Source organism: Pseudomonas sp. M47T1 (genome assembly GCF_000263855.1).
Lineage (GTDB): Bacteria > Pseudomonadota > Gammaproteobacteria > Pseudomonadales > Pseudomonadaceae > Aquipseudomonas.
In genome coordinates this window covers 1-41,257 of sequence record NZ_AJWX01000040.1, presented here as the reverse complement: position 1 = coordinate 41,257, position 41,257 = coordinate 1, and the positions used below count along the sequence as shown (strand labels likewise).

General features: G+C 58.9%; 32 protein-coding genes and 8 pseudogenes. 14 read left to right on the top strand and 26 right to left on the bottom strand.

Annotated elements, in window-relative coordinates; translation table 11 throughout:
* Window positions 1-113: 113 nt before the first annotated feature.
* Window positions 114-1,763: a type II secretion system ATPase GspE gene (gene gspE, locus PMM47T1_RS27365; RefSeq protein ID WP_081492728.1), complete on the bottom strand. Its 1,650-nt coding sequence runs from the start codon at window positions 1,761-1,763 to the stop codon at window positions 114-116.
* 124 nt (window positions 1,764-1,887) lie between these two features.
* The gene (locus PMM47T1_RS27360; protein WP_008375338.1) at window positions 1,888-2,106 is read right to left on the bottom strand and encodes a hypothetical protein; all 219 of its coding nucleotides are present in this window, start codon (window positions 2,104-2,106) and stop codon (window positions 1,888-1,890) included.
* Window positions 2,107-2,575: 469 nt separating this feature from the next.
* Between PMM47T1_RS27360 and PMM47T1_RS27355 the strand changes: the two genes are divergently transcribed.
* Window positions 2,576-5,341, top strand: coding sequence for a beta-glucosidase (locus tag PMM47T1_RS27355; protein ID WP_008375337.1), 2,766 nt, complete (start codon window positions 2,576-2,578; stop codon window positions 5,339-5,341).
* Window positions 5,342-5,414: 73 nt separating this feature from the next.
* On the opposite strand, the gene PMM47T1_RS27350 is transcribed toward PMM47T1_RS27355, so the two are convergent.
* Both PMM47T1_RS27350 and PMM47T1_RS27345 read right to left on the bottom strand, forming a co-directional pair.
* The gene (locus tag PMM47T1_RS27350; protein WP_008375335.1) at window positions 5,415-6,047 is read right to left on the bottom strand and encodes a TetR/AcrR family transcriptional regulator; all 633 of its coding nucleotides are present in this window, start codon (window positions 6,045-6,047) and stop codon (window positions 5,415-5,417) included.
* Between the two features lie 65 nt (window positions 6,048-6,112).
* Window positions 6,113-6,718, bottom strand: a complete 606-nt coding sequence (locus PMM47T1_RS27345; RefSeq protein ID WP_008375333.1) for a LysE family translocator — start codon at window positions 6,716-6,718, stop codon at window positions 6,113-6,115.
* A gap of 472 nt (window positions 6,719-7,190) precedes the next feature.
* Here PMM47T1_RS27345 and PMM47T1_RS27340 point away from each other — a divergent pair, with 472 nt between their 5' ends.
* The gene (locus tag PMM47T1_RS27340; protein ID WP_008375331.1) at window positions 7,191-7,685 is read left to right on the top strand and encodes a GNAT family N-acetyltransferase; all 495 of its coding nucleotides are present in this window, start codon (window positions 7,191-7,193) and stop codon (window positions 7,683-7,685) included.
* 268 nt (window positions 7,686-7,953) lie between these two features.
* On the opposite strand, the gene PMM47T1_RS30740 is transcribed toward PMM47T1_RS27340, so the two are convergent.
* The 5 genes and pseudogenes from PMM47T1_RS30740 to PMM47T1_RS27320 all read right to left on the bottom strand — a co-directional run bounded on the left by PMM47T1_RS30740 (window position 7,954) and on the right by PMM47T1_RS27320 (window position 10,644).
* The gene (locus PMM47T1_RS30740; protein ID WP_008375330.1) at window positions 7,954-8,157 is read right to left on the bottom strand and encodes a nuclear transport factor 2 family protein; all 204 of its coding nucleotides are present in this window, start codon (window positions 8,155-8,157) and stop codon (window positions 7,954-7,956) included.
* Window positions 8,097-8,408 (bottom strand): hypothetical protein, encoded by a 312-nt coding sequence (locus PMM47T1_RS27335; RefSeq protein WP_337999165.1) that lies wholly within the window; start codon window positions 8,406-8,408, stop codon window positions 8,097-8,099. Before PMM47T1_RS27335 ends, PMM47T1_RS30740 begins: the two co-directional genes overlap by 61 nt.
* Before the next feature lie 106 nt (window positions 8,409-8,514).
* A pseudogene (locus tag PMM47T1_RS27330) lies at window positions 8,515-9,492 on the bottom strand (saccharopine dehydrogenase family protein).
* On the bottom strand, window positions 9,489-9,890 hold the full coding sequence (locus tag PMM47T1_RS27325; protein WP_008375328.1) for a VOC family protein: 402 nt from the start codon (window positions 9,888-9,890) through the stop codon (window positions 9,489-9,491). Before PMM47T1_RS27325 ends, PMM47T1_RS27330 begins: the two are co-directional and overlap by 4 nt.
* 10 nt (window positions 9,891-9,900) lie before the next feature.
* A complete protein-coding gene (locus PMM47T1_RS27320) occupies window positions 9,901-10,644 on the bottom strand; it encodes an SDR family NAD(P)-dependent oxidoreductase (protein WP_008375326.1) in 744 nt (247 codons plus the stop codon).
* Window positions 10,645-10,782: 138 nt separating this feature from the next.
* On the opposite strand from PMM47T1_RS27320, the gene PMM47T1_RS27315 reads away from it, so the two are divergent.
* Window positions 10,783-11,679, top strand: a complete 897-nt coding sequence (locus PMM47T1_RS27315; RefSeq protein WP_008375324.1) for an AraC family transcriptional regulator — start codon at window positions 10,783-10,785, stop codon at window positions 11,677-11,679.
* A gap of 30 nt (window positions 11,680-11,709) precedes the next feature.
* On the opposite strand, the gene PMM47T1_RS27310 is transcribed toward PMM47T1_RS27315, so the two are convergent.
* The gene (locus tag PMM47T1_RS27310) at window positions 11,710-12,621 is read right to left on the bottom strand and encodes a LysR family transcriptional regulator (protein ID WP_008375322.1); all 912 of its coding nucleotides are present in this window, start codon (window positions 12,619-12,621) and stop codon (window positions 11,710-11,712) included.
* A gap of 94 nt (window positions 12,622-12,715) precedes the next feature.
* On the opposite strand from PMM47T1_RS27310, the gene PMM47T1_RS27305 reads away from it, so the two are divergent.
* Both PMM47T1_RS27305 and PMM47T1_RS27300 read left to right on the top strand, forming a co-directional pair.
* Window positions 12,716-13,201 carry a DMT family transporter gene (locus tag PMM47T1_RS27305; protein ID WP_008375321.1) on the top strand — a complete coding sequence of 162 codons (486 nt, stop codon included), beginning with the start codon at window positions 12,716-12,718 and terminating at the stop codon, window positions 13,199-13,201.
* A 145-nt stretch (window positions 13,202-13,346) separates the two neighbouring features.
* A pseudogene (locus PMM47T1_RS27300) lies at window positions 13,347-13,565 on the top strand (glutathione transferase); the annotation flags it as partial.
* A gap of 17 nt (window positions 13,566-13,582) precedes the next feature.
* On the opposite strand, the pseudogene PMM47T1_RS27295 reads toward PMM47T1_RS27300, so the two are convergent.
* From PMM47T1_RS27295 to PMM47T1_RS27275, 4 genes and pseudogenes are all read right to left on the bottom strand, one after another.
* Window positions 13,583-14,032: pseudogene (locus PMM47T1_RS27295) on the bottom strand (NAD(P)H-dependent oxidoreductase); the annotation flags it as partial.
* A 44-nt stretch (window positions 14,033-14,076) separates the two neighbouring features.
* Window positions 14,077-14,337 (bottom strand): annotated as a pseudogene (locus PMM47T1_RS29380) (arsenate reductase ArsC); the annotation flags it as partial.
* Window positions 14,286-15,119 (bottom strand): annotated as a pseudogene (locus PMM47T1_RS27285) (IS5 family transposase); the annotation flags it as partial. The pseudogenes PMM47T1_RS27285 and PMM47T1_RS29380, both read right to left, overlap by 52 nt.
* Window positions 15,120-15,624: 505 nt before the next feature.
* Window positions 15,625-16,515, bottom strand: a complete 891-nt coding sequence (locus PMM47T1_RS27275; RefSeq protein WP_157213093.1) for a hypothetical protein — start codon at window positions 16,513-16,515, stop codon at window positions 15,625-15,627.
* A 318-nt stretch (window positions 16,516-16,833) separates the two neighbouring features.
* On the opposite strand from PMM47T1_RS27275, the gene PMM47T1_RS27270 reads away from it, so the two are divergent.
* Entirely contained in the window at window positions 16,834-17,967 is a 1,134-nt protein-coding gene (locus PMM47T1_RS27270) for a sensor histidine kinase (protein ID WP_008375308.1), read from the top strand.
* A 676-nt stretch (window positions 17,968-18,643) separates the two neighbouring features.
* On the opposite strand, the gene PMM47T1_RS27260 is transcribed toward PMM47T1_RS27270, so the two are convergent.
* Together PMM47T1_RS27260 and PMM47T1_RS29375 are read right to left on the bottom strand one after the other, a co-directional pair.
* A complete protein-coding gene (locus PMM47T1_RS27260) occupies window positions 18,644-19,525 on the bottom strand; it encodes a manganese catalase family protein (protein ID WP_008375307.1) in 882 nt (293 codons plus the stop codon).
* Window positions 19,526-19,966: 441 nt separating this feature from the next.
* Window positions 19,967-20,227 carry a DUF1652 domain-containing protein gene (locus tag PMM47T1_RS29375; protein ID WP_008375305.1) on the bottom strand — a complete coding sequence of 87 codons (261 nt, stop codon included), beginning with the start codon at window positions 20,225-20,227 and terminating at the stop codon, window positions 19,967-19,969.
* Between the two features lie 469 nt (window positions 20,228-20,696).
* Between PMM47T1_RS29375 and PMM47T1_RS27255 the strand changes: the two genes are divergently transcribed.
* The 4 genes from PMM47T1_RS27255 (at window position 20,697) to PMM47T1_RS27240 (ending at window position 27,227) form a co-directional block, all read left to right on the top strand.
* Window positions 20,697-22,061 carry an iron-containing redox enzyme family protein gene (locus PMM47T1_RS27255; protein WP_008375303.1) on the top strand — a complete coding sequence of 455 codons (1,365 nt, stop codon included), beginning with the start codon at window positions 20,697-20,699 and terminating at the stop codon, window positions 22,059-22,061.
* Between the two features lie 41 nt (window positions 22,062-22,102).
* Window positions 22,103-23,047: a methyltransferase gene (locus tag PMM47T1_RS27250; RefSeq protein ID WP_043301610.1), complete on the top strand. Its 945-nt coding sequence runs from the start codon at window positions 22,103-22,105 to the stop codon at window positions 23,045-23,047.
* Between the two features lie 476 nt (window positions 23,048-23,523).
* A complete protein-coding gene (gene ligD / locus PMM47T1_RS27245) occupies window positions 23,524-26,979 on the top strand; it encodes a DNA ligase D (RefSeq protein WP_008375300.1) in 3,456 nt (1,151 codons plus the stop codon).
* A 23-nt stretch (window positions 26,980-27,002) separates the two neighbouring features.
* A complete protein-coding gene (locus PMM47T1_RS27240) occupies window positions 27,003-27,227 on the top strand; it encodes a DUF2188 domain-containing protein (protein WP_008375297.1) in 225 nt (74 codons plus the stop codon).
* Window positions 27,228-27,398: 171 nt separating this feature from the next.
* Here PMM47T1_RS27240 and PMM47T1_RS27235 read toward each other — a convergent pair whose 3' ends face one another.
* From PMM47T1_RS27235 to PMM47T1_RS27225, 3 genes are all read right to left on the bottom strand, one after another.
* Entirely contained in the window at window positions 27,399-27,806 is a 408-nt protein-coding gene (locus tag PMM47T1_RS27235; RefSeq protein ID WP_008375295.1) for a low affinity iron permease family protein, read from the bottom strand.
* A gap of 64 nt (window positions 27,807-27,870) precedes the next feature.
* Window positions 27,871-28,929 (bottom strand): M20/M25/M40 family metallo-hydrolase, encoded by a 1,059-nt coding sequence (locus PMM47T1_RS27230; protein WP_008375293.1) that lies wholly within the window; start codon window positions 28,927-28,929, stop codon window positions 27,871-27,873.
* An 18-nt stretch (window positions 28,930-28,947) separates the two neighbouring features.
* Complete coding sequence (locus tag PMM47T1_RS27225; RefSeq protein WP_008375291.1) at window positions 28,948-29,445, bottom strand: CinA family protein; 498 nt, start codon at window positions 29,443-29,445, stop codon at window positions 28,948-28,950.
* 189 nt (window positions 29,446-29,634) lie between these two features.
* Here PMM47T1_RS27225 and PMM47T1_RS27220 point away from each other — a divergent pair, with 189 nt between their 5' ends.
* Both PMM47T1_RS27220 and PMM47T1_RS27215 read left to right on the top strand, forming a co-directional pair.
* The gene (locus PMM47T1_RS27220) at window positions 29,635-30,858 is read left to right on the top strand and encodes a zinc-dependent alcohol dehydrogenase (RefSeq protein ID WP_008375289.1); all 1,224 of its coding nucleotides are present in this window, start codon (window positions 29,635-29,637) and stop codon (window positions 30,856-30,858) included.
* A 20-nt stretch (window positions 30,859-30,878) separates the two neighbouring features.
* Window positions 30,879-31,100 carry a PLD nuclease N-terminal domain-containing protein gene (locus PMM47T1_RS27215; RefSeq protein ID WP_008375286.1) on the top strand — a complete coding sequence of 74 codons (222 nt, stop codon included), beginning with the start codon at window positions 30,879-30,881 and terminating at the stop codon, window positions 31,098-31,100.
* Window positions 31,101-31,641: 541 nt separating this feature from the next.
* Here the strand turns inward: PMM47T1_RS27215 and istB are convergent.
* The 3 genes and pseudogenes from istB to PMM47T1_RS27210 all read right to left on the bottom strand — a co-directional run.
* A pseudogene (gene istB, locus PMM47T1_RS29370) lies at window positions 31,642-31,911 on the bottom strand (IS21-like element ISPsy20 family helper ATPase IstB); the annotation flags it as partial.
* A pseudogene (locus PMM47T1_RS29365) lies at window positions 31,904-32,083 on the bottom strand (IS21 family transposase); the annotation flags it as partial. The pseudogenes istB and PMM47T1_RS29365, both read right to left, overlap by 8 nt.
* A gap of 321 nt (window positions 32,084-32,404) precedes the next feature.
* A complete protein-coding gene (locus PMM47T1_RS27210; RefSeq protein WP_043301604.1) occupies window positions 32,405-33,184 on the bottom strand; it encodes an AraC family transcriptional regulator in 780 nt (259 codons plus the stop codon).
* Window positions 33,185-33,304: 120 nt separating this feature from the next.
* On the opposite strand from PMM47T1_RS27210, the gene PMM47T1_RS27205 reads away from it, so the two are divergent.
* A complete protein-coding gene (locus tag PMM47T1_RS27205; protein ID WP_008375279.1) occupies window positions 33,305-34,111 on the top strand; it encodes a sulfite exporter TauE/SafE family protein in 807 nt (268 codons plus the stop codon).
* A 188-nt stretch (window positions 34,112-34,299) separates the two neighbouring features.
* On the opposite strand, the pseudogene PMM47T1_RS27200 reads toward PMM47T1_RS27205, so the two are convergent.
* Window positions 34,300-34,800: pseudogene (locus tag PMM47T1_RS27200) on the bottom strand (SDR family oxidoreductase); the annotation flags it as partial.
* Between the two features lie 57 nt (window positions 34,801-34,857).
* On the bottom strand, window positions 34,858-35,349 hold the full coding sequence (locus PMM47T1_RS27195; RefSeq protein ID WP_008375276.1) for a signal peptidase II: 492 nt from the start codon (window positions 35,347-35,349) through the stop codon (window positions 34,858-34,860).
* Between the two features lie 595 nt (window positions 35,350-35,944).
* On the opposite strand from PMM47T1_RS27195, the gene PMM47T1_RS27190 reads away from it, so the two are divergent.
* On the top strand, window positions 35,945-39,394 hold the full coding sequence (locus PMM47T1_RS27190; RefSeq protein ID WP_177323410.1) for an autotransporter domain-containing protein: 3,450 nt from the start codon (window positions 35,945-35,947) through the stop codon (window positions 39,392-39,394).
* A 268-nt stretch (window positions 39,395-39,662) separates the two neighbouring features.
* On the opposite strand, the gene PMM47T1_RS27180 is transcribed toward PMM47T1_RS27190, so the two are convergent.
* Window positions 39,663-40,019, bottom strand: a complete 357-nt coding sequence (locus PMM47T1_RS27180) for a TolB family protein (protein ID WP_202947843.1) — start codon at window positions 40,017-40,019, stop codon at window positions 39,663-39,665.
* A gap of 710 nt (window positions 40,020-40,729) precedes the next feature.
* Window positions 40,730-41,131, bottom strand: coding sequence for a winged helix-turn-helix transcriptional regulator (locus PMM47T1_RS27175; RefSeq protein WP_008375270.1), 402 nt, complete (start codon window positions 41,129-41,131; stop codon window positions 40,730-40,732).
* Window positions 41,132-41,257: the final 126 nt, after the last annotated feature.

The following is a 41,257-nucleotide window of genomic DNA, read 5'->3' as shown; positions in this document are numbered from 1 at the left end:
AGGCCGCGCTTCTGCAACGTGGTCACGGCGGCCTGTTGGTCAGTGGCTTCGACGCTGCCTTGCTGGCTGACGCCCTCGGCGTCCAGCGCGCGGTATTTGAAATGGGCCATGGTTTACTCGCCGCGCGTCACACGCAGCACCTCCTCTAGCGAGGTGATACCGGCCACGGCCTGGCGCAGGCCTTCTTCATACAAGGTGCGCAAGCCGCCACGGCGGGCGGCCTGTTCCAGGGTGGAGGCGTCAGCCTGGCGCATCAGCAGGCTGCGCAGCTCTTCATTCATCACCAGCAGTTCGGTGATGGCGCTGCGGCCGAAATAGCCACCGCCTGGCAGCTCGCTGGCGGGACGATAAAGAATAATCGGGCGTTGGTCGGTGAAGCGCTCCAGGCCATGCTCGGCGACCAATTGCGGCGGCGCTTCGAAAGGAACGCGCGTGGCTGGATCAAGCCGACGCACAAGACGCTGGGCGAGAATGCCCTTCACCGTCGAGGCAATGAGGTAGCTCTCCACGCCCATGTCCAGCAGGCGGGTAATACTCGCCGCGGCACTGTTGGTGTGCAGGGTAGAGAGCACCAGGTGCCCGGTCAGCGACGACTGAATGGCGATGCGACAAGTTTCCAGGTCACGCATCTCGCCGATCATGATCACGTCCGGGTCCTGACGCACGATGGAGCGCAGCGCGCCGGCGAAATCCAGGCCGATGGCGGGCTTGACCTGGATCTGGTTGATGCCTTCCAGCTGATACTCCACCGGGTCTTCGACGGTGATGATCTTGCGCTCGGCGGTGTTCAACCGCGACAGCGCGGTATACAGCGTGGTGGTCTTGCCCGAACCGGTAGGCCCGGTCACCAGCAGAATGCCGTGGGGGTTTTCCAGTACATCGAGGAAGCCTTCCAGCCGTTCGCCGTCGAAGCCCAGGCTCTGGAAGTCGAAGCTCACGGTCTGGCGGTCGAGCAAGCGCATCACCACCGACTCGCCAAAACTGGTGGGCACCGTAGACACCCGCAAGTCCAGCTCCTTGCCCTGGATGCGCAGCATGATGCGCCCGTCTTGAGGCAAGCGCCGCTCGGCGATGTCCAGCCGCGCCATGATCTTCACCCGGCTGATCACCGCTGCCGACGAGCTGGACGGCGGCGCTTCGGCCTCGTGCAGCACGCCGTCGATGCGGTAGCGCACCTTGAGCTGGCTTTCGAAGGGTTCGATATGGATGTCGGAAGCGCGCTGCTCCACGGCGCGTTGCATGATCAGGTTGACCAGGCGGATCACCGGCGCCTCGGAGGCCAGGTCCTTGAGGTGTTCGATGTCTTCCAGGGCGCCGCTGTCTTCGTCCAGGGTTTCGATCAGCGAGCCCATGGCCGAGCGGCCCTGGCCATAATAGCGCTCGATCAGGCTGTCGACTTCATTACCGGGGCCAATGGCCAGGTGCACCGGTGCGGCACAGGCATGGGCCACGGCTTCAAAGGGGTATGGGTTGCCAGGGTGGGCCGCCAGCAATTGCACCCCCGCCTCGTCCCAGGCCACCGGCACCACGCGGTAATGACGCAGAAAGCGCTCGGTCAGTGGCGGCACACGCTCAAGGGTGGACGGCGCCTGTTCGGCCAGTATCAGCGGCACCGCCATCAATGCCGACCAGGCGCGCGCCAGTTCCAGCTCCGACACCAGGCCCAGGCGAGTCAGCAACGCCGGCAGCTCACTGTCTTCATCATCGGCGGCCAGGCGGCGGGCGCGCTCAAGGTCCACGGGCTTGAGGCCGGAGTGGCTCATCAGCCACTGGCAAACCAGTGCGTCGTCGGGGGCGGTCAAGGTGGTATCGGGCACGGTGGGCTACTACGCAAGCAAGGGAAAAGGCATCAGGGCGATGCCCTTTCCGGGGTGAAGCCGGGACTGATCAGTTGGCGGTTTTCTTCGCCGTGGTGCTCAGCGGACGGCCGCCTTTCTTCGATTCGTTCTTGTGCTTCTGAGTGGCCTTGGTGTCGTGGGCCTGGGTCATCACGGTGGAATCGGACGCACCGGACGCGGTGCTGGTGTCGGTAGAGTCTGCGGCAAAGGTGGCGCCGGCGAATGACAGGCTCAGTGCAGCGCACGCTGCCACGAAAGACAGTTTCATAACAAGTAACTCCAGAAATTGAAAAAAGTCGAAGTTCATCTAACCGTAATAATCAACCGCCCTGCGACATTCGCGCACAGTGTCATATGGCCAAACTAACGATTCCGCCGAAACGCGTTGAAAATCGCTAAACCCATCGACCAGTAGGTTTTGCAAAGGTTCACACATCCGGACACAAAATCGCAAAAAAGCAGGAAAAAAACCTTTCGATTGACAAGTTAAGACAACAATTGTCTTAATTTAGCCGCTTATCGGCGCCCCATTCCGGTACAAACGATAGCGTAATAATGGCACCTCCTATATAGACAGAAAGAACTTTCACGTTAATTAAACGCGATTGAAACACGGCCATCAGTTAGCCCTTACTGCAACTAAGCAGTCTGGGCAAAGGCCAGCTTTTGTCTGGAGAAACGTGCACGATAATCGTGCACAGCCGCAAATGGACAACCATTGGCTGTTGGAGTAACACATGAACAAACGCAAACATCTGGGCGCGCAGTCGGCGCTGGCCCTGCTGGCCTTGGCCATTTCGCAAGTACATGCGGCCGACCCGGCCCAGCAGCAGGCCCTGGAAGCTCGTGCCGACAAGGCCGCCCAACAGACCTTGGCGAAAATGACCCAGGAAGAGAAACTCAACTACCTGGCAGGTACCGGCGGCTGGGACGTCAAGCCCCTGACCCAGTACGGCATCCCGGAAATCTACGGCGCCGATGGCGGTGCCGGCGTGCGCTACACCAGCAATGGCAACGACCAGGGCGTGGTCTACCCGGCCGGCCCCAACATTGCCGCCACCTGGAACCCGCACCGCGCCATAGACTACGGTCGCGCCCTGGGCTACGACACCGCCAGCGGTGGTTACCAGTACGTCACCGGCCCAGGCATGAACCTGTACCGTACCCCGTACGGCGGCCGCGCCTTCGAATACCTGTCCGGCGAAGACCCGTTCCTGGGTGCCAGCCTGGGCCCGGCGCTGATCAACGGTATCCAATCCCGTGGCGTGTGGGCTGAAGCCAAGCACTTCGCCGCCAACGACCAGGAAACCAACCGTTTCACCCTCAACGAAACCATCCCCGAACGCGTACTGCGCGAGATGACCCTGCCTACCTTCGAATCGGCTTCGAAGAACGGCAAGGTGGCGATGATGATGTGCTCGTTCCAGAAAGTGAACGGTGACTACGCCTGCGAAAGCAAGCACATGATCGCCGATATTCTGAAGAAGGAATGGGGCTACAAAGGCTTCGTGCAAAGCGATTACAACGCCATTATCACCGGGCTGACGGCCGCCAATGCCGGCACCGACCTGGACATGATGGGCTACCAGATGAACGCCACCGCCCTCACCCCCTACGTGGAAAGCGGCGCGCTGAGCATGCTCACCGTCGACGAGAAAGTGCGCCGCATTCTGCGCCAGGTGTACCTGTTCCAATTCGACAGCAAGACCCCGTCCACCGCCCACGACATGAACAGCGCTGCCAGCAACAAGACCGCGCTGAACGTGGCCCGCGAAGGCATCGTGCTGCTCAAGAACAAGGGCGACCTGCTGCCGCTAAACGCCAAGAAAGTGAAGAAAATCGCCGTGGTCGGCGACCTGGCCAAATACGCGCCGCCTACCGGTTTCGGCAGCGCCAACGTCGAAGCTACCCAGTACATCAGCGAGCTGTCGGGTATTGCCCAGACCGCGCCGAACGCCAAGGTCGACTTCATCGACGGCCTGTCCCTGGACCCGACCGCATCGACCTGGACCCACACCGACAGCAGCACCGGCAAGAGCGCCGCCGGCCTGACCGCCGAGTTCTTCACCAACGCCACCTGGTCGGGCGATGCAGCCGCCACCCGTACCGACACTCACGTGAACATGGACTGGTCCAGCGACACCAACCTGCCCACCAACGGTGACACCTCCAACACCTCGGTACGCTGGACTGGCCAGGTCACCCCCACCACCAGCGGCGACCAGGTGTTCAAGGTTCGCGCCGACGGCGCCGTGCGCCTGTGGGTCAACGGCCAGGAAATCATCAACAACGGCGACGGCGAGCATCTGCCTACCAACAGCATCCCGCCGACCATTCCGGTGTCGGGCAAGATCAAGCTGGAAGCCGGCAAGGCCTACGACATCAAGCTTGAATACTCGCGTCGCGACGGCTACTTGTCCACCATGGGTGGCATGGTCGGCGTGCAGATGAGCTGGGCGTCGCTGGCCGCACCACAGGACCTGTCGGGCTACGACGCGGTCGTGGTCGCAGTGGGCAACAGCAGCGAATACGAAGGCGAGGGCTTCGACCACAGTTTCGACCTGCCCGAGTACCAAAACGAGCTGATCAACAGCATCGCCAAGGTCAACCCTAACACCGTGGTGGCCATGCACGGCGGCACCGCGCTGAAGATGGCTGACTGGGTCGACAACGTTGGCGCAGCCCTGCACGCCTTCTACCCTGGGCAGAACGGTGGCCAGGCACTGGGCGAGATCCTGTTCGGCAAGGTCAACCCGTCGGCCAAGCTGCCGATCAGCATCGAGCGCGATATCCAGGATAACCCGCTGTACGCCGACTTCCCGAACTACGACAACAATGGCTCGCTGACTGAAATCAGCTACAAGGACGACCTGTTCCTGGGCTATCGCGGTTACGAGAAAAAGCACACCAAGCCACTGTTCCCGTTCGGTTTCGGCCTGTCGTACACCACCTTCGGCTACCACAACATCAAGGTCACCCCGGGCACCGCGGTGGGCAACGTGCCGATCAAAGTCTCGTTCGACCTGACCAACACCGGCAAGGTCGGCGGCGCCGAGGTGGCCGAGCTGTACGTGGGCCAGCAGCATCCGAAAGTGGAGCGCGCCGTCAAGGAGCTGAAAGGCTACAAGAAGGTGTTCCTAAAGCCGGGTGAAACCAAGCGCGTGACCATCGAGCTCAACGATCGATCGCTGGCCTACTTCGACGAGAAGAGCAAGCAGTGGGTCGTCGATGCCGACACCTTCGACCTGTCCCTGGGTGCGTCCTCGTCGGACATCCGCCTGCACGGCAAACTGGTCAACCCGTTCCGCCAGGAACTGTCGACCACCACCAGCAACCCGTTGCCACGCGCTGCGCTGAAGGCTACCCAGGTATCCGTGCCAGACATCAACACTGGCGGCCTGTACGACCAGACCGACGCGGATGATGCCGACACCAGCGACAGCGGTGACTACGGCACCACGTCGACCTCGACCACCACCCAAGGCTCTGCCAGCGGTAATTAAGGCTACCCGCCTGCCGTGACGCAGCCTTCGGCAGCTGCTACAGGTTATCTGTAGCAGCTGCCGCCAGGCTGCGTCAGGCGCGGATCGAGGCTTTCAGGTGCGCCAAGTAAGTGTCGAACCGCGCCACCAGGTCCAACTGTTCGGGAAAGCGCAGCCACTGGATCTGCAACCCGTCCATCATTGCCAGACACTCCTGCACCACCCCGCCCAGGTCCACGTCGGCGCGCACTTCCCCCAGCGCCACCAACTCCTGCAACTGCCCCACCATGCGCTCATGGATCATGGCATAGCGCCCCTGAAACCAGGCCCAGGCCGGGTGCCCTTCCACCAGGCTTTCGGCATTGAGCATGCTAAACGCACGCACCACACCTGGTGCCGTGGCATTGGAACGGTTGATCGCACTCAGGCTTTCGAGCAGCCCGGTCAGGGTCGGCTCGCTGCGCACTTCATCGGCAATTTTCTGGCTGACCTCGTCACGACGGTCCAGTACGGCCATCAGCAGCGCGACCTTGTTGGGAAAGTGGTGCAACACCCCCGCCACGGAAATACCGACGATCTCGGCAATGCGCGCAATGGACGCACCGCCGTAGCCTTCCAGGGAGAACATTTGCAACGCCGCGTCGAGCAATTCCTCGCGACGCTTTTCGCCCTTGGGCGCGCGCCGCGTGCGCGGCGCAGGTTTGGCAGGCTGGGAATCTGAAGTCATGAACGGTATCTTGAATGCTTCTTTGAGCCGACACCGTAACGTGATCGGCCCGCCCGGGGCAAATCTCAGGCCTTGAGCAACGGGTACAGCGACAGTACCAGCATCAATGCCATGGCCCAGTTGAACAGGCGCAACCAGCGCGGCTCGCGCAGCACATTACGCAAGGCACTGCCGCAACTGACCCACACGCATACGCTGGGCAGGTTGATCAACGCGAACAGCGAAGCGATCACCAGCACGTTGGTCAGGTAACCCTGAGACGGCACATACGTGGTTATCGCGCCGATGGCCATGATCCACGCCTTGGGGTTCACCCACTGAAACGCTGCGGCGCCGAGGAAACTCATGGGCTTGCGAGTCTCGGCAGTGGCATCGGCCGGCGGCCCCGAGCGGGCGATCTTCCAGGCCAGGTACAGCAGGTAGCTGGCCCCTGCCCAGCGCAGCACGGTATAAGCCCACGGCAGCACCTTGAACACCTCGCCCAGGCCCAGGCCCACCGCCACCACCATGATCATGAAACCAATACTTACGCCCAGCGCATGGGGAAGCGAGCGGCGGAAACCGAAGTTCACTCCGGAGGCCAGCAGCATGGTGTTGTTGGGGCCCGGCGTAATCGAAGAAACGAAGGCGAACAGGGCGAAGGCGTAGAGCAGGTCGAAGGAGGACAGCATGAGGCAAGCTCCGAGTGGCGGGCCCATGAACACTACGGCATGGCAATTGGGGTGGTGAGGCACAGCTAGGGGAAATTGAACCGGTACAGTTTTATTAAACCAGAACGCCGGCCATAACAGATCCCTAGGCAAGGCCAGGCTGCGCTGGCCAAGGCGATGTGATTGATAGATAGAAATAAAGTCAGTCGGCGCGTAACAAAGTCGGTCGGTGCTCATTCCCACCAATGCCCCACAAATCCTACCCACCCCGCCCCACTGAGTACCCGTTGTGCCAAGCCTATTTAAGGTACCGCTGCCGAGAAACCCGGATATTTATGCCCGCTTCGGGTCGACAGGTGCCGGTCGCGAAGGGCTGCTACCGGCCAGAAGCGGTCAGATGCCGCGCAGAGACGCTTTGCTGGGAGTATATTTTGGACTGCGCGGTGACCGAAGTGCTGATCTAATCCCCGATGTAACACGAGAACGAGGCCCCTTGAGAGACTATCTAATTCGCGAACTCACCCGCTCGGACCTCGAGGCTTTGCTGTCCTTTGAAACGCTGAATCGCGCCTGGTTTGAAGCGAATATCGATGCGCGAGATGCGTCTTTTTACTGCGAACAAGGTGTCAGCGACCATATTGAGGATTTGATCTCCAGATACGCCGCTGGGGGGTGGCACCCTTTTGTCATCGTCGATGGCGAGGGGTCAATCGTGGGTCGAGCCAATCTAAAAGACATAGATCAGCATCTTGGTTGCGCCGAGGTTGGCTATCGCGTGGCATACGCGTACGCAGGCCAAGGGATTGCCACACAGGCCGTCACGCACCTTATTCAGGCTGCACGGCAACGCTGGAAGCTTGAGCGGCTGGCTGCTTATGTATTTCCAGAAAATATCGGCTCGCAAAAGGTGCTCGCCCGTTGTGGCTTCGCCCCTGATCCAGATAGAGACGGCAAGAGCCGCGAGCATAGGTTCACCTTGTTGCTCTAGCGTTATAGCGCCCCGCTTGCGCGTACTCGCCACGAGATGCCGATTGGCCGCTTTTGGCTGTGGATTCAACCGGTGGACGCAACACATTGGCTAAATCTCTGAGCTGGCCTCTCGGTACGCTAGAGATTTCCAGTGTGCTTGAGGGCCAGCGCAGCCTGCGGCAGCGGCTGCAGTGCTGGGGCTGGCCGCCCGCCTGGGGCGAAAGCGGCCTCTTGAAACCGACCACGACGTCAAGGTCACGTCCGGAATTTCAGATTCCGCTTCGTGGTCAAGCGCCCATGAGTACACCGGGGTCGCCTGTCCGCCAGACATTATCGACCGTCACCCGCTGGATGCCCCATTCCGTGCCGAGCCTGACCAACTCAACGGCATAGCGGTTCTTCATGAGGTAGTGGCGAGAGGGGGCATTCTTCAGCACATGCTGCGCCTCCACCAGCGCATCCAGATGTGCCGTGTCACCCTCGAACGCCACACGGGGATTGCTGACAGAGTGGGTGGTATCGACGCACCGAACAAGGTTTCAACAATGACCTCTCGGCCTTCCAGTACAGGGAATTCAAAACCTGCCTTTGCTGCGGCAGGGCCGAAATCGGAAACAGCATTTTCCATGAAAGCGCTAGACAGCAGTGCTGCGTCACGCAGGTCAATGCCAGGGGCAAAGCGGTAGAGAGCGTCAATGGCCGCAAGCTGGTCGGCGGTGTGTTTCTGGTAGGTAGATGGCATGAGTAACTCCACATAGGTAATTGCTGACAAGTGGTGAATGCTGATTCCTGCAGCGCTGTCATTCGACTCACGAGGGATCGAGGCAGCGCAAGCCAGCCCCGATGGGTCAGAAATCCGTGATCAACGTCCCTTCGATACTCTCGGCAAACCCGCCACCGAAGCCCCTGGCCGGTGTAGCGAAGCCCAACACGCGCTCGCCCTTCACCACCCGACGCGCTGCCTCCACTGCCGCCAGAGGCGTGTAGGAGTAGCCGTTCACGGTCTCGATCACCGACCGGGCGATTGCTCCGTCAACGCCAATGACCTCAACCACTGCACGGGCCCGATGCGCCTCCCTTTCCTCAGGCGTCGGACCATCGGGCAGTTGCGCCAGATCGCCTTCTGGAAACGCATCCACCGAGAGGTGCACGAACATCGCGTTGTTGGGGATGCCGGTTGAGTGCCAGCCTGTTACCAAATCACCAAACGACAGCGGCACGCACAGCACCGGGCCGTCACCGAAATCGAAATGACGCGGCGTTGCATCAGGCGTAGAGACCAGTTCGCCATCCACCCTCGCAAGCACCCCTGCCCCGATGATTTCACTGACGCTCATGGCCGAGCCACGGGACATCGAACCTGGAACCTGAAGCGCGATGCTCAGCGCAAAAGGCTGTTCGACACGCCTGGCCACATGCACCGCCAGTGAATCGGTCGGTACAACGTTCCAACCCACACCGGGCAACAGCATGGCCTGATGCGAAGCGGCTTCTGCGCCGAGCCGCTCGGCCAGCCGATAGACGTTGATCTCGGCCGTGATGTCCAGGTAGTCGACCCCAGCCTTGATACAGGCGCGCATCAACGGCTCTGCGGTGTGCGCAAAGGGCCCGGCGAAATTGAGCAGGACATAGATGCCGGACAACGAGCTCGCCGCGTTCGCGTCGGCATCGAATACCCGAAACGGCACATCCAGTTGGGCAGCGAGTGCCGCCAGACGCACGTGATTGCGCCCAGCGATTTAGAACTGCAGGCCCAGCGCTTTCGCCCGTTCAGCGGCCATGCGACCGGTGTAGCCAGTGGCGCCGTAGATCAGCAGTGTGCTCATTGGACGTGCTGCCATTTCTTATAAACAAATTCGAGGCTGTACCCGTCCGGGTCCAGCACATTGGCGGCGTAGTAATCCGGGTCGTAGTGCAGACGCGCACCTGGCGCGCCGTTGTCGACGGCGCCTTTATCCATTGCCGCAGCGTAGGCGGCGTCCACTTCAGCCTTGCTGTTGGCGACGAAACCCACATGGACGGCGTGCCCCGCAGTGAGCCCATCACGCAGCCAGAAAAACATCCGGCCATGGGCGCCGAAGCCTTTGAGGTCGGGATGGCCAGGCGGGCCGTCCTTGCCGTCGTAGTCCAGGCGCGCGGTGATGCCCAACGGGGTCAACGCCGCTTCGTAGAAACGGATGGAGCGGATGATGTCGCTTACCGACAGGAAGACATGATCAAGCATGGGGTACTCCTCAAATGATGTAGCCGCCAGCGACTTCGATGGTCTGGGCATTGATCCAGCCGCCCTCCTGCGACAGCAACATGGCAATCACACGGGCGACGTCCTGCGGTTCACCTACCCTGCCCAGCGCAGTCTGCCCGGCCAGCAAGGCCTCGAATTCATCGTTCAAACCGCCGCCAAGCTCGGTACGGATCGCGCCGGGTGACACGGCGTTGGCCCGAATCCGTCGTTCGCCAAACTCTTTGGCCATGTAACGCGTGAGCACTTCGAGCCCGCCCTTGAACGCGGCGTAAGGCGCCACGCCCGCCGTAGCGACGCGGGTGGTCGCGCTGGTCAGGTTGACGATGCTCGCGCCGTCCGCCAGCAGCGGCAGCAATGTTTGCGTGAGGAAGAACGGCGCTTTGAGATGAACATTGAACAGGCCGTCGAACTGCGCTTCGCTGACGCTGGCCAAGGGGTTGAACAGGCCATATCCGGCATTGTTGACCAAGCCGCTGAGGGTGGTGAGGCCCCAGGTCTCGCGCAAGGCCAGCGCCACTGAGTCGCGAAAGCCGGGGAAGGTGGCAACGTCAGACACATCAAGCTTGAGCGCAACCGCGTTGCCTCCCGTGTGCTCGATGCGCTCGACGACCGAAGCGGCTGCTTCTGGATGACGGTTGTAGGTCAGGATGACGCCCATGCCCTGGTGAGCAATATGCTCGGCGGCGCTGGCCCCGATGCCGCGACTTCCTCCCGTAATGACGATAACGCTCATGTGCTGTGCCTCTGGTGTTCGAATGTGGGCCCAGCGTACTGCGCTCCCCACCCCGGAGCGCACCCGTTCCTGCTCGAAACCTGCCTGTTTCTGCTTTTTACTTGCAGCGCACCCGCATCTGCGGTCAGCATGCCCGCCATGGACAGTCAACTGAACGAACTCAGATCACTCGCGGCCAAGGCGGAAAATCGACGTACCGAAACCGGCATTCCTCGCGTGGCCATGGTCAAGGGCAAGATCCCCGAGCATATGCTTGCGGCGGTTTACGACCCGATGATTAACGTGATTCTGCAAGGCAGCAAAAGCATGACCGTGGGCGACCGCACGTTGCGGTATGACCCCGCGACCTACTTCGTCATGTCCATCGGCCTGCCTGCCGTGGGCTCGGTGCACCCCGCCGAAACCGGGGAGCCGTACCTGGCTGTGAGCCTGACGCTCGACCCAGCAGTGTTGTCCACGCTGTTCGCCGACCTGCCCAAACCTGCCGATCGCGTAGACGCCCACCCTGGTTTTTCAGTCGCATCGATGACCGCTGATCTCATGGACGCCTGGGTGCGGATGTTGAGGCTCATGGGTGACGCCGATGCCATCGCAGCACTTGCGCCGGTGTACGAGCGGGAAATCATTTTCCGCGTGCTTCAAGGCCCCCTTGGCTGGATGCTGCGAGAGATCGCGGCGCCCGACAGCGCCATGGCCCGTATGAACCTCGCGGTGCAGTGGATTCGACGCGACTTCGCCCAGCCCATCGGCGTCGAGCGCCTGGCCAAGCGAGCGTCGATGAGCGTCTCGGCGTTTCATCGCCACTTCAAGGCCGTCACCAACCTGAGCCCGTTGCAGTATCAGAAACGCGTGCGCCTGCTCCAGGCCAGAACCCTGATGGTGGCCAATGCGAAAAGTGTCATGGCGGCTGCTTTCGAGGTCGGCTACGAAAGCGCAACGCAGTTCAGCCGGGACTATGCGAAGGTGTTTGGGCTTCCTCCCTCGCAGGATGCGAGCAGAATCCATGGGCAAGCGCGGGTGGTGGCAGGCGACTGAGCGTATGGCTGACAGCTGTCGGCTGTGGCCTCAACCTGGCGCATCCGCCACTTCCATCACCAATTTTCGCATCCAGGCATGCCCAGGATCATTATCCCTCCCACGATGTGCAACCATGGAAAAGTCAAAAGACGGGATGTCGAAGGGAGGCTCAAAAACGCACAGTCGAGTATCCCCACGCGCCGGGATCAGGCTACGCATCGCCACCGTCAAGATCAGATCGGTTGCAACGACGAGCTCACTGGCAACATTCCAATGCGGGAGCGTTACCTTCACATTGCGTTGCAGCCCCAGGCGGGCCAATGCCTGGTCAACCTCGCTGTCCTGTACCGCCCGCCCACCGACGACAATATGGGGCCTGACCAACCATTGCGACAGGGTGAGCCCCTCGTGGCCAACGCACGTAGAAGCGTCGGCCAAACAGGCAAAGCGCTCGACAAACAATGGATACCGCTGCACCACCTCGGCGAGGCGCCCAGGAAAAACACCTAGCGCCAAATCCGCGTCCCCATCCTGGACTGCGGCAAGCATGGCATCCCGACTCCCGTGCTGCACCAGCAACTCAACCTCGGGTGCTTGTGCTCGGCACCTCTCGACCAGGCCAGGCAGCAGCACTCTGGAACCGTAATCGGACATCATCAGCCGAAATGTTCGCTGTGATCTGGCCGGGTCAAATTGCGGCGCATCGAACAGCTGGCCAATTCGGCTCAGCACCTCATTCAGGGGGGCGATGAGCGCCGCCGCACGCGGGGTCAAATCCAGGTGCCTACCTCGCCTCACCAGCAATGGGTCGCCAAATAGATGGCGCAGATGCCGGAGCGCATGGCTGATGGCTGGCTGACTTTTGTGTAAGCGCTGCGCCGCGCGAGTGATGTGCCGTTCCGCCAGCAATGCTTGAAGCGTGAGCAGAAGGTTTAAGTCCATGCCGCTGAAGTTATTCATGGTCTGAATACCATTGCGTTCAAATACGAATTTCCATTCTCACACTTCATATTTGAAACTCCTGCTGAATGCAATTACCAGGAGATCAAAACGCATGAACCTGCCGATTTCGCTGTCCGAGATCCTACTAGCGGCCGCTGCCATTGCAGCGGGTGCAGTCGTGCCGTTTCAGGCCGGCGCCAACGCCATGCTGGGCCGAGGCCTGGGCCATCCGCTGTGGGCCGCTGCCATGTCGCTCGTCATCAGCTTGATTGCGGTGACACCGGTGCTGATGGCCATGCGCGCAGGTTCGCCTCAATGGCAACCAGCGACCAATCTGCCAACCTGGGCGTGGGCGGGTGGGATTGCCGGCGTGCTCTACGTAACTGCGGCGCTGATCCTGGCCCCCAGGATGGGAACAACAGTCTTCATTACCTGCGTGATCGGAGGCCAACTGATATCCGCGGTAGCAATTGACCACTTCGGCCTGATGGGGCTTGTAGCAAGGCCGACAGGGTGGGGAAAATGTGTGGGCCTGGCGATTATTTTCCTGGGGGTGATGGTTGTGCAGTATTTCAACGCTCAGGGGGATCGGGGCTGAGGTCCCAGGTCTGGAGCATGGCACTCCGGCAAAAATCGCTTCGCCGCCCCCGGCAGAAGGTAAAACTCACCTTGAAAGTCCGGTTGATTCGGATGCTTTCAGGTGTTGGGCAGGTTGCCGTAATTCTGGGCCATTTGACCGGACAGCCGACAAGTTGTTCAACGCGGCGCAAGCACTCCTGAAGGACGATGCGGAATATTTGTTCGGCGAATGGTCCATAGCCGATGTGGATCTCGCGCTCATGCTCAATCGGCTGATACTGAATGGCGATGCAGTGCCCCCGGCTCTCGTGGAATATGCCCAACGCCAATGGCAGCGTCCCAGCGTGAAAGCATGGGTGACACTCCAACGTCCGCCGCTTTAAACCTGTGCTTGAAGAAGACCATTGAGGGAGCTGCTGACCGCCAGCGTCTTGCCCTGGCTGGGCCGGACGGCACCCATCGCGAGCGGAATCCAGTCGATCTGGGCTTTGAACACAGCAGACATTGCACCGTGACGCTCTGGCGAACACCACACCTGTCCCTCTGACCACGGAACCAGATCCCGCAACTCTTTAACCTTTGGATGGTTTTCCGGAGCGTCATCAGGAAGAGGCAGGCCTGAGGGATCAAAGACAACGGTCTCGGCTCCGATCAAGGTCAGGATGCGCGCGGCCTCTTGGGTCAGTAGCCGGCTGAAAGAGCGCTCACGAGTTGAGCCATACAGCAACAAGATGCGCGGCTTGTGAGTCGGTTGCTCGTTACCTTGCAGGCGATCCAGTGTAGCAACGTCAATCAGCGCCTGATCCAGATTAGGGAGCTCCAGACTGCTTTGCGACAGAAATTCGTCCATTAAAGTGCACCTATTCGATCTAGCTCGCGCTTCAGTTCCGGCGGTTAAAGCGCCGAATGATCCAGGCTGAAGAATGCCTCGAAACGCTTTTTAATCTGAACGACGGTTGCGTCAAATGCGGCCTGGATTTCGCTGTCCGTTCCTTCAACATCGGAAGGATCGGCAAGGCCCCAGTGGCTTTTGATGGCTGGCCCGAAAAACACCGGGCATGGTTCGCCCCCGGCTTTGTCGCACACGGTGATCACCACATCCGGTGGGGAATCCGAAAACACTTCTGAGCCCTTGCTGTAGAGATCTTCTCGATCTTGCGGATGACTTTGTAAAGAAGGCTGCGCTTGCCGTATTTCTTGGAGGTGCTTCGTCGCGCCGCGACCTGCCAGAGAACTGGGCGACCTTTATGTTCTTCTCGCTTGTCGACTCCGGTGTAGCCAGCGTCGGCGCAGACCACGTTTTCCTCGCCGTGTAGCAGTTTGTCGACCTGGGTGACATCCGCGACATTGGCCGCAGTGACCACCACGCTGTGCACCAGACCTGACGCATCATCGGTACCGATATGCGCTTTCGCGCCGAAGTAGTATGGGTTGCCCTTCTTGGTTTGATGCATTTCCGGGTCGCGCTTGCCGTCCTTGTTTTTGGTCGAACTGGGCGCGCTGATCAGCGTGGCATCCACGATGGTGCCTTGGCGCAGCGAAAGGCCACGGTCGCCCAAATAGCCATTGATCACGGTCAGAATTCCGCGGGCCAGTTCATTTTTTTCCAGCAGGCGGCGGAAGTTTAGGATGGTGGTTTCGTCGGGAATGCGCTGCAGACTCAAACCCGAAAAATGGCGAAGAATCGTGGTCTCGTACAAAGCCTCTTCCATCGCCGGGTCGCTGTAGCCAAACCAGTTTTGCATCAAGTGAACCCGCAGCATCGACATCAACGGATATGCCGGACGACCGCCTTCGCCTTTCGGGTAATGGGGTTCGATAAGAGCGATCAAACCCTTCCAGGGCACGACCCGATCCATCTCGATCAGGAACAGTTCCTTACGGGTCTGCTCGCGCTTACCGGCGTACTCGGCATCGGCGAAGGTCATTTGCTTCATCATCGAAAAGCTCGGCGATTGGTGTCCGGGGATTCTGCCAAATCAGGAGGTCTTTTTCAGAATTTCCCTAAGCCTTCCAGACTACCATTCATAGCACAAAAATCTGCGGGCTCATCCAAGGCATGAGTTGGAAACGGACTAAGACGCAATGCATGTGCCGGCGAACTAAACCGCCGTTCTACTCGGCCTCACTTTCAATCTTGTCGGCCATCTGATCTGACCTCGCTGTCTTGAACAGCGAGGAGAACCAAGATTTTCGTGAGAATCTTTTAAAGATTGAGGGCGTGAGCTTCTCGAGCTTGACCACGACCGAAGCCATCCCTTGGCGCAGGCTATCCGAATACCTATACCTAGGTAGCTGATCAGCTCGATTATCCAGGAAGCTTGCCACATTCTGCGTCGCGTCGGGATATCGTCCGACGTAATCCAACAGCCTGATCAATCGAGTGGCCTCATCACTGTTGGACGGCTGAATGTCCAGGATGGAAACTCCCGTAGTTGTCGATCACCTCAACAAGCCTGCTGATGCTGTTCGGATCGCAATAGAACAGTGTGCGCAGCCGCCCCCCAATGACGTACCTAGACGCTCGTCGAGCACCTGCAGCAGTGTATTAATCATCGCTATGGTCTGCGCGCTCAGCAGGTAGGCCTCCCCTTCGTGCACGTAAGCATGCAGGGTGGCCACAATCGCATTAGCCACTGTCCCAGCATTGCTTAGCGGGATGGATTTTTGCGCCATGGCGCGCGCAATGCTTATCACCTGAGGCGAGGCCTCTACGATAAGTTTTTTCCGGCTTTCTTCGCTATGCTCGATGGAATCCAGGCATTTAAACGCCGCCTGCTTGAACGACGAGAATTTGGGTTCAGATGTGGTGAAGATACCGTCGACCAAGACGCTATCGATAGTCTGAGGTTTGCTGGCCTGCTTCGCGGCATGGCTGTCCCAGCCATTGAACCAATCCAGGAACGCTTGCTGCGTGACACCGTGCGGCTCAATTGCGGTTATTACAGCACTGTAATTTTTCAGCACCCACGCATAGCTGAGGGCGCTGAACCTCCTATGCATTATGAGGTTGGCCACGAACGGGGCCACAACATCGGCCGCTTCGCCGAGGAGCAGCGGCAGGATTTCAGTAGATAGCAGCGTCGCGTTAGCCAGTGACCTGAAAGGCTCCGACTTAAGCACGACTTCGATGTCGGCAATACCGATTAGCGAAGCGGCATCCTCATTTCGGATGTACACGATTGCAGCGACCGCGCGTACAATCTCACGGTTGTCGGTGCTAAGAAGCGATGCGACACCGCTCACCACCGGTTGGTCAATCGTTTCTGCCAGCGCCAGGCTGATGATCGCCGAATCGAGGCCGGTGCTGCACTCCTTGACCAGAGAGAGCATATCTACCGCACTAATGCCATCCGCTAGGCCGTCACCGAGGCGTACGGAGCTGAAAACCCAATTCACTGCGGGGATTACCCGATCAGACCCTAGTGGTACCATATTCAGCGGATAGTTCTCTGTGCACACCAGCTGATGGTAGGCCGTCCCGATACATTTTGGATCGAGCAAGAAGTGCTGAGGCTTGATGACATTCAGTGACTCAATCAGCACTAGCAAGTACACGCTATACCGTTGGGCACTGACCGACTAGGCTGAAGCGACTAGCCCGTTAAGCTCGGCTGACTCCTAGATGCGATGTGGGACAAGGAACCTTTTGTGAGACTTCACGACTTCATCCAGCGAAATATGGAGCAGATCCTCCAGGCCTGGGAGGATTTTGCCAGGTCTGTCGATACACCTTTGCCGACCATGGATGCCAAAGGCTTAAGAAACCATGCACGGGGCATTCTGCTGACGGTGGTCAAAGATATGCGCACCAGCCAGACTGATGCACAGCAGGTTGCGAAGTCCCAAGGGCAGGCACCCCGCACTGAGGCAGACACACCCGCCGAAACCCATGCCGTGACCCGTCTGATGGCCGGTTTCTCGCTGGATCAACTGATCTCCGAGTACCGCGCATTGAGATCAAGCGTCCTTCGCCTATGGCTTACTCATGAATCGCTCGATAACGATCACCACTTACAGGACATGATCCGTTTCAATGAAGCCATTGACCAAGCCATGTGTGAGTCAGTGGCGACCTATGGCCAAGCGGTAGAGGCAACCCGCAAAACCGTCTTGGGCGTGCTGGGCCATGATCTGCGCTCTCCGCTCGGAGCGGTCTTGATGGCAGGGGAGCTAATCCACAAGAGTGATCAGTTACCCGGGCGAGAGCGAAAGCTCGCCACGCAGATCTGTATAAGTGCAGAACGAGCCAACCGGATGGTCGAGGATCTTCTGGATCTCGCTCGCTGCAACCTTGGCACGGGAATCCCCGTGAATGTGGAGGCCAGCGATCTTCAAGCCGTATGTAAATCTGTCGTCGAAGAGCTGCGCACCGCTCACCCCGGCACCCAAGTTGCCTACGTTGAGAAAGAATCAGTCACCGGCTTGTTCGATCCTTCCCGCATCGCCCAGGTATTCTCAAACCTGATCAGCAACGCTATCCGTCATGGAAGCAGCAAACATCCTATCAAGGTCAGCCTCTCGACGCGTGACGGCTCGGTAATATTTGAAGTGCATAATCATGGGGAGGTCATACCCTCCCACGTTGTCCCATACCTTTTCAATCCTGAAGGCCGCTATTCAAGCTTTGCAGCAAATGAAAAAGGCCCATCGTCAGGCTTGGGCCTTGGATTGTTTATCGCGGCAGAGATAGTGAAAGGCCATGGTGGACAGATCGATGTCGCATCGGACGAAGCAAATGGCACGGTTTTCCGGGTGGCGCTGCCTACCGGCGATATCCACTAACGATCTCCATGAAGCTTGGGGCTTGCACTGCTTGTCTGTTATCCAGGTGGATCGACAGTCTGGGCCACGGATTCAAGGATTGGGCAGTCTCTGTGCATCTGCTGGCCCTGGTTCAACTCGGGCGCCGCCCCTAGTGGTGCCGTCTTCTCGACTGACCCGTTGATCATCGGTCAAACCTACTGAAGCGTCGCCTGCTGTGTATCCTGGCTTGTTTCTCTGATCTCTGTCGATTGGGAGTTGGGCGTCCTCGGTAATGCGTTTACTCATGTCATTCTCCTGCGGATCAGCATCCCGATCCTCATAGCTGGCACCATCAAGTTTTTTCACTCATGGCGAATTGACCCAATAATGGCTTTAGTCAGGCTCGATATCCTCCAACCAGAGGAAACGGCCCAGGAACGAAAATCAGAGGCGGCCTTTACCTTCGACTATCCGCGCCCTTGATGGGGGGATTCGATAAATCATTAGGCAGGAGAGTTCCGACGCCGAAGACATCGAGAGCCACACAGACCTGCAGCCCCCTACAAGCACGCTTCGAGTCGATCTCGAAACCAATCAGTGCCTTCCTGATCCAACCGGGAAGTTCTGCATCATCGCGTAGATCAATCGCTCTAGTTTCCATCATCCATTCCTCACCAAAATCCCGTACCCCAGCAGAGCGGGTACGGGATGTAGCTCAGGCGTCCTTACCTTGAACAAGGCCGGAGCCCAGGTCGGCACCTGTCACTAAATTAGTGGTTGGGTCAGAAGCGGTGCGTAGCTTCATGGCCTCAACCACCTCAAAGTCTGCCGGCGCCAAGGTCACTGACGCCAAGCCATCTCCACCATCGACGGCGGGTTCGGGATTCTCAACGTACTCCCACTCAGCACCTTCATTCCACGGGCCTCGCACGTTTGGCTCGCCAGACATGTTGAAGTATTTGTTGGTGAACTCAGGCATGCCTGGGAGTTTACCTTGCGGGAAATTCGGCTGGATTGCGTGCAACGCTTTTTCGAACGAAAGCTGATGCGCGATCTCACGGGTCATTAGGAACCCCAGCGCCTCTTTCACACCTGGGTCATCTGTAACGTTCATCAGGCGTTCGTAAACAATTTTTGCTCTGGCTTCCGCAGCAATGTTGGAACGAAAGTCGGCAGTAGGCTCCCCAATGGTGTCGATGTACGCAGCAGTCCATGGCACACCTGCGGAATTGACCAAAGGTGCCCCGGCTCCGTAGAGAAGGCTCGTGATGTGCGAATCGTTGCCGGCGCCGTTGATGGCCCGGTACAGCTCACCTTCTTCCTCGACACCTTCAGCCAACTGGCCTTTCGCACCTTTGTTAAGCATGACGATGATGGAGCCGACGATCTCAAGGTGACTGAGCTCCTCGGTTGCAATGTCCATCAAAAGATCTTTCCGTCCTGGATCATCCTCTGCCAATGCCTGGGTGAAGTAACGCCCAGCCGCAGCAAGCTCGCCTTGGGCGCCGCCGAATTGCTCTAACAGTAGATTGGCAAGGCCAGGATTTGGCGCGGCAACACGCACGGTATACTGGAGACGCTTATTGTGTAAAAACATTATTTATTTCCTCAGGCTCGTTCTTGTATGAGTATCGCGTCGGTCATAAGCGATGAGATCGGATATGACTGTTCCGCTGATATTCAGAGCCAGGCCCTGAAGAAATAAGTCGGTTAAATTTACAAATGCTGGATGGACGGCAATCCCCAAATGGTTCAAGTATATTTTGAAATTGTTCGTTCAAGCCCAAATATCCGTCACACCAGATTTATGGGCAATCATTACCCGGACAGGGACATCAACGGCCCCACATAGGGAATGAGCCACCTAACTTTTTGCAAGGCTGGCAACCGCTAAAATTTAGGATCGCACTGCCAAGCCAGTGACCGTAGGCATTCGTCATAGGACGACCTACGAATGCAACCGACAGCAGGATCCAGACTCCTAATTAACAAACCGTGATGTATTTCTAGCCACATCCAGAGAACGTGAAAGCCTCTATCACGCAGTTTTAGTGGAGTAGCTCGTACGGTGCAGGGGTAAAGCCCCGAAATCCCTTCGCAGCTCTCCCACCAGTTCCGAAGTAGCTCGGCCAGACCTCAAAGTAGCCACATCGATTCCGCCCACCACTAAGTTAGCACCGGTAGTAGGGTCGACGATTTCAATGGTCAGTTCGTTGGCTGAGGATGACGTACAACGGCATTCAAGGGGCAGAAAACCTGATTCGATAATGTGGCGTAACTCGAGCAGAGAAATGGACATGGCAACCTCCTTCTTATGTAAGCGGTCGACCCAAAGCGCTCGCCTTAATTCAACCTTTCAGCCAGCGGGATAATGCACGCGGCTCCATTCTCCCCTTTAGAGGCCTCATGACCTTAAAACCACGAGCGCTGCAGATGAACTCGCGCTAAATTCCAGCGCGCCGAAATCAGTGAGACTCTCGTAGTAGGAGCCGCCTCTGAGCCTTTTAGGGTTTGGTCTAACAGGCGTCTGATTTTCACTTGGCTTGCTCCTCGACCTGGGGCGTGCATGTCCATCGCTACGGCTGGTGATACGACTTCGCGACGATTGCGGAGCCAATGAATGACGGGTAGCTCTGACCCCGGAGACGTCGACTCGCAAATTGTCAAATTCCGTCCGGTGTTTCCTATCAGACCGTTCAATCTTCTTTGAATTTATCCTGCAAGGCGTGGCTCTCACCTACATACCAAGAAATTTGTGTAGGCCTATTATGACTTCTCTGCGAAGTATCGCTGACGGACTGACTGCCATGCCTGCGGGGTCGTCCGATCCTGCCTCCATTTACTACGCGCTCTTGCATGAGCCTCAAGGTGCGGATCCAGACCTGCTGCGTTCGTTCCTGCAGGAGCAGCTGAAGCTCGCGGGCGAGCTTCCTGATTCATTGCCTGACGACCTTGGCGGCCTGCCCCACTGGATTGAGACAAACGCCAGGCATGTGGCGGCCTCCTATCGGGACTATTTGCGAGCGCGACATGCAGGAGAAAGTAGGAAATTTTTCAGCAACAAGGCCCACGCACTTTACTTCCTCCAGCACGTGGCACCCACCAAGCTGGTCGACGGTGCATGGCTGTACAGCGCCGTGTCGCACGCTAACGACTGGCGCTATCGCGACCTCATTCGTACGTATCTGGAAGAGCTGGGGGACGGCGAACCTGCGCTGAATCACGTGGTGCTCTATCGCAAACTGCTGGCCGATCATGATTGTGCCCCCACTGAGATGCTCGCTCAGGAGCACTACGTACAAGGCGCGACTCAGCTCGCACTTGGACATCTGGGCGATGAGTATTTGCCTGAGCTGCTGGGCTACAACCTGGGCTACGAGCAGTTGCCACTGCACTTATTGATCACCGCATTCGAGCTTAATGAGCTTGGTATCGATCCCTACTATTTCACGCTGCACGTCACCATCGACAATGCCAGCACCGGCCATGCACACAAAGCCGTGAAGACCGTGCTGGATCTGATCCCCACTGACGAGTCCCGTCCGGACTTCATCGCGCGGATGCGCAATGGCTACCGGCTCAACGAATTAGGCAAAGGCACCAAGGCCGTTATTGCCGCTTTCGATCTTGAGCAGGAAGTGGTGGCCATGCTTGAGCGCAAGCGCTCGTTTGGCCAGCACATGCATTCCGATTACTGCCGTCTTGACGGGAAGACAGTCAATGAGTGGCTGGCTAAACCTGGACAATGCCGGGCATTTCTAGCAGCACTCGAAAGCAAAGGCTGGATCAAACGGAATCAAGACCCAGCCAACAGCCGCTTCTGGCAAATGATCGACGGGCCGGGTGCGGTTATGTTCGGGGTGTTCAGCGGCTATGAGATGCAGTTGCTGCGAGACTGGATCGCTGGGGATTGGCTGGACGCAGGGGCCGCAAAAGACGCCAGTCCTTTCCGGTCAGGGTTTCGCAACCGTCCAAGAGCTAACGCAATTGCGACGGCCCCGGCCTCACAGACCGTCATTTCACCGGCGCGGCTAATCGATCTTCTATCACCTGCCCACCACTGCACCCCCGAAGGTTTGAGTGCCACCCGAGTCTATGCTCGCCAACTTGCCGAAGGATCGTTAGCGCTATGAATCAGTCCACAGCTGCCACAACCTTAAATGCTGCCACCGCAATGGAAGATCAGACCCAGGACGTGGCGTTGCTACATCTAGGCCGACGACTACAGGCAGACGCTTATCAATTCACGACCGTGACACCCCTGACCCACCAACGGAATAATCAACGCGAGCACAATCGCCAGGCCCAAGACTTGCGGGATATTTTCGGCTGGAATCGGCCATTTGAAACACAGTTACTGCCGGATGCCGAACTCAAGGTACTGCTGAGCAGTGGTGTCGTTAGGGCTCATGCCGGGCTGTGGATCAGCGACGTCAGGTGGTCGAGTCTGCATGACCTTCTTTTTGTGCATTCGGGCTTCCCGACCGTAGCTCACGACTCGGTATTCTTTGGCCCCGATACTTATCGCTTTGCCCAAGCCATTGAAGAGCACTTGCGCACCTCTGTGCATCCTGTGCGTACTGCGGTGGACATCGGTTGTGGCAGCGGGGTTGGCGCAATCCTGATCGCCCGGGCCAGACGTGAGGCTCAGGTGCTGGCTCTGGATATCAATCCTACAGCGTTGAGATTCACGACCGTGAATGCGGCACTGGCGGAAACGGACAACGTGTCGGCGTGGCACAGCGATCTGCTAGACAGCGCTTCGGGCGAGTTCGATCTCGTCGTCGCCAACCCGCCGTACATGCAGGACACTCAGAAACGAGCTTATCGTCATGGTGGAGAGCGGCTGGGATCGGCCCTTTCCATCCGAATCGTCGAGCAGGCGATAAATCGCCTTACGCCTGGTGGCAGTCTTGTGCTGTACACGGGCGCACCATGGGTTGCTGGAGTTGATCTTTTTCTAGAGCACGCCCGGCCTATTGTAGATGTGCCTGGCTTTAGCTGGTCGTATCGCGAAATTGACCCTGACGTGTTCGGTGAAGAGCTAGAGGATGAAGCTTACGCACAGGCAGAACGCATCGCGGCAGTGGTTCTGACGGTGACCAAAGCACAATCGTAAGCCACATCGATGCGCTGGGCAGGGTGTTAGGGTGACGGCCCCCTACAGCGCATCAGGCTTTACCTGATACCGGTCAACTCGACTGAGGGTGCTCAGTCGACACCTCGTTGTTGGCATCTACATCGGACGTGTCCTCCTCCAGTGCAGCTTCGTCATCAGACTCCAAAGGGATCTCCCCCTCGCTGGACTCTAGATCGTCACTTCCGGGTGTAGGGTTTGGAATGACATCTGGCCTGCCGGGCTCTAGCGGTTCAATAGAGTCGACAGCGTTTTCGGTACCGCCTGGGATGCCTGTTGAATTGCTCATACACACCTCACATGGCCACGAAAGATTCGCGGCCTACTGATTTCGAATCATCTCCCGCCCAAGCGTTCGATTAGCTTCTCGAACGGTCGATCTTGGGTGATAAATCGCGAACTCCTTCCCCTGCAAGCCCTCACATGAATAGGTTCGGACTGTTCGAAGGTATGCGAAAGTGGAAGACCTGAAGATCGCCACATACAACGTCAATGGCATCGGCGCTCGGTTACCAAATCTGCTGCAGTGGCTTGAGCGCGAGCAGCCTGACATTGTCTGTCTTCAGGAGCTCAAGGCACCGGACAAGGCGTTCCCGGCTAGCGACCTTGAAGCAGCGGGCTATGGATCTGTGCACTTGGGCCAGACGTCGTGGAACGGCGTCGCCATCCTGGCCCGTGACTCCGAACCCTTGCTGATCAAGAAGGGCTTGCCAGGGGAAGAGGCGGATACCCAGGCGCGCTACATCGAGGCAGCAGCCCATGGCGTCATTGTCGCCTGTCTGTACCTGCCCAACGGCAACCCTCAGCCCGGCCCGAAATTCGATTACAAACTCCGTTGGTTCGAACACTTGATCGAGCACGCGAAATCGTTGCAGGCCAGTGAGCATCCAGTCGTGCTGGCCGGGGATTTCAATGTGGTGCCGACTGACGAAGACATCTACAACCCACGCTCGTGGCTCAAGGATGCCCTGCTTCAGCCCGAGAGTCGTGAATGCTACCGCCGGCTGTTGGCTCAAGGCTGGATCGACTCGGTTAGGCACCTGTATCCGGAAGAGCGCGTCTACACGTTTTGGGATTACTTTCGTCAGCACTGGCAGAAAAACTCTGGCCTGCGCATCGACCACCTCCTGCTGAACCCTGTACTGGCGCCACGTCTGCAAGATGCGGGTGTTGACGCCTGGGTGCGCGGCGAAGAGCATGCGAGCGATCACGCACCCACCTGGATTCGCATCGGGGATGCGCCACAGAAGCCGAAAAAGAAAACCCGGAAGAAAAGCCAACCCGCTGCCTCGCCGCCAGCTCACAGCGAAACTCATTCGAGCCTTGAAGAGTACAACCGCAAACGGGACTTCAACGCCACGTCCGAGCCAACGGGCGGCGGCGACCACAAACGTGGCTCAACGCGAAAGGCTTCCGATCAAGCGCTTCAGTTCTGCATTCAGAAGCACGATGCAACCCGGCTTCATTATGATTTTCGGCTGGAACTGAATGGCACGTTGAAGAGCTGGGCCGTACCCAAAGGCCCGTCCCTTGACCCCAAAGCCAAACGCTTGGCCGTGCATGTCGAAGATCACCCCATCGATTACGCGACGTTTGAAGGCAGCATTCCCGAAGGCCATTACGGCGCTGGCGATGTCATCGTGTGGGATCGGGGCATCTGGAAGCCATTGTCAGACCCCGCCGAGGCGTACGCCAAAGGACGACTGAAATTCGAGTTGCAGGGCGAGAAGCTTGGCGGTGTATGGAACCTGGTGAAGACCCATATCCCCGGCAAGCAGGAGCAATGGTTCCTTATCAAACATCAGGATGAGTTCGCAAAGCCTGGATCAGAATATGACATCATCAAGGATCAGCCTGACAGCGTGCTGAGCGAACGCACAATCGTGCCCAAAAAACGCGGCGGCAGATCTGCCGAACCTAAACCTGTTGAAAAAGTGCCGACACCTAAGAAAAAGCCGACTAAAGCCAAGCTTGAGGGAGCTCAGGCATCAGATCTTCCTGTCAGCATCAAACCGGAGCTGGCGACATTGCTCGAGTCGGCTCCCGATGGTGACTGGCGCTACGAGATCAAGTTCGACGGCTATCGCGTCATGGCGCGGGTGGACAATGGGAAGGTTCAACTGTTCACGCGCAATGGCCATGACTGGACGCACAAGCTTCCACGCCAAGCCGAAGCCATCGCCAGTCTCGGGCTGGCCTCAGCCTGGCTAGACGGCGAAATGGTGGTGGCAAACGAGGACGGTGTCCCTGACTTCCAGGCACTGCAGAACGCTTTCGAATCCGAGCGCAGCGGCAACATCGTCTACTACCTGTTCGACATGCCTTTCCTCAACGGCATGGATTTACGCGAGGTGCCTGTGGAGCAACGGCGCGCCGCCCTGGCCAAAGTGCTGGAAGCCAGTGAGGAGGAAATACTCAAGTTCTCCGAGGACTTTAGTGAAGCACCCGACGCCCTGCTCAACAGTGCCTGCGAGATGAAGATGGAAGGCCTGATCGGTAAGCGCGTGGGCAGCGCGTATGTATCACGGCGCGGTGGCGACTGGATCAAGCTTAAGTGCAAGCGCCGGCAGGAATTCGTGGTTGTCGGCTACACCGACCCAAAGGGCGCGCGAAGCAAACTTGGCGCTCTGATGCTCGGGCTGCATGACGCTGATAGCGGCCAGCTGCGATACGCGGGCAAGGTCGGCACAGGCTTCAACGAAGCGACTTTAGCCTCGATCTTCCATCAGCTTGTTCCGTTGGAAGTGAAGAAAGCACCGGTGGTCAATCCCCCTGCCGGCTTCGAAGCCAAGGGCGTGCACTGGCTCAAACCTCAGTTGCTGGCTGAAGTCGCATTTGCCGAAATTACCAAGGATGGCTCGGTCAGACACGCGGTATTTCACGGCTTGCGTACGGACAAGCCGGCCAAGTCGATCACTGAAGAACGTCCAGCTCCGCCATCGGACGTCGAGAAGCCAGCCGCGTCCCGAGCCAGACCACCCAAAACCACCAAAGCTGCCATTGCCGAACAAGCAGAATCGACCCCACCGGCGACATCGGGAAAGATTCGTCTGACCCACCCCGAGCGCATCATTGACCCCACTAGCGGATCGACCAAGCGTGAATTGGCGGATTACTACATCAGTATCAATGATTGGCTGATGCCGCAGCTGGCTCAGCGCCCCGTGGCGTTGGTCAGGGCACCTGACGGCATTACAGGCGACCTGTTCTTCCAAAAAAACGCTGACCGACTCGCGATTCCGGGCATTGAGACCATGGGGAAGGAGTACACCGGCCACCCGGTCATGCTGATCAACAATCCCGAAGCGCTCATCGGCGCCGTGCAGATGAGTGCGGTGGAGCTGCACACCTGGAATGCCGTTTCCAAAGATCTGGAGCGCCCTGATCGCTTCATCCTCGACCTTGACCCGGATCCGGCGCTGCCGTGGAAAAGTATGGTGGAGGCCACGCAATTGACCTTGGCCGTGCTCGATGAACTGGGACTCAAATCATTCCTCAAGACCAGTGGAGGGAAAGGTATTCACTTGGTCGTGCCTCTAACGCCCAAGGCCGACTGGGAGGCTGTGAAAGGCTTCAGTCATGCCATCGTCAAACACATCGCCAAGCTGCTGCCGGATCGTTTCTCTGCCGTCTCGGGGCCGAAAAACCGCGTGGGGCGCATCTTTATCGATTACCTGCGAAATGGCCTGGGCGCCACGACGATCAGCGCCTACTCAGTGCGTACCCGGGAGGGCCTTCCGGTCTCGGTACCCATCTTTCGCGAGGAGCTGCTTGAGATCAAAGGTGCCAACGTCTGGAACATTCACAACCTTCATGAACGCCTGGGACAGCTTGACAGCGATCCGTGGGCAGACCTGCCGACCACCCGGCAAACCATCACCGCCGACATGCGTCGGCGAGTAGGCATCAAATAGCGAATCACACGAGGAGAAAGACAATGGACAACTACCACATCACCAAAACCGAGAAAGGCTGGGTACTCACGAAGCAGGGCGCTGCCCGCGCATCTAAAACCGCTTCGACGAAAGCCGAGATCACCTCGCTCGCCAGCGAGTTTCTGGAGGGTAAAACCGCCTCTTTGAAAATTCATAAGGAGGACGGCACGATCCAGGAAGAGCGTACCTACCCAAGAGCTGCTGACCCTACGAAGACAAAAGGCTGACAACGCTGAAGACGTTTGCCTCAACATAGGGGAAGACATGGACTGGGTTCAATGGCCGGCGATGATGGCGATAGTTTCAGCCGCTTGGCTCGTCGGATCGAAGCGAGCCGAGCGTCGGACTACGGCGTTCGCCGTGTTCATTGGCAATCTGCTGTGGGTTGCCTGGGCACTCTATGTCGAAGCGTGAACGTCCTGATCCGAATCGCCAGGCGCATCATCGGGATCGTTGACCCCATCTGCGCCTAATTCCTTGTAGCGCTTCCTTAGCGCCGCTAGCTCTTTCTGATCCAGGCTATCCAAGCTAAGCACCGCATTCTGAGCATCCTTGGTCACTCGCAAAAGCTCATCAATCTTGATATGCAGCATATCTGTATCACGGTTCTGGGTGTTTTGGATTAGGAACACCATCAGGAAGGTGATGATGGTGGTGGAGGTGTTGATTACCAGTTGCCACGCGTCGTTGTAATGAAACCATGGCCCTGATGCGGCCCAGGCAATCACCAACGCGATTGCGGTCACAAACGTCCTTGGACTTCCCATCCAGCTCGATAACCGCTCGGAAAATTTCCAAAATTTCATGGCGGTGGCTCCCATGTCAGGTAAAAGATCTGACCTGTGGAGCCATTGAAAATTCTTGTTACAACTAGCTCAGGAGATCACCGGTCAGCAAATGCACGAGCGTCGAAGTACAGGCCGCGATCCCATCCCTTAGAACTATCTCAAAGCCATGGGTGTTTTCAGTCGGTATTGCTACACAGCCCACCTTACCCATTTCTCCGACACTCAAAATCGCACTGGCATCCGAAGCAAAGTCGATGAGCAATGCAACCTGAGCCTCGTATCCAGCATCACGCACCGCCGCAATCAGAGCATCTATGACCTGGCGGCTGTAATGGCCTTTCTCATCGCCGGCGACAATGATAGGGCTCGCAGAGAGCACCGTGCCGTACTCCTCGCCAATGGGCCCGACCTCCACGGCAATGGCTGTTCTGCAGGGCAGATGGCGTGCCGCAAACAGTGCCCCAGCGTTGGTTTCTTCTTCCATGGTGGTAAACGCAAGGTACACGTCGCGCTTAAGCTCTGACCGCTGGCTAAAAAGCTGTGCTGCTGCATTCAATACCGCCAAGACTGGAGCCCGGTCATCCAAAAAATGTGCCGCGACTGCATCTTGCAGAGGGAAAGGTTTGCGCCAGTGCCGACTCATCACGACCCGTGTGCCGGGTCTGATACCTGCTGTCTCAAGTTGCTCTCGACTAAGTCGGGTGACGACATGGACGTCTTCCCAGTGGACATTACCCGTCTGGACATCTCTGCCTTGTTTAGAACTTGCTGTAAGGTGCATGCTGCCGAAGGACAGAACTCCGGGACACTTCTCGTTATTGCCCAGGATATCGACTGGGCACATGCCAAAATTGACAGGGTTTGCCCCCCCTAGCGCCACCACCTTCAAGGTTCCATCGTCACTGATCCGCTTAACCGTCATGGCGATCTCATCCAGATGCGCCATCACCAAAACCCCATTAGCATCGTCGCCTCCTGCTGCACTCGCTCGAATCAATCCAATCAGATTGCCGGCATCATCAACCCACATTTCGTCGCAGTGCTGTTGGAGCTCTTGCTGACAAACCTCTCGGACTTCGATCTCCTCTCCACCTGGCCCACGAGCCACCAGCAACTGTTCCAAAAGTGTTTCTTCAGCCATCGATAGCTCTCCTGATCTTCAAGCCGTTTCACCTGTGAGCATGCGTTGATGGAACTGCGGCAAGTGCTGCAGTGCGTATAACGCCGCATCGTGCTGCATGGTCTCGCGCCTGCCGAAGAAGCGGTGCTTGCGGGTAAATACGCTATATCGACCCCCATTCACGAACCCCCAAGCGAAACAAACAGTGCCTGCCGGAATGCCATCAACGTCTTCGTTGCCGCACAAACCGGTAGTAGAGATGGCGACTGTTGCAGGGCTATCCCGAAGTGCGCCTATCGCCATCTCCCGAGCCACCTCCACGCTGGTTAGGTTGAAATTGGCGATGGTTTTGGCACTAACTCCAAGGAGACGCTGCTTTGCTTCGGGCGAATAGACAACGTACCCGCATTCGACCAGCGACCCGCTCCCCGGAATTTCAGCGAGCAATGCAACAATCCGACCTGCGGTGCAAGACTCTGCCGTGGCCAATATCAACGAATGCTTTTTTAGATATTCCACTGTGCCTTCAACGATCATCACATACCTCAACGCTTGACCATTGCTTCACATATGACCGGTCGAGACAGCAATCCTCTCGGATTTCATAACCCTGTTCCTTCAAAAGGCGCTATACCTGCCACTGATCCTCTAAATCCCAAAAAACCTGAACGAACCCCGCATCCGCCCCTCCGCTGTTTACTACCCATAAAACTGCGGAGCTAGACCATGAGAGCACTTACCTACCACGGCGCCCATGACGTCAAGGTGGACACCGTTCCTGACCCGATCATTGAGGCGCCGGATGACATCATCCTGAGGGTCACCGCGACGGCAATCTGCGGTTCAGACTTGCACCTGTATCGCGGCAAAATCCCTACCGTCGAGCACGGCGATATTTTCGGCCATGAGTTCATGGGCGTCGTCGAAGAAGCGGGCTCGGAGGTGACCGCCGTCCAGCCAGGAGACCGCGTTGTAATACCTTTCGTCATTGCCTGCGGAGACTGCTTTTTCTGCCAACAAGACTTGTTCGCGGCCTGCGAAACAACCAATACCGGTCGTGGCGCTATCATCAACAAAAAAGCTATTCCACCGGGTGCGGCGCTGTTCGGCTTCAGCCATCTTTATGGTGGCATTCCGGGTGGCCAGGCTGAGTATGTGCGCGTCCCGAAAGCCAATACCGGGCCGTTCAAGGTTCCGGGCACATTGGCCGATGAGAAGGTACTGTTCCTCTCGGACATCCTGCCCACCGCGTATCAGGCGGTAACCAACACCGGCATCGGCCAAGGCTCCAGCATCGCCATTTATGGCGCTGGCCCGGTCGGCCTCCTTTGCGCAGCGGTTGCCCGCATGCTGGGGGCCGAACGCATCTTCATGGTCGACCACCACCCCTACCGGCTCGCTTACGCGCAGCAAACCTATAACGTGATCCCCATCAATTTCGACGAAGACGACGACCCAGCTGACACGATCATCCGGCAAACCCCAGGTATGCGCGGCGTCGATGGCGTGGTAGACGCAGTCGGCTTTGAAGCCAAGGGGAGCACTACTGAAACCGTACTGGCCACCCTGAAACTTGAAGGCAGCAGCGGTAAGGCGCTGCGTCAATGCATCGCGGCAGTAAGGCGCGGGGGCACGGTCAGTGTGCCGGGCGTCTACTCCGGCTTCATCCACGGCTTTCTCTTTGGCGATGCGTTCGATAAGGGGCTGACATTCAAGATGGGCCAGACCCATGTGCAGCGCTTTCTGCCTGAGCTACTTGAACACATAGAACTGGGGCACATCTCCCCTGACGCGATAATCACCCACAGGATGTCCCTCGAGCAGGCGGCTGAAGGCTACAAGATTTTCGACAAGAAACAGGAAGACTGCCGCAAGGTCATTCTCACGCCTGGCAGGAACGACGTTGCTCTACCGGAAACGGACGCCCCAACCGTGATAACCGCTGTTTAGCTAGGCTACGGAGGTGTGAAATGGATCTGACATATGTCTGGATTGTGCTCGCGGTGGTTGTCCTGCTGGTCGACCTGTTGGCCATTGCGAGCATTTGGCGTACGACAAAATCACCAGGTACCAAAGTCGGATGGGTCGTGCTTATCTTGGCGTTGCCCGTGATCGGGCTAGCCATTTGGGGAGTCGCTGGGCCACGTGGCATCGCGGAACCACCCACATCCAAAGAGCACAGCAAAGGTTGATCAGGGAAACCGCTTGTACGCTTCTGCGGGGCTGCAGGCGATTCTCAACATGGTTTTACGACTGCACCCAGCCGAAATGAACACCTGCGCCTACTGACCTGGGTCGTCAACCGGCTCATTCTGGGCGTTCGTTTCCAAGTCTCTCGATATTCGGGCCAGGATCGCACGCAGTGGTGCGACCGAAATGTTCCTGAGCGTCTATGAGGGTGGCGGACGGATGCTGGCCGAGGAAAGCTATGCAGACCTACCTGGTGCTTCTGTCGGCAAAGCACTTGCCATGGGGGCTCAACGTGCACGTGAGATCGCCGTGAACTCAGCGCTACAAACCCGCATTAGCAACTTGGATAAAGGCGCCACATGACAGCAATCGAAATGCTTGAAAACAGCTGATGGGTACGGGTGAGTTGCGCTCTTGACACTGAGGAGCGGGCCGAAACGCCCTCCATGCAAGAGGCATCGTTCGATTTTCAGCGAATAACGCTGGTTGCCGGGTTGGTTTTCGACTTGCCGCTGACGCGCGGCAAGTTGATCGGAGCATCCCTAAGCTGGATAGATCGCTGACCAGCCTGGCATCAGCGCTGGAAGCGCTGAAGTCAAAGCCAGCTAAGTCACGGTGCATGGGGAGTTTTGCCATGTTCATCTGATGATTCACCGAGCGCACCGCGCGATCCGCATGTTCCTGCTGAATCAGATGTTCCAGTAGCCATTTCGATGAAGCGGTCGACGCTGTTCCTTGAGAGACCAGTTCTTCCCAGGCACTGGCCATGCCGTGCAGGCGAAGTTCTTTTAGTTCTGCCATTAAGTCACGCATTGCGATTCTCCTCATCAGTCGTACGGAGCCGGTCGTAGCGCGCCGTATTGGCAATAGGAGCCACCTTGAGTTGCAGGCTGGTTTCTATACAAGGCGGTGGTGCCGTGGAGGTCAGGCGGGCAAGGACATTAAGGATGTGATCGGCGCTCAGACTTCCCGACTCAAGTACCAGAAAACGAAGTTAAGCGCGAGCTTGAGGCCCCCGCCGGCGGATGGATACCAGAATCGTAACGCTGCCCAATCCCCATAGAGGTCACGCTGTGCCGAAGCATCTATGGCCAACTCGTGCCCACGCCAACCACGAGGGGCGGCAATCGGCCAACAGCAGCCCTTCAACCCAAGCACCACGTCTCAGCCACATGCCGCAGTTGCCGAAGGCACGCGCTGCCCAGCGGTACCGCAGCGCCTGTGACGCCGCCTGGCGGCCGCTGCTACAGTGCCGAGGCTAACCGTCTGCTTCGGATCGAAAACGCTCGATCGCCACCGGTATTTTTCACCCCTTCGCGTCCAGGGCAGGTAAGTAGAACGAAGGCGGCCGGCCCAATACTCGGCGGAACATGGTGGCAAACGCCGCTGGGCTGTCATATCCCATCTCCAGGGCAACAGCCGTCACGCTGAGGCCTTCCGCAAGCCGTGCCAGGGCCAAAATCGCGCAGGCACGTTGACGCCACTGCCCAAAGCTCAAGCCAGTTTGCTCTCGAAAAAGGCGATTGAACGTCCGCAAACTGATGAACAGTGAGTCAGCCCACCCCTGCGCCGCGGTGTTGATATCCGGTGCCAGCAGGAAAGTCTTGCAGATGGCCAGTAACCGGTCGTGCGCTGGCATGGGGATCTGGAGTGCAAGCCGGTTCGCGCGCTGTATTTCATGCAGTAGAAGCTTGACCAGGGCGCCATCCCTGCCCTCTTGCTCATACTCCAGGGGCATGTCCACCGCCTCTTGGAGCAGTGTGCGCAGTAGCGGGCTGACGTCGATCACCCGGCACCGCGCCTCCATGCTCAGCGATTCGGCAGGTTCAATGTACAAACTATGGGTCGTTACGCCGAGAAACAAGACTTCGTGGGGCACCTGCCGAGGTATCCATACCGACCGTTGTGGAGGGACGACCCAGGTTCCCAGGCTCGTCGTCACCTGCATCACACCCTTTGAACCGTAAAGCAATTGCGAGCGCCGGTGAGTGTGCATCGGCAAGCGGTGGCCGTACTCATACTCTGTGCAGATTGCAACGACAGGGCGTGGGGTGGAGTCCAGAACAGCAATGGAAGCATTGCGCATCATCATGATCCAGGAAGCTTGGCCGGAACGAAAACACGGTAGGCTCGTTCGCAAAAGCCCACCGCGGCCCGCGCCCTTAAGATGCCCGCTCAACGAACATTGAGCAATGGACAATACTGGATGAGCCTATTGATATTGGCAGTGCTGGGTTGCATGACCGGCGTCACCACTGTGCTGTTTGGCTTCGGTGGTGGTTTTGTCGCGGTACCGCTGGTTTATCACCTGCTGATTGCCAGCCATGCCCCAGGTGAGGTTGGTTATGACGCCGCCATGCAAATCGCCGTCGGCACCTCGACGGCCGTCATGGTGATCAACGCGTCGATGGCGACGTTTAAACAGCACCGCGCAGGCAGACTTGTTGGCGGTTTTATCTGGCCGCTGGTGGGCTATATCGCAGTCGGCGCGGTGGGCGGCGCCATGCTGGGTAGTGCAATGACCAGTGACGCTGTGCGCGCCGGTTTCATCGCTTACCTGGGGCTTACCATCGCCGACTGCATGATCCGCAAGGGGTTTCTCCGAACCTCGGACGCCAGCCCCCGAAGGCTAGGTGCCGCGCCCTTCAAAGGCGTTGCCATTGGCGTCGTGGCTGCCCTGCTGGGCGTGGGTGGCAGTGTGATGACGGTTCCGTTGCTGCGCAGGTCGGGGCTGAGCATGGCCCAGGCCTTAGCATTGGCAAACCCTCTGAGCCTGCCGGTGGCGTTGGCAGGATCGCTGATGTACGGGGCCATGGGGCCGCTCCAGACGCCGGGGTTACACAGCGGTTTGCTGGGCTACATCTACCTTCCGGCGTTCGTGTTGTTGAGCATCGGTTCGGTGATAGGGGTGCGGGTGGCATTACCGCTGGCGGGCAAGATTCCTGACAGGTTGCATGCACGCATCTACATCGGGTTGCTCGCCCTGGCGGGTCTGGGCCTGGCGTTCAAGTGACCAGCAGATCAGGGGCAACAGTGGTCAGACTTTCGGCCAGCGGCTGTCTTGACACCGCGTTGCCTGCATCGCGACTAAAGTCGGCTCCTGAGCCATCCGTGGTAGGAGCCGGCCTTGGCCGCGATGCAGACGACGCGATCAATGGGGTGGGCCCGCGACTTTGGGGGGGGCAGACGCAATTCAACGACCTAGCCCCCACTCCCCTCCACGACTGTCGGCGTCACAGCCGGCCCTGCCAGCAAACCACCATCAATATTGAATTCACTTCCCGTAATGTAAGTCGCATCATCGCCCGCGAGCATCAGGGCCACGGCACCCACTTCTTCAGGCATCCCGAATCGTCTGAGCGGAGTATCCCGCACCAACGCGGCCATCCGCTCCTGGCGACCTGCATCGCTGCCCAGCATGGGCTCCCGCATGGGCGTGAGGATGGCCGCCGGATGGATCGAGTTGCATCGAGCGTTGAGGCCCTGCTTGGCACAATAAAGCGCCACCGTTTTAGTGTGATTGCGAACCGCCGCTTTGGACGATGCATACGCGGCGGCGCCTGGAATACCGACCAGGCCTGCGCGCGAGGAAATGTTGACGATGGAACCTGCGCCGGCTTGGCGCATGGCGCGGATAGCGTATTTGCGCCCCAGGCATACGCCGTCGAGATTGGTTTGATGCACGCTGCGCCAGTCCTCCATTCTCCTTATCCAACGCGGCGCGCACGCCGATACCGTCAGCAACACCGGTATTAACCGTTAACCGCGCTTCCTTAATTCCGTGAGTAGTAATGCCCCTGCCCCAACCATAATCGCAATATCGGCCAGGTTGAATACCCCGGTGTGCAGGGACCCAAGATTCAGGATCAGGTAATCAACCACATGACCGTCACGAAACACACGATCAATGAGGTTCGACGCACCACCCAGCGCGATGAAATAAACGGCGAGCACGCGGCGGGGCGATGCACTCCAGCGGCTCAGTGACCACCAGAACGCCCAGCACACCACCACAGCTACCCCTACGATAAAAATCAGCTGTTTGACCGCGGGAGCCAAGCCGGCGCCCACACTCAGGAACGCTCCGCCATTCAGGCTCAAGGCGACATCGAGCCAGGTCAGGCTGCCGCCGAACCTGAAGCTTTCCGACTGCAACCTCCACAACGCCTGCACCTTGATCCATTGATCAGAGAGGATGAACACCATGCCGATCATCACTGCAAAGATCCGGCTTTTCCAAACGTCTCCCATGAGATATCCCTTGCTCGACTGCTGATGAGCCCCACGACGTGGCTACCGCCTCGCGGAGGCGACGGGGGGTGTGCCGCAAAAGGGTACAACAGGACAAAGGCATCTGTTCACCTTTACGTTCCTGGTCTGCACCGCTGCGTCTGACGGCGCCTCTGCCGCTTTCGCCCCAACGCATTGAGTCAAGAATGTAACCATTGCCTTGATGCAACGGCCACAGAGCGCAGGCATAATGCCATCGCTTGCGTCCCTTCCCCTGGAAAGGCTCCTTACCCTCGATTCGTGTACCTGCTTCGATCCGACACCCATCACTCGATGTGCGCCTGGCAGCCACCTTTAAATGGAATTTACCGTGAGTTCTTCGTTGCTTGCGAACAAAGGAATTACCCTTCGATGCGTCATCGGCTTGGTCATGCTGCTGCAGGCTACCCTCGCCCACGCCTTGTCCACGGCCTGTTCGACGCTGAACGCAAACAGTGGTACCACCTCCTACTCAGGACGGTTCGCCAGTACTGCTTTTGCCAGCGGCGAAAGCGTCACTTTTTCGTATACCGACAATGGCCAAGGTGCAGGCGGTAGCGCGATAACGTCGGAGCTGGTGAACCTGCGGTCACAAAACATCACCACGGTCTATTCCGATTACCGCAGCTACACCGGCAGCGCGGGGTCCTACTCAGCGACCGTATCGTCCAGCCAGTTGGCAGCGGGCGGCCTTTACGCGCAGATTTCCACCGGCACGTACATCGGTGCTGTCAGCATCATTTGCTCTGGCGCCGTTGTGGCCGACGCTTCCCTGACCGGTCTGACCTTGTCCGCCGGCACGCCGTCGCCGACCTTCACGGCGGCCACTACCACCTACACCGCGGCCGTGGGCAACGGCACCAGCTCAGTCGTTGTGCGACCGACCGCCACCGCCAGCGACAGCACCATCACGGTCAACGGCGCGTCGGTTGCTTCGGGGGCCGACTCTTCGGCGATCAGCCTGGCGGTGGGGGCGAACACTATCACCGTCGCAGTCACCGCCGCCGATGGCCAGACGAGCAAAACCTATTCCATCACCGTCACCCGCGCCGAGGCCGCCCCGGTGGGCGCCGATGCCACAGCGACCGTCGCCGCCAACTCGTCGAACAATCCCATTACCCTGGCAATCACCGGCACCCCCACCTCGGTGGCCGTCGCCTCCGCGGCCAGCCATGGCACGGCCACAGCGTCGGGCACCAGCATCAGCTACACGCCGGTGGCCGGATACTCGGGCAGTGATTCGTTTACCTACACCGCCACCAACGCCTCCGGCACCTCCACGGCGGCCACGGTGTCGTTGACCGTGTCGCGGCCCACGCTGACGGTAACGCCGGCATCCGGTACCTTGCCCGCCGGGCAAGTGGGCGTCAGCTACAGCCAGACGTTCAGCAGTGCCGGCGGGACTTCGCCCTACAGCTATACCGCCACCGGCTTGCCTGCCGGGCTCACCCTCACGGCCGCCACAGGGGTGGTCAGCGGCACGCCGACGGCCGCCGGCACTTACACGGTGGCGCTTGTGGCCACCGACGCTAACGCGGCCACAGGCACAGCCAACTACACCCTGACGATCGCGCAGCAAGCGCCCGTGGCGGGCGCGGTATCGGTGACAGTGGCCGCCAACAGCAGCAACAACAGCGTGCCGCTCAACCTTTCCGGTGGGGCGGCAACCAGCGCCACGATTGCCAGCGCTGCGGCCCACGGCACGGCGACGGCAACCGGCCTGGCCATCACCTACACCCCCACGACGGGCTTTACCGGCACAGACAGCTTTACCTACACCGTCACCAACGCCAGCGGCACCTCCACGCCTGCAACCGTGACGGTCACCGTCGCTGCCACGCCGCTGACCCTGAGCCCGGGCGCAGGGGCGCTGGCGGCTGCCCGGGTCGGCAGCGCCTACAGCCAATTGATCACCGCGACAGGGGGCACCGCGCCCTACCACTACACGGCGACGAGCCTGCCGACGGGCCTTGGCCTGGATGCCTCAACGGGGCTGATCAGCGGCACACCGTCCACGGTGGGGCAATACAGCTTCTCCATCACCGCGACCGACAGCCTCAGCAACAGCGGTTCGGCGGCCTACACCCTGTCCATTGCCGAGCCCGTGCCAGTGGCGTCGGCCGTGTCCGCCACCGTCAGCGCCAACAGCACCAACAACCTCATCACCCTGGCCCTGTCAGGCGGCACCGCCACCTCCATTACGGTGGCCTCGGCCCCCACCCATGGCACGGCCGTGGCCAGCGGCACCAGCCTGCGCTACACCCCCACCGCCGGGTACTCGGGCAGCGACAGCTTCACCTACAGCGCCAGCAACGCCTCGGGTACGTCCTCTGCCGCCACCGTCACGGTCACCGTAGCCGCCGCCACGCTGAGCCTTGCCCCTGCCGCCGGTGCACTGACTGCCGCCACGGTGGGCAGCGCCTATCACCAGGTGTTCAGCGCCAGCGGTGGTGTCAGCCCCTACCGTTTCAGCGCCTCGGGCCTGCCCGCTGGCCTGAGCCTGGACAGCGGCTCCGGCAGCCTTGCGGGCACTCCAACCACCGCCGGTAGCACCGCGATTGTCGTCACCGCCACCGATGCCAATTCCGCGCAGGCAACCGCCAGTTACTCGCTCACCATCAACGGCACCACGCCCAAGGCCGCCGACACGTCGGTCACTGTCGCGGCGGGCCAGAGCGTCAGCGTCGACCTGAGCAGCGGCGCCACAGGCGGCCCCTTTACCTCGGCGGTGCTGCTTGAACAGCCGGCACAGACCATGGGCACCGCCCGCCTCACCCAGACATTGCTCAGCTTCACGGCGGCGGCAAAAGCCAGCGGCACCGTGACGTTGCGGTTTACCTTGGCCAACCAGTGGGGCACTTCGCAGCCCGCCACCCTGACGCTGCAAATCACCGGCCGTACCGACCCCAGCCAGAATGCGGAGGTGGTCGGCATGCTCAATGCCCAGGCGCAAAGCGCGTCGCAGTTCGCCAAGGCCCAAGTCAGCAACTTCAACGACCGCCTCGAGCAACTGCACAGCCTGGACGGCCACCGCAACGCCTTCAATCTGCACTTCAACGTGGCCCAGTCCAAAAGCACTCAAGCCCAGGACGACAACAACCGCGACGCCCTGAATTCACTGGCCACGCTGCAACCACCCGCCAATGACCCACCTGCCCTGCTGGGCGCCGCCGACAGCAAAGCCCCCCAGCCCCTGCCCAACGGCGACGTGTCGGTGTGGACAGGCGGCTATGTGGATTTCGGCGACACCCGACAAAACGGCAGCAAAGTCAGCAACACCACCATCGGCGTCAGCAGCGGCGTTGACGTTCGCCTGTCCAGGGCGGTGACCGTGGGCATGGGCATCGGTTATGGCAGCGACAAAAGCGATATAGGCTCCTCGGGCAGCACCAGCCGTGGCGAGTCCTACAGCGCGGCGGTGTATGGCAGTTACCACCCCACGGCGGTTTTCGTCGACGCGCTGCTGGGCTACAGCCGCCTTTCATTCGACAGTGACCGCTACGTGAGCGAAGCGGCCCGCTACGCAAAGGGCACGCGCGATGGCGACCAGCTGTTTGCCTCCCTCAGCTCAGGCTACGACATGAAGGGCGGTCACTGGCTGGTTTCACCTTATGGCCGGCTGGACGCTTCCACCACCTGGCTGCGCGGGTTCGACGAGTCCGATGCCGGGGCCTACAACCTGGCCTACGCCCAGCAGCGCCTGTCGTTGCTGTCGAGCGTGGCGGGCGTGCGCGGGCAATACGGCATACCGCTGGGCTGGGCTTACCTGAGCCTGCGCTCGCGTCTTGAATACAGCCATACCTTCAATGCCGCCAGCACTGCCCGACTGGGGTACGTGGACGTGGGCGATTCAACTTACTCAGTCACCACTGAAGGGTTTGGCGACAACACGCTGTCGGCAATGCTGGGCGTGGATTTTCTCTGGGCATCGGGGCTCAGTACCGGGATTGGCTACCAGGGTACCCGGGCGATCGGTGAGGCGTCGCAGTCCAATGGGTTGTCGGTGCGGGTGGCGTATCGGTTCTGATGGGGTCGGTGGTAACAGGATGGCCTTCCTTAACCATTCACTCAAACGCAACGACTTTTTTCTCAATGGCTACGGCAGCGATACACGCGCAACATTCCAGCGTGCCCTGCGCTCGCGCCTCCTGCCGGCCCCATGGATACCCCACCTTGAAAAAAGCTGAAACGGCTGAGGTACCCAATGTGAAGCATATCGACTGGTATTTGCAGATCAACCTGAAGGCGCGCCACTTGCGCCTGCTCATGGCGATCGACACGTACCGCAATCTGACTCAAGTGGCGGCCAGATCAACCGATTCAATCTGCGAGCTGACCTTGTTGATAAACTCCGGGCGGTGCGCGCCCCACGTGGATTCCACGGGCGTCTCATAAAACGCGACGTATTTGCCATCGGGCGACCAGGTCGGCGAACTTTCGTCGAAGCCTGGCTTGCTGGCGATCTTCTTCCAGCCCGAGCCATCGGGATGAATGATGTAGATGCTGCTTTCCTGGGTGCGCTCCCAGACCGAGGCACGAAAGGGAAAAGATGTTCCAGAAAAGGGCCATGTTCTGCGAAGGCGTATCACGATAGCCTCGGACACACCGATCAGTAACCGCAACGCAATCAGGCTTTCCAGTGAATGGACCACGCCCAACAATAGGGTGAAAACACACCCCATCGGCACCTGGAACAGGCCGTATGACCAGAAGAAGGCCGAGTTGCGCCAGCCTGGTCAATTGAAAATATTGGATGAAGGAAGGATCCGCCAGCGCAGAAGAAATGCTGGTGCGGTCGACGTAGGAAATAAGGACGCCCAGCGCAAGCAGTGCGAGCACGGCCCAGCGGGATCTACTTGTCAGGATTTGCATTATTTTTATTAACCTGTGAGCGACTGTGTCCACCCCCGGTGCGCTATGGCACATCAACCGGAGGCGCTTTCACCCGGCTTGTTCAAGCGCAGGGTATAACGGCAACGCCGTCCTGCCGAAGATCCATTCGCGGCGGCATGGTTTGCATTATTTCCCCGAACCGATGTGCATGGCCCTACACAAAAGTCACTTTCACCGGTACTTTTTCATTGGCTGCGGCGAGTCAAGCGAATAAGGTCACACCACGCAGGACGCCGCATACACATGGTCCAGGGTCAAACTGGATCAAGGGGATCTTTTATGACCAGGCGGGCAACGACGCCACCTAAGGTCTGGTACCTGCGCAGCAATCCGCGCGCCTCATTCCATCAGGGCAGTTTCAAGCGGCCCTGGCGGGATTCAGAAGGCTTACCGAGCATGTGTGGGTATGCGGGGCCGCTATAGCGGCTGTGATGCCCTTTCGCAACAGCCCGCAGCCTGGCGGCAGCGACTACAGGACGCGTGGGCTCTGCCGCTGACAATCTTCTGGCCCCAGCAGCACACCACGACTGGAACGCACCTCGATGCCCGTCACCGGCTCGCCGTGCACCTTGTCCAGCAGCACCGAGTGCACCTCGCCCGGGGCAAACAGGTGCCGCTCGCCCCACTGCCGCAACGCCACCACCACCGGGAACACCGCCCGCCCCCGCTCCGTCAGCAGGTATTCCTTGAACGCACTGCCGTCCGAGGCGGGCTGGACCTCAAACACGCCCAGTTCAACCAACAGTTTCAGGCGTGCCGAGAGGATGTTCTTGGCCAGGCCAAGGCTTTTGTGAAAGTCGCCAAAGCGGCGAACGCCGTCGAAGGCGTCACGGATGATCAGCAGGCTCCAGCGCTCGCCAATCGCTTCCATCGCCCTGGCTACCGGGCACTCGCTGGTTTCAAGGGAGGGTTGCTTGGCCACTCTGGCCTCCTGATGAGCAATTGCGTTGGCAGCAGGGAGTATAAGCCGAATGCAGAATCAGGTTGCAAAAGAAAA

Bases quoted from the DNA above. Each gene is read 5' to 3' on its own strand.
- PMM47T1_RS27355 (WP_008375337.1), top strand. From the start codon at position 2,576: ATGAACAAACGCAAACATCTGGGCGCGCAGTCGGCGCTGGCCCTGCTG.
- PMM47T1_RS27250 (WP_043301610.1), top strand. From the start codon at position 22,103: ATGGAAGATCAGACCCAGGACGTGGCGTTGCTACATCTAGGCCGACGA.
- PMM47T1_RS27205 (WP_008375279.1), top strand. From the start codon at position 33,305: ATGAGCCTATTGATATTGGCAGTGCTGGGTTGCATGACCGGCGTCACC.
- PMM47T1_RS27345 (WP_008375333.1), bottom strand. From the start codon at position 6,718: ATGCTGTCCTCCTTCGACCTGCTCTACGCCTTCGCCCTGTTCGCCTTC.
- PMM47T1_RS27240 (WP_008375297.1), top strand. From the start codon at position 27,003: ATGGACAACTACCACATCACCAAAACCGAGAAAGGCTGGGTACTCACG.
- gspE (WP_081492728.1), bottom strand. From the start codon at position 1,763: ATGAGCCACTCCGGCCTCAAGCCCGTGGACCTTGAGCGCGCCCGCCGC.
- PMM47T1_RS27230 (WP_008375293.1), bottom strand. From the start codon at position 28,929: ATGGCTGAAGAAACACTTTTGGAACAGTTGCTGGTGGCTCGTGGGCCA.
- PMM47T1_RS27175 (WP_008375270.1), bottom strand. From the start codon at position 41,131: ATGGAAGCGATTGGCGAGCGCTGGAGCCTGCTGATCATCCGTGACGCC.
- PMM47T1_RS27320 (WP_008375326.1), bottom strand. From the start codon at position 10,644: ATGAGCGTTATCGTCATTACGGGAGGAAGTCGCGGCATCGGGGCCAGC.
- PMM47T1_RS27195 (WP_008375276.1), bottom strand. From the start codon at position 35,349: ATGGGAGACGTTTGGAAAAGCCGGATCTTTGCAGTGATGATCGGCATG.
- PMM47T1_RS29375 (WP_008375305.1), bottom strand. From the start codon at position 20,227: ATGTCCATTTCTCTGCTCGAGTTACGCCACATTATCGAATCAGGTTTT.
- PMM47T1_RS27220 (WP_008375289.1), top strand. From the start codon at position 29,635: ATGAGAGCACTTACCTACCACGGCGCCCATGACGTCAAGGTGGACACC.
- PMM47T1_RS27350 (WP_008375335.1), bottom strand. From the start codon at position 6,047: ATGACTTCAGATTCCCAGCCTGCCAAACCTGCGCCGCGCACGCGGCGC.
- PMM47T1_RS27310 (WP_008375322.1), bottom strand. From the start codon at position 12,621: ATGAATAACTTCAGCGGCATGGACTTAAACCTTCTGCTCACGCTTCAA.
- PMM47T1_RS27325 (WP_008375328.1), bottom strand. From the start codon at position 9,890: ATGCTTGATCATGTCTTCCTGTCGGTAAGCGACATCATCCGCTCCATC.
- PMM47T1_RS27225 (WP_008375291.1), bottom strand. From the start codon at position 29,445: ATGATCGTTGAAGGCACAGTGGAATATCTAAAAAAGCATTCGTTGATA.
- PMM47T1_RS27335 (WP_337999165.1), bottom strand. From the start codon at position 8,408: ATGCCATCTACCTACCAGAAACACACCGCCGACCAGCTTGCGGCCATT.
- PMM47T1_RS27215 (WP_008375286.1), top strand. From the start codon at position 30,879: ATGGATCTGACATATGTCTGGATTGTGCTCGCGGTGGTTGTCCTGCTG.
- PMM47T1_RS27255 (WP_008375303.1), top strand. From the start codon at position 20,697: ATGACTTCTCTGCGAAGTATCGCTGACGGACTGACTGCCATGCCTGCG.
- PMM47T1_RS27235 (WP_008375295.1), bottom strand. From the start codon at position 27,806: ATGAAATTTTGGAAATTTTCCGAGCGGTTATCGAGCTGGATGGGAAGT.
- PMM47T1_RS27305 (WP_008375321.1), top strand. From the start codon at position 12,716: ATGAACCTGCCGATTTCGCTGTCCGAGATCCTACTAGCGGCCGCTGCC.
- PMM47T1_RS27315 (WP_008375324.1), top strand. From the start codon at position 10,783: ATGGACAGTCAACTGAACGAACTCAGATCACTCGCGGCCAAGGCGGAA.
- PMM47T1_RS27210 (WP_043301604.1), bottom strand. From the start codon at position 33,184: ATGCGCAATGCTTCCATTGCTGTTCTGGACTCCACCCCACGCCCTGTC.
- PMM47T1_RS27275 (WP_157213093.1), bottom strand. From the start codon at position 16,515: ATGCTCTCTCTGGTCAAGGAGTGCAGCACCGGCCTCGATTCGGCGATC.
- PMM47T1_RS27260 (WP_008375307.1), bottom strand. From the start codon at position 19,525: ATGTTTTTACACAATAAGCGTCTCCAGTATACCGTGCGTGTTGCCGCG.
- PMM47T1_RS27360 (WP_008375338.1), bottom strand. From the start codon at position 2,106: ATGAAACTGTCTTTCGTGGCAGCGTGCGCTGCACTGAGCCTGTCATTC.